Consider the following 57,671-nt stretch of genomic DNA (forward strand, 5'->3'; position numbering starts at 1 on the left):
ATGCGTGGGGGCGAGGTCGTGGAGTTGGGCGACAGCGACAGTGTGTATGAGTCGCCGTCCTCGGAGTACACGCGTCAGTTGCTGGGGGCGGCGCCGGTGCTGGATCCGGACGAGGCTCGGCGCCACCGCGCCGAACGCGTCGAGCGGCGCGCGGCGCAGCAGTCCGTCTAGCGAGACGCCGATCGTCCAGCGACGCCGGCGGCGGGACTCCACGCCGCCGGCGTCGTCGTCGCTCCGGACCTCGGTCACCGCCTCGCGGTGCCAGGCGCCGAGGACGTCCGGGACAGCGCCCTGGTCGGCCTCGTGGAACAGTCGGCGTCCACGTCGGCTCGGTCCCGGTACCCCGACGTCGGCCTCACCGTCGGTCGGCGGACAGCAGCCGTTCGGCGGCCTCCTCGATCGCCTCCTCGCTCAGCAGCACCCGGTCGGCGGCCGGGCCCAGGGGAACGAAGCTGTCCATGCTGTTCACCCGCCCCAGCGGGCCGTCGAAACCCGCGTCGACGAGTTCGGCGAGCACCGACTCGGCCACGCCCCCCGTGCGGCGGGTCTCGTCGACGACCAGCACACGGCCCGTGGCCTCGGCCTCCCTGCGCAGGTCGGCGACGGGCAGCGGGGCCAGCCAGCGCAGGTCCAGCACCCGGGCGTGGACCCCGCGTTCGGCCAGGCGGCGTGCCACACGCAGGCACATGGGCACCCCGTTGGCGAACGTGACCAGGGTCAGGTCGGCCCCGTCGCCGTAGGTGCGGGCCCGGCCGAGCCGGACGTGCCCCGCCTCCCAAGCGTCCGGCGCGGGATAGGGCGCCAGCCACCCGCCGTCGCCCGGCTCGTGCAGGTCACGCGTGTGGTACAACGCGATCGGCTCCAGGAAGACACAGACCCGGCCGTCCTCGCGGGCCGCCGCCACACAGGTGCGGAGCATGTGGGCGGCGTCGTCGGCCCGCGCGGGCGAGGCGATCACCACGCCCGGGATGTCCCGCAGCGCGGCCACCGAGTTGTCGTTGTGGAAGTGCCCGCCGAAGCCCTTCTGGTAGGCGTAGCCCGCGATGCGCACCACCATCGGGTTGCGGTACTGGCCCCGGGAGAAGAAGGACAGCGTGGCGGCCTCGCCGCGGATCTGGTCCTCGGCGTTGTGCAGGTAGGCCAGATACTGGATCTCGGGGATCGGCACGAAGCCCGCGAGCGCCGCTCCCAGGGCGGCGCCCAGGACGCTCTGCTCGTCCAGCAGCGTGTCGAAGACCCGGCGCGCCCCGAACCGCTTGCGCAGCCCCTTCGTGACGCCGTACACGCCGCCCTTGCGGCTCACGTCCTCGCCGAACACCAGCACGTCGCGGTCACGGCACAGCAGGTCGGCCAGTGTGCCGTTGACGGCCTGGGCGAGGGTCAGCGGCCCCTCCTCCTCCGGCGGCGGCCCCGTGAGGGCCCGTCGTCGTTCGGCCGCGGGCGCGGTGCGCGCGGCGTCGGCGCGCACCTCCTGGGGGCGGTGCGGCGCGAGCGGTGCGGCGATCTCGGCGGCCGACCGGAGCCTGGGCCGGGAACACGCCTTCTCGGCGAGCTCGGCGACCTCGTCGCGGACGCGGTCGTAGCGGTCGATGACCTCCCCGGGGGTGAGCACGCCGGAGGAGACGAGCAGGCGTGCGGTGCCCACGAGCGGGTCGCGCTCCAGGCCCGCCGCGATCTCGGTCCGGCTCCGGTAGGCGGACTCCACGTCGGACCCGGCGTGCCCCATGAGCCGGACGGTCCGCAGCCGCAGGAACGCGGGCGCCCGGTTCCGGCGCACCCAGTCGGCGGCGTGCGCCGCCGCCGACAGCGCGTCCGAGGGGTCGCCGCCGTCCGCGGTGAAGTAGCGCAGGCCCGGCCGGTGGCCGTAGGCGCTGTCGATCCACTCCGTGGGGGTGCGCACGCTGATCCCGATGCCGTTGTCCTCGCACACGAACAGGACGGGCATGGGGATGCCCTGGTGCGCCGAGTGCAGGGCGGCGTTGATCGCGCCCACCGCCGTGGAGTGGTTGGCCGAGGCGTCGCCGAAGCTGCACACCACCACGCGTCGGTCGGCCATGCGTTGTCCACTCCGAGCTGGGCGGCGCGTTCGATGGAGAAGGCCAGGCCCACCGCCCGTGGCAGGTGCGAGGCGATGGTCGAGGTCTGGGGGATCACGGCGGCGGGTCTGCTGCCGAAGACCTTGTGCCGACCGCCGCTGATCGGTTCCTCCGTGGCGGCGACGACGCCGAGCAGCACGTCCCACAACGGCTGCTGTCCGGGGAGCTGACCGCTGCGGTACAGGAAGAAGGCGCCGGAGCGGTAGTGCAGGAGCGCGGGGTCGCTGGGGCGCAGTGCGGCGGCGACCGCGGCGTTGCCCTCGTGGCCCGAGGATCCGATGCTGTAGAAGCCCTGTTTCCTGGCTCCCAGTTCGCGGGCGGCGAAGTCGAGCTGTCGGCTGCCCGCCTGGGCGGTGAAGATCCGCAACAGCTCGTCGCCGGTGACCGGGCTGTCGGGCGTGATCGGCGCCGCCGGCGGGCGCGGCTCGGCCGGGGGCAGGGCGGTGACCGCGTCCCGGAAATGCCGGTCGACGGCGGCGGGGCCGCCTGTGTCGCTCATCGGGTGGAGTCCTCCGTGTCGATCGAGGGGCACGCCGCAGCGGCCGACGTGCGTGTGTTCGTCCACGATCGTTCCCACCGGGCCCGTGTGCCAAGACCCCCGGCGTGCTCAGGTCCGCACGACGGAGCACGCCAGGCCCCCAAACACGACGAGGACCTCCTACGAGGTCCTCGTCCACCCGGGATGAACCGGGGTTGTGTGGCGCGTCCGGCGGGGCTCGCACCCGCGGGCGCCGGAAGAGCGGTCAGGTCCCGATGATCCCGCCGTCCTCACGCCGCACCACGACGACGGCCGAGCGGGGGCGGCCGTCGCCGTCGTGGCCCGGCCAGTTGCTCACCGCCCTGGGGTCCGCCGCCGTCGGTTCGCCCAGCGGCGATCCCGACCACCCCGGTCCCATCACGGTCACGAACAGGGTGCGCTGGTCGGGCGCGGCGCTGACCCCGGAGATCCCGCTGCCGCGCGGCCCGGTGAGGAACCTGCGGATCCGACCGGACTCGGGGTCCGCGCAGAGCAGGGCGCTGTTGCCCAGGGCGGCGCGCTGCTCGTCGGTGCCCAGGCGCGGGACGTCGGTCGTGATCCACAGCCGCCCGTCGTCTCCGACGTGCACGCCGCCGGGCGCGCCGAACGCGGCCCGGTCGCGTCGTCGTCGCGCCGGGCCGGGCGAACTCGCGCCAGCTCATCACGGTGGCCCCGGCGTCGCCCGCCCCCTCGGTCCACGCCAGCACCCGGCCGCCGCCGTCCGCGCGGGCCTCCGGCACGTACACCTCGCCCGTCACCGGGTGCACGGTCGGCCGTCCGGGTGCCCGGAGTTGGGCCGCGCCCACGGCGAGAGCCGCCTCGCGTGCCCTCAGGAGCACGTCGGCCTGGTCGTGGAAGCCCTCGGTGAGCCCGTCGACGCCGTGTTCGAGCCGGAGCCAGCGGCCGGTGCCGTCCGTGTCGAAGCGGGCGACGTAGAGCGTTCCCTCGTCCAGCGGGCTGACGGTCGCGGTGCGCACCTCCCGCCAGGGGTGCTCGCCCACGAACTTGTACACGCGCGCGTCATCGGTCATGTAGACGACCGCGCGGCCGCCTGACTCGGTGACCGCGGCGCCGTTGAGCGCGAGTCGGCCCAGGGCGGTGCGCTTGACCGGGGGCGTGACCGGGTCCCAGGGGGAGATCTCCACCGCCCACCCGAACCGGTAGTGCTCGTCCGGTGACGCGGCCAGGTCGAACCGGGGTTCGTGCCGGTGCCAGCCGTAGGCCGACCCGTGGGCGGCCAGTCCGTAGCAGCGGTGGATCCGGGAGGAGCGCCAGTCCCGGTCCTCGGTGCCGAAGGCGTCGGCGAGGGTGCTCTCACCGGTCAGGTAGGTCCCCCAGGGGGTGACCGCGTGCGCGGTCCCGCCGAGTACCCCGCGTGCCCCGGCGCCCCCCGCCAGGATGTCGTGTCCGTGCAGGGGGCCGGAGAAGGTGACGTGCGAGGAGGGGGTGATCCGCCGGTTGACGTCCGTTCCCACGGCTCGCCAGCGGCCGTTGGAGAACCGGACGCGCAGTACCGTCGCGCCCAGGGAGACCATCTCCTTGGCCGTGCGTTCGGAAGTGGCGGCGCGTCCGCCGTCGGCGTGCAGCAGCACCGGGTCGGCGGCGGCGTGGTTGATCACGAGCAGTCCGTTGCGGGCGCCGTCACGGCTGGGGTTGACGGGGAAGTAGTGCAGTCCGGAGTGCCCGGTCCCGACCTGGAGCCGGGCCTCGGCCGAGGGGTTGGAGGCGTCGGGGCGCCACTTCGGGCCGAAGGAGTGCAGCGGCGCGCCCCAGGGGGCGATGACCTGTGCGGTGTAGCCGTGCGGGACAGTGACGCCGTCCGTGCGGCCGATGGGCACGGGGGTGAAGGTCACGTCGGCGCCGTCCGCGGGCGCGCGTGGGCGGGGGAGAACGGGATCCCGGCCAGTGTGGCGGCGGCGAGTGTGCCCAGCCCGGCGCCGGTGCACAGGGCGGCCCTGCGACTGGGGTGCGCGTCGTCGTTCGTGTGGTGAGCCATGGCCCTCTCCTCGTCCCGGAGTGCCGTCATCGCGGCCCCGAACCCTGCTTTCCGTGATGAGAGAAACACACTCGGTCCGGAATCGGGCGCACGTCGTGTTCGATCTGCGTGTCGTGCAGAGCCAAAATGGAAACGGTTATCATTATGTTCGAACGACGGGCCCCGAAGGAGGCATCCATGGCACGCAACGACGTCCGACCCGTCGTCAAGCTCCGGTCGACCGCCGGGACCGGCTACACCTACGTCACCCGCAAGAACCGCCGCAACACCCCGGACCGCCTGGTCCTGCGCAAGTTCGACCCGCGCGTGCGCCGACACGTCGAGTTCCGCGAGGAACGCTGACCCGCCGCCAGGAGGCGACATGAGACCCGGAATCCACCCCGAGTACCACCCCGTGGTCTTCCGCGACCGCGCGGCCGACTCCGCGTTCCCCACCCGGTCGACCGCCACCAGCGACACGACGGTCGAGTGGACCGACGGGCGGACCTACCCGCTCGTCGACGTCGAGATCTCCAGCGCCAGCCACCCGTTCCACACCGGCGCCGCCCGGGTGGTGGACGCCGCCGGACGCGTGGAGCGCTTCAACCGCAGCTACCGGCGCTGACCGCGCGGGCGGAGGCACCGCCCCCGCACCCCGCAGGAAGGATCCTTCGATGGCCGTACCCCAACGGAAGACGTCTCGTGCCAACACGCGCACCCGCCGCGCGCAGTGGAGGGCCGCCAAGCCCGAACTGGTCCCCGTGACCATCGCGGCCGTGACCACCTCGTCCCCCGCCACCTCGTGCGGGCCCACCGGCGCGGCCTGCTGCCCGCCCCCCGGTAGACGTCCGCGTCCCCGGGACGGGCCGCCCACCCGTCCCGCACCCGCAGCCGGTCTCCGGCCCACCCACCGCGCGACCAGCGGAGCTCCGGGCGCCAGAATCGAAACGCCGACCGCGAAACGCCCCGCCACGTGGTCGGCCAACCACCACCGGTCGGGCACCCTGGGGGCGTGACCACCCCAAACCACGCGCAGACCCCCAGCCCGGGCCCCCACCCGCGCGCGCCCCGCGCCACCCCGTCGACCTGCTCGTCGGCACGGTCGGGCTGCTCGCCGTCGCCGCGATCCTGCTCGCCGCACGCGTGCTGTCCGACGGCGATCCGGTCGCCGGACCGGCCGAACTGCGCGCGCTGCTGCCCCTGGGGCTGCTCCTGCTCGTCGCCGTGGGCGCCAACCTCCTGCTCATCGTCCTGGTCTGCTTCGTCGTCCTGCGCACCCTGCTGCACGGCCGCGTGCGTGACCTCGCCCGCGCGGTGGCGGCGGCGGTCAGCGCCTACGCCCTCGCGTCGCTGATCAACGCCGCGCTGGTCGCGCTCCTGGGCTCCCGCGAGGTGCTGGACACCCTCACCGGCATCCCCGACGACGTCTTCACCAACGCCACCCTCGGCTACGTCGCCGCCGCCATCTCCTTCACCCGCACGATGCCCACCGGCCAGCCCCGGGTCCGGGCCCTGCTGTGGACCGGCGTCGTCCTCGTGGCCGGGTGCGCCCTGCTCGCTCTGGTCACCAGCGTCCTCGCGCTCGTGCTGACCGTTCTGGTCGGTCTTGTGTGCGCCGCACTGGCCCGCTACGCCGTCGGGGCGGGCCCCGCGCCGCGCGCGGAGGGCCGCATCCACGCCGAGATGCACCGGTTCGGCATGACCGCCACCGACATCCGCCAGGCGGGCACCGACGACGAGGGCAACCCGCGCCACGTCGCCGACCTGGCCGACGGCACCCGCGTCGAACTGGCCCTCATGAGCTCCGAGAACACCGCGGGGTTCTGGCGACGGCTGCGCGACCTGCTGCTCCTGCGCGGCCCGGTCGCCCCCCAGATGCTCTACGGGGTGCGGCGCCGCGCCGAGCACGCCGCGCTCATGAGCTTCTCGGCCCGCGCGGCGGGCGTCACCGTCCCCCGCGTCCTCGCCGTCGGCGAACTGGGCCCCGGCACCGTCATGCTGGCCCGCGAACTCCTGCCCGTGCGCACCCTCGACACCCTGGACGAGGCCGAACTCACCGACGACCTGCTCGACCGCTGCTGGTCGGCGCTGGGCGCGCTGCACCGCCGCCGCATCGCGCACGGCAACCTCAGTCCGGCCGCCGTCGGAGTCCTCGACGACGGGCACGGCGCCGTCGCCTGACCGGGGTCGACCGGGGTGCCGTCGCCGCGCACCAGCTCAAGACCTCACTGGACACGGCCGCCATGGTGACGCTGCTCGCGCTGCGGGTGGGGTCCGAACGCGCCGTCGCCTCCGCCGTGCGCGCCCTGGGCGTGCCCGCGGTCGCCGCCGTCCTGCCCCTGTTCCAGGCCGCCGGCCTGCCCTACCCCCTGCGCGAGCGCGTGCGCGCACGGTCGGATCTGCTCGGCCAGCTGCGGGCGCGCGTCGTCGAGATCGCCCCCGAAGCGCCCGCCGCCCCCGCGCGGTTGGAACGGATGCGGCCCCGCACGATCGTCAGCGTCATCGTGGCGACCGTCGTCGGACTGGTCCTGGTCTACCAGCTCGCCGGCGTCGACCTGCGGGGCATCGGCGACGCCGACCCGGGGTGGACCGCCGCGGCGTTCGCCATGGCGACCCTGTGCATGGTCGCCGGAGCGATGGTCCTCATCGGCTTCGTCCCGATCCGGCTGCCGTGGTGGCGCACGGTCCTGGCGCAGTACGCGGGCTCGTTCGTGCGGATCGCCGCACCCGCCGGGCTGGGGTCGATCGCGATCAACAGCCGGTTCGTGGTCAAGGCGGGCGCGCCGACGCCGCTGGCGCTGTCGGCGGTCGGCCTGAGTCAGCTCGTCGGGTTCCTCGTGCACGTGCCGCTCCTGCTGGTGTGCGCCTACCTGACCGGCACCTCCTACTGGACGGGCTTCACCCCCTCGCCGACCGTCATCGGCGTGAGCATCGCGGGCACGGTCGCCGTCGGCGCGGTCCTGCTGCTGCCCGGACTGCGGCGCGGGGTGGTCGACCGGGTCGGGCCCTACCTGCGCGGCGTGCTGCCCCGGCTGTTGGACACCCTCCAGCGCCCGGTCGGGCTCATGCTCGGCCTCGGCGGGACGGTGCTGTTGACCGCGGGTTTCGTGCTGTGCCTGTACTTCTCGGTGCTCGCCTTCGCGGGGCCGGAGACGGGGGTCAGCCTGGTCGCCGTCGCGGTGGTCTTCCTGGCGGGCAACGCCATCGGGTCGGCGGCTCCCACCCCCGGCGGCCTGGGCGCGGTGGAGGCGGCGCTGATCGGCGGGCTGACCACCGTGGCGGGAGTGCCCGCGGCGGTCTCCCTGCCCGCGGTGCTGCTGTTCCGGGTGCTCACGTTCTGGTTCCCGGTCCTGCCCGGCTGGGGCGCCTTCTCCTACCTGCAGCGACGCGAGGCCGTCTGAGGCCGCGCGGGACGCCTCAGACCCCCTTCTCCAGAGTGGCGATCGCCCGGGAGAGCACCGACTCGAACTCCCGCGCCGCCTCCGCGCGTGCCCGCTCGGCGAGTTCCGCGCGCTGCTGCCCGACGCAGTCGGTGTCCGCCGGGACCTCGACGCAGGCGTCGCCCAGCTCCGCCGTCGAGACCTGCGGGGCGGGGTCCAGGTCCAGGGACACCAGGACGAAGCGCACGTCGCCCACCCGCCCCCAGACGGCCCGGGAGAACATGTCCGCCCCGTCTCCGGTCAGGCCTATCGAGAACATGGCGCCGCCCTCGGGCAGGGAGGGCGACTCCTCCTCGGTCAGGCCGCCGTGCGTCTGGAGCGTGTCCGTGACCACCGTCATCTCCGAACACCGGTCGGGCGGGTCCGTGCCGAGGGGCGCTCGCCAGGGTCCGACGCCGCGCGCGCATGCGAAGTTCCGCCATGCCGGGAACCGGGAGAAAATCCGTTGCCGACCGGGCAGCGCCGCCCTAGCGTCGTCCCGGGGCGGCCCTTCCTTCCGAGCCTTCAAGAGCGGACACCTTGTCGGCCGCACCGCACCGTCCTGGACATCCGGAACATTCCATCCTGAACAACCACAACGTTAGGAAGACCCCGTGATCCCCGGCCACTGGAGACCGCACCGCCGCGACGAGGACGGCGAGCTGCTCGGCTACCTCGTCCCCGACGAGCGGGAGCGGCACGTGCCCGTCACCCTCTTCGGCCACCCGATGGGGGAGCCCGGCGACGAGCACGCCGCCCGCGCGGTCCTGGACTCCCACGGCCTGGCCTACCTCGCCGACCGGTGGCTGCTGTCGGTGCCCGACCAGGACGCGCCGATCAACGTGCGCATCGTGGAGGTCTCGCCGCGGCGGATGCGAGTGGCCAACGACGACGTCGGCTACGAGCGGGTCCCCCTCGGGCACGTCTTCGTGCTCGACGTGCCCGAGGCCGGCCGGCTCCGGCGCGCCTGAACCCTCAGAGCACGTCCGGCGACACGTCCAACACCGTGCGGTCCCGCGAGGCGACCAGGTCGAACCACGGTCCGGTGCGGGGGAGCTCGTGCCGGAAGAAGTACGCCGCCGCCGCGCGCTTGCCCTCGTAGAACGCGCCCTCGCGGCCGTGCGCCGCGACCAGCTGCTCCAACCACAGCCACGCGACCACCACGTGCCCCACCGCCTCCATGTAGGGGGTCGCGTTGGCCAGGGCCACGGCGGGGTCGCCGTCCGCCCACGCGTCGGCGGCGGCTCCCGCGACCCGGTCCAGCGCCCCGGCCAGGAGCTCCGCGAAGTCGGCCTCGGACCCGCCGAGCCCGTGCGCCCGCGCGACGGTCTCCCCGGCGGTCTCCAGGAGCACCCGCAGACGCGCGCCGCCGTCCAGGACCGCTTTGCGGCCCAGCAGGTCCAGCGCCTGGATGCCGTGCGTGCCCTCGTGGATCGCGTTGAGCCGGTTGTCGCGGTAGTGCTGCTCCACGTCGTACTCGCGCGTGTAGCCGTACCCGCCGTGCACCTGGATGGCCAGGCTGTTGGCCTCCAGACACCACTGGGACGGCCAGCTCTTGACGATCGGCGTCAGCACGTCGAGCAGCAGGCGCGCTCGGTCGCGCGCCTCCTCGCCCGCGGCGCTTGCGGTCTCGTCGACCAGCCGCGCACTGTAGAGCACGAGGGCGAGCGCACCCTCCACGTAGCTCTTCTGGGCCAGCAGCATGCGGCGTACGTCGGTGTGCTGCACGATCGGGACCTGCGGCCTGGTCGCGTCCCTCTCGGCGAGCGGGCGCCCCTGGAGGCGTTCGCGCGCGTAGGCCAGCGACTTGAGGTAGCCGGTGTAGCCGATGGCCGCCGCCCCCGCGCCCACGCCGATCCGGGCGCCGTTCATCATGTGGAACATGTACTTCAGGCCCTCGTGCGGCTTCCCGACCAGGTAGCCCACGGCGCCCGCGCCCGCCCGGGGTGTGCGCGCCCTCGCCGAAGTTGAGCAGTGCGTTGACCGTCCCGCGGCAGCCCATCTTGTGGTTGAGCCCGGCGGGGACGACGTCGTTGCGCTCGCCGATCGACCCGTCGGCCTCGACCAGGTACTTGGGCACCACGAACAGCGAGATGCCCTTGACCCCGGGCGGTCCGCCGGGCAGTTTGGCGAGCACCAGGTGGACGATGTTCTCCGAGAGTTCGTGGTCGCCCGCCGAGATCCACATCTTGTTGCCGAAGACGCGGTAGGCGCCGTCCCCCGCGGCCTCGCGCGCGTGGTGATGTCGGCCAGGGAGCTGCCCGCCTGCGGCTCGGACAGGCACATGGTGCCGGTGAAGCGGCCCTCGACCATGGGCCGCACCCACGTGTCGACCTGCTCCGGGGTGCCGTGCGCCAACAGCAGGCGGGCGTTGCCCAGGGTCAGGAACGGATAGACGGAGGTGGCGGGGTTGGCCGCCTGGAAGTAGGCGCTACAGGCGCTGGCGACCACGTGGGGGATCTGCCCGCCGCCGACGGAGGCGGGCATGGACATCGACCACAGGCCGGTCTCCGCGTAGACTTCCAGGGCCTTGCGGACCTCGGGGATGACGTGCACGCGTTCGCCGTCGAACCGGGGCTCGTCGGCGTCGCCGGTCCTGTTGTGCGGGGCGAAGTGGTCTGCGGCCACGCGTTCGGCGAGGTCGAGCGCGGCGTCGAAGGTCTCGCGCCCGTGCTCGGCGTAGCGGGTGCGCTCGGTGAGCGACTCCGCGTCCAGCCACTCGTACAACAGGAACCGCACGTCGCGCGCGGACAACAGGGTGGATGCCACGGCCGCCTCCTCAAGGATCTCAACCGACTGGTCGGTATGGTAGCGGCTGCGGGGAACGCGTACGAGACCGGGGTCGACGCACCGCGGGACGCAACCGTGACGCCCTAGGCTGGAGAACCCGACGACCCTGGAGGAGAACCCGCCCATGTCCGACGCCCACGACCATGCGCGCACCGTCCTGCTGCTCAACGGACCCAACCTCAACCTCCTGGGCACCCGCGACCCCGGCCAGTACGGCGCCGCGACCCTGGAGGAGGTCGAGCGGCGCGTGGTCGAGCTGGGCGGGGAACTGGGCGTGGAGGTCGTGTGCGCCCAGAGCAACAGCGAGGGCGCGATGGTCGACCACGTCCACTCGGCGCGCCACTGGGCGGGGGTGGTCCTCAACCCGGGCGCCTACGCGCACTACAGCATCGCGCTGCGCGACGCGATCGACGCCGTCGAGGCGCCCGTGGTGGAGGTGCACATCTCCAACGTCCACGCCCGCGAGGAGTTCCGCCACACCTCCGTGACCGCCCCGGTCGTCGCGGGCTACGTCGCCGGGTGCGGGGTGTTCGGCTACGAACTGGGACTGCGCGCGGTCCTGCGGCGCGACGCCGAACGCCGGTCGCGGTAGGGGCCGGGGTCCCACCCCGCGGCGCCCCGGCGGGTTAGCGTGGCCCCACGGCCAGAGCGAGGAGGGTCATGGTCTTCCGGTATTCGAGCGTGGTGCCCGCGCCACGGGACGAGGTCTTCGACTGGCACACCCGCCCCGGTGCGTTCGCCCGTCTCGCGCCGCCATGGCAGCCGCTGCGCCCGGTCCGCGAGACCGACTCCCTGAGCGACGGCACCACGGTCCTCGCCCTCCCCGGCGGCGTGCGCTGGGTGGCCGCCCACCTGCCCGAACGCTACGACCCCCCGCGCCGGTTCGCCGACCGCCTGGTCTCCCGCCCCCTGGCCCCGGTGCTGCGCTGGACGCACGTGCACGCCTTCACCGCCGAGACCGACCACAGCACCCTGGTGACCGACCGGGTGGCCACCACCCTGCCGGACGCGATGCTGCGGCCGGTGTTCGTCTACCGGCACGCCCAACTCGCCGACGACCTCGCCGCGCACGCGCGCGCCCGCGCCTGGCACGAGGACCCGGTCACCGTGGCGGTCACCGGGGCGAGCGGGCTCGTGGGACGCACCCTGTGCGCGGTGCTCACCACCAGCGGTCACCGGGTGGTCCGCCTGGTCCGACGCGCGCCGGAGTCTCCGGACGAGCGCCGCTGGGACCCCGAGTCCCCGGCCTCGGACCTGCTCGACGCCGTGGACGCCGTGGTGCACCTGGCGGGGGAGCCGTTGTTCGGACGGTTCACCGAGGCGCACCGCAGGGCCCTGCGCGACAGCCGCGTCGGTCCCACCCGCGCCCTGGCCGAGGTCGCCGCGGACACCGCCGGGGGACCCCGCGTGTTCGTCACCGCCTCGGCGATCGGCTACTACGGGCCCGCGCGCGGCGACGAGGTCCTGACCGAGGACAGCCCGCGCGGCGACGGCTTCCTCGCCGACCTGGTCGCCGACTGGGAGGACGCCGCCCGCCCGGCCGCAGAGGCGGGCCTGCGGTGCGTCCAGGTGCGCACCGGCATCGTCCAGACCCCGGCGGGCGGCGTGCTGGGGTTGCAGTACCCCCTGTTCGCCGCCGGACTGGGCGGACGGATCGGGGACGGCCGCCAGTGGCTGTCCTGGATCGGGGTGGACGACCTCGCCGACGTCTACGTCCGCGCCGTCCTGGACGCGAACCTGACCGGACCGGTCAACGGGGTGGCCCCGAACCCGGTGCGCGGCGCCGAGCACGCGCGCGCCCTGGCGGCCACCCTGCGCCGACCCGCCGTGCTGCCCGTCCCCGGCTGGGGGCCGGCCCTGCTCCTGGGACGCGAGGGCGCCCACGAGGTCGCCCTGGCCGACCAGCGCGTGGTCCCCTACCGGCTGCGCTCAGCCGGTCACGTGTTCCGCCATCCCGACCTGGCCGGCGCGCTGGCCCACCTGTTCGGTCGCCACCGACCCGGGTGAGGCCGCCCCGCGCCCACCGCCGTTCGCGGCACGGGTCGGCCTGGCGGCCCGCTCTCCTCGGCCGCGCCCTTCCTCGCGGACCCGCTCGCCCCGCGCCGCGTGCCTGCCCGGTTCTTCGACGTCATCATGGGCGGGAACCCGGCGCCGGTGGGCCCGGCGGCGCTCCGGGGGCGCCCTCACGCGTCCTCCGGGGCGGCGGCGGTGACCGGCGCCGCCTCGGCCGCCCGACGCTGACCGGCCCGGTCTAGGCCGTCGGCGGTCCCGAGTCCGCCTCGAACCGCACCACCACCGACTTCGAGGTCGGGGTGTTGCTCACCTCGGCGGTCGAGTCCAACGGCACCAGCACGTTGGTCTCCGGGAAGTAGGCCGCCGCGCACCCGCGCGCGGTCGGGTAGTGCACCACCCGGAAGTGCGGCGCGCGCCGGTCCCGGCCGTCCGGCCACTCGCTGACGATGTCGGTGTGGGCGCCGTCGGCCAGGCCCAGCTCCCGCGCGTCCTCGGGGTTGACCAGCACCACCCTCCGGCCGTCGTGGATGCCCCGGTACCGGTCGTCCAGGCCGTAGACCGTCGTGTTGTACTGGTCGTGCGAACGCAGCGTCTGCAACAGCAGCCGCCCCCGCGGGACCCGCGGCGCGTACCGTCCGTTGACGGTGAAGTTGGCCAGCCCGGTCGCGGTCGGGAACCTGCGGTCGTCGCGCGGCGCGTGCGGCAGGGTGAAACCTCCCGGGCGCCGCGCCCGAGCGTTGAAGTCGTCGAATCCCGGCACGACCGCCGCCACGCGGTCGCGGATCCGGTCGTAGTCGGCCAACTCCGACCAGGCCACCGGGCTCTCCCCGAGCACCCGGGACGCCAGGTCGAGGATGATGTCGACCTCCGAACGCATCCCCTCCGCCAAAGGCGCCAGCACCCCGTGCGAGGCGTGCACCATCCCCATGGAGTCCTCGACCGTCACCCAGCGGGGACGGCCGTCGCGCAGGTCGCGGTCGCTGCGGGCCAGCGCGGGCAGGATCAGCGCGCGCGACCCGGTGATCACGTGCGACCGGTTGAGCTTGGTGGACACGTGCACCGTGAGCCCCACCCGGCGCATCGCCTCCTCGGTGACGAGGGTGTCGGGCGTGGCCGCCACGAAGTTGCCACCCATCGCGAGGAACACCCGCACGCGTCCCCGCGCCATCGCGCGGATGGAGTCGACGGTGTCCAGCCCGTGCCCGCGCGGGGGCTCGAACCCGAACTCCGCCCCCAGGGCGTCCAGGAACGCGTCCGACGGGCGTTCGACGATGCCCATCGTGCGGTCACCCTGCACGTTGGAGTGCCCGCGCACCGGGCACACGCCCGCACCCGGCCGTCCGACGTTGCCGCGCAGCAGCAGGAAGTTGACCACCTCGCGGATGGTGGGCACCGAGTGCTTGTGCTGGGTCAGCCCCATCGCCCAGCAGACCACGATCCGCTCGGACCCGGTCACCATCCGCGCGATCCGCTCGACCAGCTCCCGCTCCAGCCCGGTGTCCCGCTCCACGCGCGGCCAGAACTCCGACTCGGGCTCGGACAGCAGCTCCCTCGCGAACTCGTCGAACCCGTGCGTGTGCGCGTCGACGAACTCCCGGTCCAGGACCTGCTCCCCGCGCCGGTCGGCCTCCAACAGCAGTCGGTTGACCGCCGAGAACAGCGCCAGGTCGCCGCCCAGCCGGATCTGCGCGAACAGGTCCGTGAGTTCGGTGCCGCGCCCGACCAGCCCCCGTGCGGTCTGCGGGTTGCGGAAGTCGCGCAGCCCCGCCTCGGGGAGCGGGTTGACCGTGATGATCCGCGCGCCGGATCGCTTGGCGCGCTCCAGGGCGGTGAGCATCCGGGGGTGGTTGGTGCCCGGGTTCTGCCCGGCCACGATGATCAGGTCGGCCCGGTGGACGTCCGCCAGGGACACGCTCCCCTTGCCCACCCCCAGCGTCTCGGACAGCGCCGACCCGGACGACTCGTGGCACATGTTCGAGCAGTCCGGCAGGTTGTTGGTCCCCAGGGCCCTGGCGAACAGCTGGTAGCAGAACGCCGCCTCGTTGCTGGTGCGCCCGGAGGTGTAGAAGACGGCCTGGTCCGGCGAGTCCAGCCCGCGCAGCTCCTCGGCGACCAGGTCCAGGGCCCGGTCCCAGGTCACGGGTTCGTAGTGGGTGGCGCCCTCGGCCAGGTACATCGGCTCGGTCAGACGCCCCCGTCGTCCCAGCCAGTAGCCGGACCGTCCGGCCAGCTCGGCGACCGGGTGAGCGGCGAAGAAGTCGGCGGTCAGGGCCCTGGTCGTGGCCTCCTCGGCGACGGCCTTGGCGCCGTTCTCGCAGAACTCCGCCCGGTGCCGCCGCTCCGGTTCGGGCCAGGCGCACCCGGGGCAGTCGAAGCCGCGCTTCTGGTTGACGGCGAGCATGGCGGGCACCCCGCGCCGCACCCCCGCGTGCTCGCCGACCTGGCGGACGCTGTTGAGGACGGCCGGGAGCCCCACGGCGCTCGTCTTGGGCGGTCCCACCCTGGGGTCGTCCTGGGCGGGATCGGGTTGGGCGGAGTACGGGTGTGCCACACACCGCATTGTCGCACCGGGACCGCCCGGGGGACAGGGCGGGGTCGGCGGCGACCGGAGACGCCCCACGGGCGTCGCGGGCCGCGCCGTTCCGGGGCGGTGGAGACCGGCCGGGCCGCGTGGGACCGCAGGGTCGAACGCGGCGTCAGTTCACCGCGACGGGCCTACCGTCGGTCATCTTCACCAGCTCGTCGAAGTCGGTGGGGAAGACGGTGTGGGGCGTCCCCCCGGCCGCCCACAGGCGCGGGTAGTCCTCCAGGGCGGTGTCCACCACGGTCTCGACCGGCGCCGGATGGCCCAGGGGCGCGACCCCGCCGATCGCCTGGCCGGTGGCGGCGCGCACCTCCTCGGCGGTCGCGCGGCGGACGCGCCCGCGCCCCAGGCGCTCGGCCAGCAGTGCGAGGTCCACCCGGTGCCGTCCGCTGGTCATGACGAGCAGGGGGCGCCCGTCCGCCACGAACACCAGGCTGTTGGCGATCGCGCCCACCTCGCAGCCGAGTGCCGCGGCGGCCTCCGCCGCGGTGCGCGTCGAGGCGGGGAGCTCGCGTACGGCCCCCCGCGCCCCGACACGCTCCAGTGCCTCGACCACTCTGCGGCTGCGCCCCGGAAGCTCCTCGGCCATGGGTGCTCCGTCCTCTCGTGTCGGTGTGCGCACGGCCGCGGCGACCGCGCGCCCCCGTTCTACCACGCGCCCGGAACCGCTTCCGGCCGCCGTCCGCGGCCGGTGTGCGGCCCCACAGCCGGGACCGCGCCACCACGGTGGCCCCGGCAGTCGTCCAGGGCGCCGCGACGGGTGGGACGACGGCGGGATCGGGCGGCAAGGACCGGTGGAGGGTCAGTCCGAGGCGGCGCGTCCGTGGCGCCAGTAGCCGATGAAGGAGATGTCGGTCTTGGGCACCGCCCGCTCGCGGACCAGGTGGCGCCGCAGCCCGGTCGACAGCGCGTTCTCCCCGGCGACGAAGCAGTAGGGGCGGCCCTCGGGCAGGTCGGCGGCCCGGACGGTCTCCAGCGCGAGGGCGCCGGGGACGGCGTGGGGGTCGGTGCGGGGGAGCCAGCGCACGGACACACCGGGCGGGGCGGTCAGCTCGCGGACGTCGTCCTCGGAGGGGACCTCCAGGTAGACCTGGGCGCGCAGGTCCTCGGGGGCCTGCTCCAGGATCGCCGCCAGGGCGGGGACGGCGCTCTCGTCGCCGACCAGCAGGTGCCAGTCACTGCCCGCGCTCGGCTGGTAGTACACGCCCTCGGCCAGGATGCCCATCTCGTCGCCGGGGCGGGCCGCGCCGGCCCAGGCGGAGGCGGGGCCCGCGTCCCCGTGGTCGACGAACTCCATGTCCAGTTCGCGCCGCTCGGCGTCGTACCGGCGCACGGTGTAGTTGCGCACGTGCGGGCGTCTGCTCTTGGGCATCGCGTACAGCTGCACGATCCACCGGCGGTCGGCGCTGGAGGGCATGTGCAGCCGGTCCTGGTCCTCGCGCGGCAGGAAGATCCGGACGAACTGGTCCCGGCCGAGGTAGGGGAAGTCGGCCAGGTCGTCACCGCCGAGCGTCACGGTGACGAAGTTCTTGCTGGTCCGCTCCGTGCGCACGACACGGGTCCGGAGCATCGCGCGATGGCTGGGCTGTTCGACGCGCACGGGGCCTCTCTCCTGTACGGGGGACGCGACCGACCACCGGTCGCATCACGTTAGGTTAGCCTAACCAACGCTGATCGTCGACGCGGGGCGACTCCCCAGCCGTCCCGGTCGGCGTTGCGCCCCCGTCCGCGACCGGCGGCACGCGTGCCTGCGCCCGGACCGACGGGGGGAGTCGGGTCGGCGGCCTCGTGCCCGGTGTCGGTGAGACGGTACTCCACGTGCGCGGGGACGACGGGGTCGGGCCTCGCGCGGAACGATCCCGTCGCCCTTCGGCGTGCGCGGCGTCCGGGCGGGCGCCTTCCGCCCGATGCCGCGTGGGCTCCGGCGGCCCAGCCTCGCCCGCCGGTCGGGGCGACGTTCTTCGCGGCATTCCTGGTGTCTTCGGATGTCGGGGGCGTATTGGCCGGAAATTGGTTTCCCATGGAGGTCCAAACCCGTGCGGTATCCCTTCCAGAAGGGGGATACTTATCCTGAAATTCACCGAAAAACGATCGCCGCTGAATCATATGGCCCCTGGGTGTCGCACGGGTGTCGGGACTGCGAAGTCGCAGGCCACAGCGGCTTTCCAGGTTCGTCGACGTGGGGGTTTCGGCTGGAGAGCGTGGCGCGGCCTCCGTGATTTGTGCGGACCGGGGAAGGGAAACGGACAGTGCGCTTCCGGATTTCTCCACCAATAATCATGAATCGCTTGTGCCTGCGCAGATGCGTCTCCTAGTGTGTCCAGCGGTTTACGGAACGCCTCTGACCAGCGAAGACATGGGTTCGGCGTGCGTGGACCGACCTTGAGCAACTCCCGTGGACCTCCCGCCGCGGCCCGAACGCGGCCGACTGCGGGCCCGCGACCGACGACGAGGAGACACAGGGCGGATGTCGATCGACTCAGCTCCTGAGGTGCGAACCGACGAGCAGCAGAGCCTGGCCACCGCGGCGGCGCGGAACCTGGCGACCACGACCAAGTCCGCGCCCCAGATGCAGGGGATCAGTTCCCGCTGGGTGCAAAGGACGCTTCCGTGGGTGCAGACCGACGGCGGCGTGTACCGGGTCAACCGGCGACTCACCTATACCGTGGGCGACGGCAGGATCGAATTCAACCAGAACGGCTCCGACGTGCGCGTCATCCCCCAGGAGCTGAGCGAACTGTCCCTCCTGCGCGGCTACGACGACATGGAGGTCCTGAACGCCCTGGCCAGCCGCTTCACCCAGCGCGAGTTCGAGCCCGGCGACGTGCTCGCCCGCGAGGGCTCGCCGGCCGACCACCTCTACCTGATCGCCCACGGCCGCGTGCACAAGACCACCGAGGGCCCCTACGGTGAGACCACCCGCCTGGGCGTCCTGGCCGACGGCGACAAGTTCGGCGAGCGCTACCTGTTGGACCACCAGCCCAACTGGGAGTTCACCGTCAAGGCCGCGACCGCGGGCACGCTCCTGGAGATAGCGCGGGACCGGTTCATCGCCCTGGTGGACGACTCGCCCAGCCTCCAGGCCCAGATCCACCGTGTGCAGAGCCTGCCCCAGCACCGCCAGAACAGCCACGGCGAGGCGGAGATCGCGCTGGCCTCCGGCCACGTCGGCGAGCCCGACCTGCCCGCCACCTTCGCCGACTACGAGCTCAAGCCGCGCGAGTACGAGCTGAGCGTCGCCCAGACGGTCCTCAGGGTGCACAGCCGTGTCGCGGACCTCTACAACAAGCCGATGAACCAGACGGAGCATCAGCTGCGGCTGACCATCCAGGCCCTGCGCGAGCGCCAGGAACACGAACTCATCAACAACCCCGACTTCGGCCTGCTCCACAACGCCGACTTCAAACAGCGCATCCAGACGCAGGAGGGCCCGCCCACCCCGGACGACCTCGACGACCTGATCACCATGCGGCGCAACACGCAGTTCATGTTCGCCCACCCCAAGGCCATCGCCGCCTTCGGCAAGGAGTGCAACAAGCGCGGCCTGCCCATCGGCACCGTGGACGTCAACGGCCACCACCTGCCCGCCTGGCGCGGCGTGCCGCTGCTGCCCTGCGGAAAGATCCCGATCTCCGCGGGCCAGACCTCCTCGATCATCGCGGTCCGTGTCGGCGAGGACAACGAGGGAGTCATCGGCCTCAACCAGATCGGCCTGCCCGACGAGGTCGAGCCCGGCCTCAACGCCCGGTTCATGGGCATCTCCGACAAGGGCATCATCTCCTACCTCGTCAGCACCTACTTCTCCGCGGCGGTCCTCGTCCCGGACGCCCTCGGCGTCCTGGAGAACGTCGAGGTGCGCCCGCGTGACTGACCGCCCGCCGCTGACAGGGAAGGAGGACTGAGACGGTGTCACTGCTGTCCCGGATGTCGGCCTCGACGGCCGCGCACGCGGCGGTCGAGCTGGTGGACGTCCTGCTCCGTGACCCGAAACGGCCCGCCAGTCCGGATCTGCTCGCTCCCCCGACCGCCCCGGCCGAGGACGGGTCCGGGGAGGGATCGGTCGCGACCCGGCTGCCCGCCGGACCCACGGGGCTCGGCAGCGCGGCGGCCACGGCCCTGCTCCCCCCGCGCGTCGCACCCGCGCCCGGCGCCGCCCACGCGGGGGTTCCCCTCCCGCGGGGGGCCGGCGCACCCGGTCGGTCGGCGCCGGGGATCCCGGTCGCGCCACCCGGGCCGGCCCTGCCGGGACGGGCCGGGCGGGTCAGGGAACGCGCGGAGCCGCCCGCGGCCGAACCGCGCCCCCGCAAGGGTCGACAGGATCTGGTGCTGTACTGCCCTCCGGCGTTGCGGGACGACCCGGCGCTGGGCGAGGAGGTCGACGACCGCCTGGTCGAGTGGGCCGAGGAGGTGGGAATCTACCCCGGCCAGCTCGACAAGGTCAGGAGGGCCGAGTTCGGGCGGCTCATGATGCTCGCCCACCCGGAGACCGACGACCCCGACCGCCTGCTGGCGGCGGCGATGTGCGGCCTGTCCGAATGGGCCGTGGACGACCACTGCGTCGACGGCGAGGTGGAGCAGGCGCGCCCGGAACTGCTCGGCCAGCGCCTGGCGATCCTCCACTCCGTCATCGACCAGGCCAACCTGCCCATGAGGTACGCGCCGCAGCTGGAGAGGGTCGTACGGGCCGACCCGGTGGCCGTCGCGCTACGCTCGGCGCTGGACAACCTGGCCACCATGGCGACGACGTCGCAGGTCCGGCGCCTGCGTCACGAGTTGGGGATCATGTTCGTCGCCTACAACCAGGAAGGCGTGTGGCAGAACCTCGGGCAGCGCCCGCCGGTCTGGGAGTTCCTCATGCACCGGCACGAGAACAGCTTCATCCCGTGCATGGTCCTCGTCGACGCGATAGCCGGCTACGAGCTGCCCTACGGGGAGTTCGCCGACCCCCGGGTGCGCAGGGCGTTCACCCTGGCGGGCACGGCCACGGTGATCGTCAACGACCTGTACTCGATGGGCAAGGAGGATCCGGGCGACTTCAGCCTGCCCCGCCTCATCGCCTCCGAGGACGGCTGCTCCCTGAGCGAGGCGGTCGGGCGGACCGTGGAGATCCACGACGAGCTCATGCACACCTTCGAGGCCGAGGCGTCCGCCCTGGCCGCCGCCGGATCACCGGAACTGCGCCGGTTCTTCGCCAGCACGTGGGCCTGGCTCGGCGGCAGCCGCGAATGGCACGCGTCGAGTGCGCGCTACCACGGCGCCAGCGAGGGCTGAACCCCTCAAGCTCCCGGGCCGCGCGCCCCGCAATCCGGCCCAGCACGATTCGGGTCGCACCCTGACACCACGACTAGGGAGAGTCTCCTACATGACGTCGACCATGCCCACCGCCGACCACGTCCTGCGCACCGACTACCAGAAGTCCGTCGCGCGGTACTGGAACGCGGAGCACGACCCCGTCAACATTCGCCTCGGCGAGGTCGACGGGCTTTTCCACCATCACTACGGGGTCGGGGACTACGACCCGTCCGTCCTGGAGGGTCCGGAGGAGACCCGTGACGCGCGCATCATCGAGGAGATGCACCGCCTGGAGACCGCCCAGGCCGACGTGCTCCTCGACCACCTGGGCGACATCGGACCCCTCGACCGCGTCATGGACACGGGTTCCGGCCGGGGCGGGACGAGCTTCATGGCCAACCGGCGCTTCGGCTGCCGTGTCGACGGCGTGAGCATCTCCCAGAAGCAGGTGGACTTCGCCAACGCCCAGGCCGAGGAGCGCGGCGTCGCCGACAAGGTGGCGTTCCACTTCCGGAACATGCTGGACACCGGCTTCGCCGCGGGCTCCCTGAGGGCCAGCTGGAACAACGAGTCCACCATGTACGTCGACCTCTTCGAGCTGTTCCGCGAGCAGGCCCGGCTCCTGGAGCACGGCGGCCGCTACGTCACGATCACCGGCTGCTACAACGACGTCACCGGGGGACGCTCCAAGGCGGTCAGCCGGATCGACGAGCATTACACGTGCAACATCCACCCGCGCAGCGCCTACTTCCGGGCGATGGCGGCCAATGACCTCGTGCCGATCAACGTCGTCGACCTGACCGACCAGACGATCCCGTACTGGGAGCTGCGGGCCCAGTCGTCGGTGGCGACCGGGGTCGAAAACCCGTTCCTGACCGCCTACGAGGAGGGCAGCTTCCACTACCTGCTCATCGCGGCCGACCGGGTCTGACCCGGCGGCGGCGCGGGCGCCCGAACCGCGGGCGTCCGCGCCACCCGACCCCCCGTCCCAGCCCCGGCGTCGAACACGAAGGACCCTCATGACGACCAGCGCCACCACCGGCCCCACCGCCTCCCCCGTGCCCGACGGCGACGACCAGCCGATCATGCTCGAACTGGTCGACGAGGCCGGGGTCACCATCGGCACCGCTGAGAAGCTGTCCGCCCACCGGGCGCCGGGGCGACTGCACCGTGCCTTCTCGGTCTTCCTCCTCGACCAACGGGGCCGCATGCTGCTCCAGCGCCGCGCCCTGGGCAAGTACCACTCGCCCGGCGTGTGGTCGAACGCGTGCTGCGGCCATCCGTACCCGGGGGAGTCGCCGTTCGCGGCGGCGGCGCGCAGGGTCGGCGAGGAGCTGGGTGCGCGCCCGCCCTGATGCGGGAGGCCGGGACCGTGCGCTACAACCACCAGGACCCGGACTCGGAGCTGGTCGAGCAGGAGTACAACCACCTGTTCGTCGGGCTGGTCGCCGGTGACCCGCGTCCCGACCCGGACGAGATCGCCGAGACGGCGTTCGTCGACTCCGCCGAGCTGGAGCGGATGATGGCCGACCGGCCGTTCTCGGTGTGGTTCCCGACCGTGCTCGACGCCGTCCGTCCCGCCCTGCGCGCGCTCGTCGCGGGCTCGGGCTGGTAGGCGACGCGAGGGGTCCGCGATGAGGGAGATCGAGATCAAGTACCGCGTGGCGGATCCCGCCGCGCTGCTGGTCGCGCTGGAACGAGCCGGGGTGGTCATGGGGCAGGCGGTCCTCCAGGACGACCAGGCCTACGCCCCGGCGGACTGGACGCCGGGCACGCCCCGGATCGGGCGGACGTTCTGCCGCCTGCGGACCCAGGACGGGCTGCACGTCTTCACCACCAAGACGCCGACGGCCGACCCGATGGAGCACATCGAGCACGAGACGGCGGTCGCCGACCGGGGACAGATGCACGCCGCCGTACTGCGGATGGGGTACGTGCCCAGCCTGCGCGTCGTCAAGTACCGGCGGACCGGTGTCGTGCGGGAGATGCTGGTCTGCCTCGACGAGGTGGCGGACCTGGGCGCCTTCCTGGAACTGGAGGTGGTCGCGGACGACGACCGCGACGGCTCCGCGGTGCGGGCGGAACTGGACGCGTGGGCACGGGGGCTCGGCGTCCAGCTGGAGCACACGACCCTGACCTACGACATCCTCGTCCGCGTCGCACAGGGCGCCTGAGGGGGCCCACAAGATAACGAATCGGTATACCCGCAGGTCGTGGCGGTGACGCCGGTGGGTGGCCGCGGGTGGAGTCCGGCGGTGTGCGGGAAGCCCCACCCCGCCCGGCTTCCCCCTTCCCGGGGCGCCGCGAAGTCAACAGCGATGACACAGCGTGGCCGCTCAGTGTGACTCTTGGGGTAAAAGTAAAGCTTTGCGTCTTTTATGTCACTTTCCACTCTTATGCACTTAGGATCCCGAAAGTGAAGTTCGGCTCAAGCGTGCGCATAGCCGCGCTCAACGCTCGGCCATCCCCGGCGCCGGACTTCGCCAAGCCCGTCCGACGGACCGGAGCCGACCGCCCACGAGGCGGCCGAGAGGTCCCGTGCGGCCCGCACACCGGGTCCGCGGAGTCGCCCGTCCGTCCTCTCCGGCCGAAAGGTGCGCTCCATGACCAGCGCTGACGCCGCTCCCCAGCAGCAGAGCATCGGCGACGCCATCGAAGGCGCGGTCGACGCGGTGTTCGACCCGATCGCGACCCTCCTCAGCGACGTGGTGTTCGCCACGGTCACCGTCTTCGGGGTCGAGTTCCCCTGGATCGTCGCCTGGCTCATCGGAGCGGGCGTGGCCTTCACCCTCTACCTGGGATTCCTCCAGTTCCGTCAGCCCCTGACCGCGGTGCGCATCACCCGCCGCGGGCTCGGCGCCACGGCGCCCGGCGAGGTCACCCACTTCCAGGCGCTGACCGCCGCCGTCTCCGGCACCGTCGGTCTCGGCAACATCGCCGGCGTGGCGATCGCGGTCACCATCGGCGGCCCGGGCGCCACGTTCTGGATGATCCTGGCGGGCCTGCTGATGATGGCCGTCAAGTTCGCCGAGTGCACGCTGGGCGTCAGGTACCGCGAGATCGACGCCGAGGGCCGGGTCAGCGGCGGTCCGATGAAGTACCTCGCCAAGGGGCTCGCCGAGCGCGGGTTGGCCCCGCTCGGCAAGGCCCTGGCCGGCCTGACCGCCGCGTGCGTGCTGATCTTCGCCATCGCGGGCGGCAACATGTTCCAGGCCAACCAGACCCTCGAACAGCTGCGCACGGTCACCGGCGGCCAGAGCGGTCCGCTCGGCGGCGGCCTCGGCTCCTTCGCCTTCGGCGTGGTCCTCGCGGTGCTCGTCGGCGTGGTGGTCATCGGCGGCATCGCCAGCATCACCAAGGTCACCAGCAGGCTCGTGCCGACCATGGCGCTCATCTACGTGGCGGGCTGCCTCGTCGTCATCGGCGCCAACGTCTCCCTGCTGCCCGGCGCGATCGCGCAGATCGTCGACGGCGCCTTCTCCCCGACCGGCGTCGCGGGCGGCGCCCTCGGCGCGATGATCGTCGGCTTCCAGCGGGCGGCCTTCTCCAACGAGGCGGGGATCGGGTCCTCCCCGATCGCGCTGGCCACGGTCAAGACCGACTATCCCGCCAGCGCGGGTCTGGTCGCCATGCTGGCCCCGTTCATCGACACCGTCCTCATCTGCACCATGACCGCGGTGACCATCGTCATCGCCTCCCCGCAGTCGTGGCTGGCGGCTCGCGAGGCGGCGGCCGGGGGCGCCGAGCTTCCCGGCGGCGTGAGCCTGACCTCCGACGCCTTCGCCACCGTCATGCCGTGGTTCCCCTACGTCCTGACGGTCGCGGTCGTCCTGTTCGCGCTGAGCACCGTCATCACCTGGTGCTACTACGGCCTCAAGGGCTGGACGCACCTGTTCGGCGCCGGTCGGCGCAGCGAGCGCACCTACCTCACCGTCTACTGCGCGGCGCTGGTGATCGGTTCCGTCCTCACCCTGGGCTCGGTCCTGAGCATCGCCGACGCCTGGTGTTCGCGGCGGCGCTGTTCAACATCATCGGCCTGTACCTGCTGGCCCCGATCGTCAAGAAGGAGCTGGCCCGCTTCCTCGCCCACCTGCGCGGCGCGGAGGAGCGCAGCGACGAGGGCAAGGAGCTCGTCGGATAGCCCCGAGGACCCCCACCCCCCGTGGACGCCCGCCCGGCATGCTCCCCCGGGCGGGCGTCCCGCGTCCACGGACCGTGCCGGCGAGGACGCCGGCCGACGACTCCTTCGAACTCTTCGGAGTCTGGTCCGCCTGCGAACGGTGCAGGAAATGAATTCCATGGAACACATTTTTGTCGTGATTTGCGATAAATGTTGTTTCCCGCTTTTGCCGGAGGTCGCTGTTACGCTGGCAGGAAAGGAGGGTGGAGCGCCCTCACTCGCGCTTCGCCCGTGTTCTGAGGGGGCGGGACATGGCGACAGAGCACCTGGTCCACGAAGGCCACACCCACCATCACGGTGAGGGCTGCGGCCACGTGTCGGTTCCGCACCAGGACCACGTCACTACGTCCACGACGGGCACCGGCACGCACTCCACGACGGGCACTGGGACGACCACTGACGCGTCCGGGCAGCTGCGAACGACGCCGCGCGACCACCACCGCCTCGTGGCGCGCCGCCGGTCGGCCTCGCCGCGCACGGCCGGTTCGCGGGACGGTCCCCGGCCGCCGTGGCCGGCCCGGCGGCCCCGTGCACCGGTCGTCGGGCTCCTGGCCCCGGGCCTGGGAACGTCCGGGCCGACCAGCGTATTCTTGACCGTAAGGGAGTCCGCGTCTCGGATCCCGGACGCGGTCCGCGCCGCCGGGCGCGGCGTGCACGCGGGCGACCGGGTCATCCACCACCGGTGTCCCCAACGGCCGGGCAGGGGCGGTTCCCGCTCCCGCTGACCGGCGAGGGGTGGTGTGACGGACGGGAGAGGGGGTGCCTGCGCGACGCGCGATGAGTCCCCACCATGTGGCACCTGGTACCTCTTGGTCTGGGGTCTCCGGATCCTAGGATGGTGACATGCAACGACCGCTCCCACGCGCAGAGTCACTTCGCGAGCGCAAACAGCGGCGCACCCGCGAAGCGATCATCGAAGCCGCCCACGCGCTGTTCGCCGAGCGGGGCTTCGACCGGGTGACCGTCAACGACATCGCCGAACGGGCCGAGGTCGGCCGGGCGACGTTCTTCCGGTACTTCGGAGACAAACAGGAGGTGGTCTTCAGCGCCCAACAGCAGCCCGACCCCGCCGTCCTGAGCGAATTCGTCGCGCCCGCCGAGGAGCCCGTCGGAGACTCCCTGGGGGCCGCGCTGGTCTACCTGCGCGGGGTCGTGGCCGCCCTGGTCACCCGGCTGGTCGAGCACCACGACGTCTACCTGCGCCACGAGCGCCTCGTCGCCGCGCACCCCGAACTGCTCGCCCGCGGCCTCACCAAGTACCGCCTCTACGCCGAGGCGATGGACCGGATGCTGCGCGAGCAGGGGGCCGACCGGGGCACCGCCGTGCTCGCCTCCGAGCTCGCGCTCGCGTGCTTCCAGGCCGGGCGTGCCGAGGCCGCCGACGATCCCGCGCGCCTGCCCGGAGAGGTCGACGCCGCCTTCGCCCGCCTGCTGAACGCGCGCTAGCCGCCCGAGCTCCCGGGACTGGCGTGCCACAGCCCGCGCGGGGCGGTGCCGGGCGAGCGCAGGTCGGCGTAGGCCGACACCCGGAACCCGCTGGCGTAGCGGATGCGGTGACCGCCCACCCGTGCCAGCGCCCGGGGGGAGCCGTGGACCGCAGGGCGCGGTCCAACCCCGGTGCGCCCTCCTCCTCCCACGACCGGGACAGGTCGTTCAGATCCCAGGCGTCCGTGGCGGTGAGCGTGGCCATCCCCGTCCCGGCCCGGCGCACCCGTCCGCGCGCGACCAGCAGCCACGAACCGAACACCGTGGCCGCGCACCGGCCCTGCACCGACTCGAAGAAGGTCAGGTCCACCAGCCCGGTGGCGTCGTCCAGGGTGCCGAAGATGATCCGCTGCCCCGACCGCACCGCCGGGGTCTGCGTGGCGACCTTGACTCCCGCCACCAGCACCTCCCGGCCGTTCGGCGCCCGGTGCAGGTCGCGGGCGCGCACCAGACCGTGTCCCGCGGCCAGGGCGGACAGGAGCCCGGTGTGGGAGTCGAGCAGGTGGCGGCCGATCTCGTAGCCCAGGACCTCCAGCTCGGCGCGGACCACCTCGTCGTCGGTCATCCCGGGCAGGGTCCGCGCGCCCGGGTGCCGATCGCCGTCGCGGATCGGCAGGGGGACCTGCCCGGGGTCGGTGGTCGTCCTCCCCGCCCGATCCAACGCGCTCACCTGCAACAGCAGGTCGCGTCGGCGGGGAGCGGCGGGATCGTCGCCGATCCGGCACAGCGCGTCGAAGGCCCCCACCCGCACCAGGTTCTCCAGGACCTCGCGCGACAGGCGGGCCCGGTTGGCGGTGTCGGCGAGTGAGTGGAAGGGGCGCTCGGCCAACACGCGTTCGACCTCGGCCCCGGTCATGGCGCGCACGTCGGCCAGGGACGCGCGCACCCCCCAGACCGGACCGGCCGGTCCCGCCACCGGTTCCACCCGCCAGCAGGAGTCGGAGCGGTTGACGTCGGGGCCCAGCACGGGCACGCCGAAGCGCCGGGCGTCGCCGACGACGACGCGGCGCGGGTACATGCCGGGTTCGTGGGTGAGGACCCCGGCGTAGAAGGCGGCCGGGTGGTGCCGTTTGAGCCACGCCGACTGGTAGGTGGGCAGGGCGAAGGCCGCGGCGTGGGCCTTGCAGAACCCGAAGGACCCGAAGGAGGACAGCACGTCCCACACCCTCTCCACCGTGTCCCGGTCGTGCCCGCACTCGACGGCCATCGCGGTGAACGTCGCCCGGACCCTCTCGCGCCCCTCCTCGGTGCTGAGCTGGCGGCGCATGGTCTCGGCCTGGTCGAGCCCGCAGCCGGTCATGGCGTGCAGCACGCCGATCACCTGTTCGTGGAAGACGACCACGCCGCCGGTCTCGGCGAGCACCTCGGCCAGCACGGGGGAGGGGTGCCGCGGCGGGGTCAGCCCGTCGCGGGCGGACAGGTAGGGGGTGATCATGTCGCTGTTGACGGGGCCGGGGCGAAAGAGCGAGATGTCGGCGACGAGGTCGCCCATGGCGGACGGCCGCAGACGGCTGAGCAGTTCGCGCTGGCCGGGCGATTCGATCTGGAAGCAGCCCAGCGTTCGGGAGGCGCCGATCATCCGGTAGGTGGCCTCGTCCTGGGGCAGGGCGTCCAGGTCCAGGCGCTCGCCGGTGGTGCGCTCCACCTCGTCGCGGGTGTGGGCCATGGCCGACTGCATGCGCACGCCCAGGACGTCGAGTTTGATCATCCCCATCTCCTCCACGTCCTCCTTGTCGAACTGGACCATCGGGTACCCGGCGCGGCTGGGTTCGAGGGGCGCGCGGTCGTGGAGGGAGGGCCCTGAGACCACCAGTCCGCACGGGTGCATGGCGATGTGCCGGGGCAGCCCGTCGAGCCGCTCGGCGAGCCGGAAGAGGGCGTGGGCCGTGGCGCCGCCCTCCCCGCGGCGCAGGTGGCGGAGTTCGGGCAGGTCCTCGGTGGCGGCGCGGATCTGTCGGGCCCGCACGTGGGGGAAGGCCTTGGCCAGGGCGTCGACCTCGTGCGGGGGCAGGCCCAGGGCGGCGCCGACGTCGCGGATGGCGCTGCGGGCGCGGTAGGTCTCGGCCATGGACACGCAGGCGGTGTCGGGGTAGGCGGCGAACACCGCGTCGTAGGCCTCCAGACGGCGGGCCGACTCCACGTCCAGGTCGATGTCGGGCAGGCCGGTGCGGCTGTGCGACAGGAAGCGCTCCATGACCAGGCCGTGGTCGAGCGGGTTGACGGCGGACACGTCCAGGAGGTGGTTGACCAGGCTGCCGGTGCCCGAGCCGCGGATGGAGCAGCGGATGCCCTTGTCGCGGATGCGCGCGGCGGCGTCGGCGACGGTGAGGAAGTAGGCGGACAGGCCCTTGGACTCGATGACCTCCAGTTCCTGGGCGAGACGGTGCCGGGCGGCGGGGTCGCGGTGCAGGCCGATCCGGTGCAGGCCGTCGTCGCAGTCGCGCCAGAGCCGCTCGCGGGGTTCGGCGACGTCGGGCAGGTGGACGCGGTCCATTCCCAGGTCGGCGTCGGGGTCCAGGGCGCAGGAGGAGGCCAGGGCCAGGGTGTGGGCGATGAGGCGGCGGGCCTGGGCGGTGTCGCCGCAGACGCGTTCGGCGACCTCCAGCATGCGGGCGCCGCTCTTGAGGTGGGCCTGGTTGGTGGCGGGGCCGGGGCGGGCGCCGCCGGGCTTCCACTGGGCGGTCTGGTCCAGCACGTGGGCGATCTCGGCGTCGGTCTCGCGCGGGTAGCGCACGGCGTTGGTGAGGACCGCCAGGGTCCGGGTGCGCGCGGCCAGGTCGAGCAGGGCTCGGGCGGTGCGCCGCTGGCCGGGGAGGTAGTGGTCGACGATCTCCACGGCCGTGGTCGCGCTGGCCCGCCACCGCTCCAGGAGGCGCCGGGCCCGTCCGGGGCGGTCGTCGGCCAGGGCGGCGCCCACGTCGGAGTCGGGGCCGACCAGGACGACGATCCCCTCCGCGTGGTCGGCGATCAGGTCGGGGGACAGGGCGGGGACGGCGCCGGGGGTGGCGGGCTTGGCGGTGTGCGCCTGGGTGATCAGACGGCACAGGGAGGCCCAGCCGCCCGCGCCGCGGGCCAGGAGGGTGACTCGTCCGCCGCCGGGGGAGGCGACGGCGAGGTTGCAGCCCAGGACGGGGCGCAGTCCGGCCCGCTGGCAGGCGCGCACGTGCTTGACCGCGCCGTAGACGCCGTCGCGGTCGGTGAGGGCGAGCAGGTCCATGCCGAGTTCGGCGGCGCGTTCGACCAGGTGGTGCGGTGCGGTGGCGCCGTGGCGCATGGAGGCCGAGGAGACGGCGTTGAGGTGGGCGAAGTCCACGTGCCGAGGTCGTGCGGCATGGACTCCCTCCCCGGGGCGTGGTGCTGGTGTGGTCGGTGGGGAAGAAGTACCGAAATCGAACTTATGTACGAATTCTATCGCACGAGTTCACCAAGGCAAGCCACTGACCTGCGAAGACGGCGGAGTGCGGTGGGGAGGAGGCCAGAACCCCGTCACCGCAGCGGTTCCAGGGTCCGGTGAGCCCGTGGCCGGAGCGAGGGCGGACGCCGTCACCGCCGTCACCACGGTCGCGGCGGCGGGCGGCGTGGACGCGCGGGCGCGGGCCCCGCGCAGCCCCCACCACGCCGCCGTGTAGCCGCCAAGCCCGGCGCAGCCGCCGGTGACCAGGCCGATCAGCGCGTCGCGCACCGCGTCGTAGGGGCTCGGCGCCGGCGCGGCGGACAGCACCCCGATCACCGCTCCCGTCGCCGCGCACACGCCGATCCCCCCGAGCACGGCTCCGCGCGCCCGTCCGGCCAGTGCGCCGACGGTGCGCCCCGCGGCCCGTGCGCGGCGCACCGCACACCAGGCCACCGCCGCCAGACCGCCCGCGGAACTGGCGTACATCAGCACGTTGAACAGCAGGTGCGGGCCGACGACGGGGGTGGTCAGCACCGGCCACGCTTGGACCGCCGCCCCGCCGACCTGCGTGAAGGAGTCCCAGACCACGTGGGTCAGGGCCCCGACCGCCAGCGCCGCCGCGGTCAGCGACGCCCCGCCCACTCCCGGTCGGCCGCCGGCACCGGCGCCGACCCAGGGTGCGAGCGCGCGCAGTGGGGCCAGCAGGACGCACCGGTACAGCATCAGGACCACCGCCCCCACGAGCACGTCCGTGCCAACGCCCCACGGGTGGTGGGTGTGCTCCGACGGCACCGGGAGCGGCAGATAGTACGGCAGGTCGGGCACGATCGCGCCGACGACGAGGGCGGCCGTGGGCAGTCGTGTGCGCGCCAGCGGCAGGACGGCCGCCGCGTGGCTGAGGGTGAAGGGCATGGGGAGATCCTGGCGCACGCGCCGCCGGTGTGCACCCGGCGGGTCTGGGCGAAAGCGTACCCGCGTGTCCCGGGGCGGCCCCGGAGGGACCGCCGGCGCCGAGCCGGGAACCGGACGGAACGGACCCGGTGGCACGGCGCCCACCGCTGAGGACGCTCCCGGGGCCGTGCGCGCCCTCCCCGGCTCACCCCCGACCGGCGTCGGACGCCCGTTCCGTCAGCCAGTGGAACAGCGACGGGTCCTCGCCCATCTCCGGGTGCCACTGCACGCCCAGGACGTTGAACCGGTCGGTGTACTCGATCGCCTCCACCGTCCCGTCCTGCGCCCACGCCGTGGCCGCCACGCCCTCGCCCAGCTCCGCGAGCGACTGGTGGTGGTAGGTGGGCACCTCCAGTTCCGTCCGTCCCAGCACGTCGGCGGTCCGGGAGAACTCGGCCACGGTCACCGGGTGGGAGCCGAACACCCCCGTCGTCTCCCGGTGCCCGTGGTGCCCCACCAGGTCGGGCAGGTGCTGGTTGAGTGTGCCGCCGCGCACCACGTTGAGCAGCTGCATGCCCCGGCACACCCCCAGCACCGGCAGCCCCCGGGCCAGCGCCGCCTCCAGCAGGTCGATTTCGGCGCTGTCCCGCGCGCCCAGCACCCCGGTGGTCCGCGCGTCGGTCGGCGCCCCGTACCGGCCCGGGTCGATGTCGGCGCCGCCCGCCAGGAGGAGGCCGTCGAGCCGCTCCACGGCTCCGTCCACCCCGGACAGGGGCGGCAGCAGCACCGGCACGCCGCCCGTGTCCGCGACCTGGTCGGCGTAGGCCCGCGGCAGCAGGACCGCGGGCAGGTCCCACGCCTCACCCCACCTGGCCCGTTCGGCGTAGGCGGAGATTCCGATGACGGGGCGCATCGGCCCCCCTTTCCCGTGCGGTCGGCTCCTGCGTGCCCTACAGGGGGGTGACGTAGGCCCCCGAGATCCCGCCGTCCACCAGGAAGTTGGACGCGGTGATGAACGAGGCGTCGTCGCTGGCCAAGAAGGCCACGGCGGCGGCGATCTCGGTCACCTCGGCGAACCGGCCCAGCGGCACGTGCACCAGGCGGCGCTGGGCGCGCTCGGGGTCCTTGGCGAACAGCTCCTGGAGCAGCGGCGTGTTCACCGGACCGGGCGAGAGCGCGTTGACGCGGATGCCCTCCCGCGCGAACTGCACGCCCAGCTCGCGGCTGAGTGCCAGCACCCCGCCCTTGCTCGCGGTGTAGGAGATCTGCGAGGTCGCCGCGCCCATCGTCGCCACGAACGACGCCGTGTTCACGATCGACCCGCGCCCCTGCTCGCGCATGTGCGGCAGCGCGTACTTGCAGCACAGGTAGACCGAGGTCAGGTTGACCTCCTGCACCCGGCGCCAGGCGTCGATCCCGGTGGTGAGGATCGAGTCGTCGTCGGGCGGCGAGATCCCCGCGTTGTTGAACGCCACGTCCACGCTACCGTAGGCGGAGCGCGCGGTCGCGAACGCCTCGCGCACCTGGTCCTCGTCGGTCACGTCCGCGCGGACGAACAGCCCGTCGGTGTCCTTGGCGACCCGCTCGCCGCCCTCCACGTCCACGTCGACCGCGACGATCCGCGCGCCCTCCCGCGCCAGCCGCAGCGCGGTGGCCCTGCCGATCCCGCTGCCCGCGCCCGTGATCACGGCCACGCGCCCGTCGAACCGCTGCATGTTCCCCCCTCGGGTGGATGTCCCTGCCTGGACCCGGCGCGGTCGCGCCGGGTGTCCTGATACGGCCGTGTCCTCAGGTGTCGTCGGAGACGAACACGGTCTTGGTCTCGGTGAACGCCTCCAGGCGTCCGGACCCAGCTCGCGGCCGATGCCGGAGTGCCCCATCCCGCCGAACGCGTCCAGTAGCGCACCGCCGAGTGGGAGTTCACCGACAGGTTCCCGGCCCGCACCGCCCGCGCCACGCGCAGCGCCCGGCCCACGTCGCGCGTCCACACGGAACCGGCCAGGCCGTACTCGGAGTCGTTGGCCAGCGCGACCGCCTCGGCCTCGTCCTCGAACGGCACCACGCACATCACCGGGCCGAACACCTCCTCGCGCAGCACGCGGGCGTCCCGGTCGGTGGGGGTGAGCACGGTGGGCGGGAACCAGAACCCGGGTCCGTCCGGAGCCGTTCCCCGGAACGCCACCGGCGCGTCGTCGGGCACGTAGGAGGCGACCCGGTCGCGCTGGGCCGCCGAGATCAGCGGCCCCATCACCGTCGCCGGGTCGGACGGGTCGCCGACGCCGATCCCGGTGACGGCGGGTTCCAACAGCTCCAGGAACCGGTCGAACACCGACCTTTGCACCAGGACCCTCGAACGCGCGCAGCAGTCCTGGCCCGCGTTGTCGAACGCACCGCCGGGGGCGCCGGCCGCCGCCTTCTCCAGGTCGGCGTCGGCGAAGACGACGTTGGCGCTCTTGCCGCCCAGCTCCAGCGTGACCCGGGTGAAGTCGTCGGCGGCGGCGGCCATGATCCGGCGGCCGACCGCCGTGGACCCGGTGAACACGATCTTGTCGACCCCCGGATGCCGGACCAGGCGCTCACCGGCGACGGGACCCGTGCCGGGCAGCACCTGGAACACCCCCTCGGGCAGTCCGGCCTCCCGCGCGAGCTCGGCGATCCGCAGCGCGGTGAGCGGCGTCAGCTCGGACGGCTTGACGACCACCGTGTTCCCGGCGGCCAGGGCGGGGGCGGCGCCCCATGACAGCACCGGCATCGGGAAGTTCCACGGCACGATCACCCCGACCACGCCCAGCGGCTCGGCGAAGGTCACGCTCCACCCGCCGGGCACGGGGATCTGCCGTCCGGTCGCCCGTTCGGGGGCGGCGGCGAAGTACTCGAACACGTCGCGCGCGTTGCCCGCCTCCCACCGCGCCTGTTCCACGGGGTGCCCGGCGTTGCGGACCTCCGTCTGGGCCAGTTCCTCGCGGTGCTCGTCGATCCTCGCGGCGACCGCGCGCAGCAGCCGGGCCCGGTCGCCCGGGGCCGTCGCCCGCCAGGCGGGGGCGGCGGCGCGGGCGCGCTCGACGGCCGCGTCGACCTCCTTCTCCCCGGCCAGCGGGACTTCGGCGATCACCGCCTCGGTGGCGGGGTCGACCACCCGCTGGACGGTCGGTGCGTCGGGCATCGTGCTCCTTCGTGGTCTGGGGCGCCGGTCGGTGGGACGGGCGCGGTCGGTGCTCGGGTGGGTGTCGCGCGGTCAGAGCCGTTCGAAGCCCCGGTACATCTCCCAGTCGGTGACGGCCGCGTCGAAGGCGGCCAGCTCCACCCGGGCGTAGTTGGCGTAGTGTTCGACGACCTCGTCGCCGAATACCTCGCGGGCCAGGGCGCTGTCCTCCCACGCGGTGAGCGCGTCGCGCATCGTGGCGGGCACGGTGGGCAGTCCGGAGGTGTAGGCGTTGCCCTCGAAGGGGTTGCCCGGCTCCAGTGCCTCGTCGATCCCGTGCAGCCCGGCCGCGATCAGCGCGGCGTTGGCGAGGTAGGGGTTGACGTCCCCGCCCGGAACGCGGTTCTCCACGCGCAGCGAGGGCCCGTGGCCGACCAGCCGCAGCGCGCACGTGCGGTTGTCGCGGCCCCACGCGACCGCGGTCGGGGCGAAGCTTCCCGGCACGTACCGCTTGTAGGAGTTGATGTTGGGCGCCAGCAGCAGCGTGAACTCGCGCAGCGCGGCCATCTGCCCGGCGAGGAAGTGTCGTCCGGTCGCCGACAGGCCCTCGCCCCCGGCCATGACCGGAGTGCCGTCCTCCTCGCGCAGGGAGACGTGGATGTGGCAGGAGTTGCCCTCGCGCTGGTTGGGCTTGGCCATGAAGGTGATCGACATGCCCTCCTGGGCGGCGATCTCCTTGGCGGCGTTCTTGTACACGGCGTGGTTGTCGCACGTGCGCACGGCCTCGTCGAAGCGGAAGGCGATCTCGTGCTGGCCGAGGTTGCACTCGCCCTTGGCCGACTCCGCGTAGAGCCCCGCCGCGCCCAGCTCGTTGCGGATCCGGCGCAGCAGGGGTTCGACGCGGGCGCCGCCGAGCACCGAGTAGTCGACGTTGTAGCGGTTGGCCGGGGTGAGGTCGCGGTAGCCCCGGTCCCACGCCTGCTCGTAGCTGTCGCGGTAGACGACGAACTCCAGCTCCGTCCCGACCATCGCCCGCCACCCGCGCTCGGCGAGACGCTCGGTCTGTCGCCTGAGGATCTGCCGGGGCGAGGGCGCGACCGGACTGCCGTCGTGCCAGGTCAGGTCGGCCTGGACCATGGCGGCGCCCTCGGCCCAGGGCGTGCGCCGCAGGGTGGACAGGTCCGGAGCCATGACGAAGTCGCCGTAGCCGGTGTCCCAGGAGGACATCGCGTACCCGTCGACGGTGTCCATGTCCACGTCCACGGCGAGCAGGTACCCGCAGCCCTCGGTGCCGTGCCCGACCACCTCCTCCAGGAAGAAGCGCGCGGAGAGCCGCTTGCCCTGGAGGCGGCCCTGCATGTCGGTGAAGGCCACCAGGACGGTGTCCACGGCGCCGGAGGCGGTGTCGCGGCGCAGCTCGTCGAGGGTCAGCGGTGGGTCGGAGGCGACCGGGGGATTCTGTGGCACGGGGTCTCCTTGCTCGCGTCGCGGTCCGGCGTGCGAGGCGCGGTCCGGGCTCTGGGACGGGCGCCCCGAAATCTTTGGTTTAGGATCAGACCAATGAGCTGAATGGAACCAGGAGCGCGCGGCGGTGTCAATGGGTGCGAGCCAGAAAATACGGCCTTGACCTGCGAGAAACCAAACGCTTCTGATGATCGTCCAGATCTGCCCCGAATCGCCGCACCCCCCTTGACAGGCGCGAACGCGGTGGTGCATGATCTCGACTCATAAAAAGGACCGACCATAGACCTTTGTCCCCCGGGTCTGTGTCGCGGGCGACCGGTGGGGCTGGTTGACCGAACAGAGGAAACGCCCATGGCAGAAGCGGATCGCACGAGCTCCCAGGGACCGGCCGACGGCCGCGTCCACCTCCAGGGAGCGGACTACTCCCTGGCCAGCGACGACTACCTCCGCAGACGGCAGCTCAGGAAGGGCGCGGCGGGCTGGGTCCTGCTCGCCGGACTGGGCGTCGCCTACGTCATCTCCGGCGACTTCGCCGGATGGAACTTCGGCCTGGCCGAGGGCGGCTGGGGCGGGCTCCTCATCGCCACCCTCCTCATGGGCACGATGTACCTGTGCATGGTGTTCGGCCTGGCCGAACTCGCCTCCGCCCTGCCCACCGCCGGAGCGGGCTACGGCTTCGCCCGGCGCGCCCTGGGCCCCCTCGGCGGGTTCGCCACCGGCACCGCCATCCTCATCGAGTACGCCATCGCCCCGGCCGCGATCGCCGTGTTCATCGGCGGCTACGTCGAGGCGCTGGGACTGTTCGGCATCACCAACGCCTGGCCGGTCTACCTGGTCTGCTACCTGTTGTTCGTGGGTGTGCACGTGTGGGGCGTGGGCGAGGCGCTGCGGCTGATGTTCGTCATCACCGGGGTCGCCGTGGTCGCCCTCGTGGTGTTCGCGGTGGGCATGGCGCCCCGGTTCGAGGCGGCCAACCTGTTCGACATCGTGCCCACGGACGCGGTCGGGGCCAGCGCCTTCCTGCCCTACGGGTACGCCGGGATCCTCGGCGCGTTCGTCTTCGGCATCTGGTTCTTCCTGGCGGTCGAGGGCGTTCCGCTCGCCGCCGAGGAGGCCCGCGAACCCAAGCGCGACATGCCCCGGGGCATCATCGCCGCGATGTCGGTGCTCCTGGTGACCGCCGCGCTGATGCTGGTGCTGGCCCCCGGCGGCGCGGGGTCGGCGGTGCTCGCCGAGTCCGGCAACCCGCTGCCCGAGGCGCTGCGCGAGGCCTACGGCGGCGACACCCTCCTCGCGGACTTCGTGAACTACGTCGGCCTGGCCGGACTGGTCGCCTCGTTCTTCTCGATCATCTACGCCTACTCCCGGCAGCTGTTCGCGCTCTCCCGGGCGGGCTACCTGCCCCGCTTCCTGTCGGTGACGGGCAGACGCCGCACCCCCTACGCGGCCCTCATCGTCCCCGGCACGATCGGCTTCGTGCTCGCGGCCACGGTCGCCAACGGGGACCTGCTCATCAACATCGCCGTGTTCGGGGCGGCGGTGTCGTACGTGCTCATGATGGTCGCGCACATCGTGCTGCGCCGCCGCGAGCCGAACCTGCCGCGTCCGTACCGGACCCCGGGCGGCACCGTCACCACCGGGATCGCCCTGGTCCTGGCGGTGTGCGCGGTGGTGGCGACGTTCTTCGTCGACATGGTGGGGGCGGCCATCACCGCCGCGATCCTGCTCGCCTTCCTCGCCTACTTCTGGTTCTACTCGCGGCACCGGCTGGTGGCCAACGCGCCGGAGGAGGAGTTCGCACTGATCGAGGAGGCGGAGTCGGAACTGAAGTAGACGCCGAGGCCGTGGCAGGGCCGTAGGGCCGCCGCGCCGGGACGGACTCCCGGTGCGGCGGCCCTACCCTGGGTCCACGGCATCGCACATGCGGACTGCGCGCGAAGGGGAGGGGCAGCATGGCCGACACCGGGGTCGGGGACGCCGTCGACACGCTCCCCGCCGAACCCGCGGCCGACGCCGTGTTCCGCCCGGTGCGGGCGGGCAACGCCTTCGAGGAGACGGTCGAGCGGCTGCTGTCGGCGATCAAGCTGGGCGTGGTCGCCCGGGGCGAGCGCTTCCCCGCCGAACGCGACCTGGCCACCCGTCTGGGCGTCAGCCGCATCACCCTGCGCGAGGCGATCCGGGCGCTCCAGGAGGCCGGGTACGTCGAATCCCGACGCGGTCGCTCCGGGGGCACGTTCGTCACCTACGTCCCTCCGCGCCCCAGCCGCGCCCAGGCCCGCCGGGTGCTCGCGGACATGGGCGGCGACCTGGACGACCTGTTCACCGTCCGCCGCGCTTTGGAGGTCGGCGCCGCCGTGCTGCTGGCCGAGCGCGGACTCACCCCCGACCAGGACGCGCTGCTGACCGGGCGGCTGGCCGCCGTGGACGGGGCGGTGGTGGACGACTACCGGCGCCTGGACACCGTCTTCCACCTGACGCTGGCCGAGCTGACCGGGTCGCGCTCGCTCAGTTCGGCGCTGACCGACGCCCGGATGCGGCTGAACGGCCTGCTCGACGCCATGCCGATGCTCGTGAGGAACCTGGAGCACAGCGGCGCGCAGCACCACGCCGTCGTCGACGCGATCCGCGCCGGCGACCCCGAGGCGGCCCGGCTCGCGGTCAACGAGCACCTGGAGGGGAGCGAGGCGCTGCTGCGCGGCTTCCTGGCCTGAGCCGACCGCCCTATGCGGAGACGCCGGTGGCGTGGGCGAGCGCGACTCCGCCGACGATCAGGCCGAGGGCGGTGAGCCGACCCGCGCTGACCGGGTCGCCGTGTACGGCGATGCCCAGGACGATCGCCCCGGCCGCGCCGATTCCGGTGAAGACGACGTAGGCGGTGCCCACCGGCAGCGTGCGCATCGACAGCGACAGCAGGAAGACCGCCGCGAACATCAGGACCAGGCAGACCAGGGTCGGGAACGGCCGGGTGAACCCCTCGGTGGGCTTGATGCTCTGCGCCCAGGCCACCTCGACCGCTCCGGCCCCGAGCAGGATCAACCAGTTCACGACGCGGACTCCTCGACCGCCTCGGCGCCGCGGGCGGGGGCGCCCAGTCCCGTGCCCAGCGCGGTCGCGGCGGCGAGGGCGTCGGCGCGTGAGGCGTCGTGCTCGGCGCGGCGGTGCGCGAGTGCGGGGTCGACGCGCGCGTTGACCAGTTCGGTCCCGACGAACACGACGTCGTCGACGGCGAAGTGCCCGGACAGGAAGTCCCTCAGGTACCGCTCGTGGTGGTCGTAGGGCTCACGGGGCGTTCCGGGCCCGTAGGCGCCTCCGCGCGCGTAGGCCACCACGAACCGGCGTCCGGCGAGGGACATCCGGGGAAAGGTCACCTGGTCGATCCACGCCTTCAGCGCGGCCGGGACGGAGAAGTTGTACATCGGCGCCGAGATCAGCACCGTGTCCGCCGCGACAAGTTCGTCAAGCAGGGGGCGGACGATCGCCCACGCCTCCCGCTGAGCGGGGGTGCGCACGGCCTCGGGGTAGCGCGCGACGTCGGTGATGGACGCGCGCAGGACGGCGTCGCAGATCTCGGTCCACGCCTCGCCGATCGGGGGGACCGGCCGCTGCGCCAGGTCCCGGTGGACGTAGACGCACCCGGGGTGGGCGCGGCGCCACCCGGCGGCGACGGCCTCGCCCAACTCCCTGCTGAAGGAGTCGCGGCGGGCGCTGGAGTCGATGTGCAGCAGCTGGGGCATGGGAGACCTCCCGAATTAAGTGGACACGGTGTCCGTTTAAGACTCTAGGCGACAACCGGACAGGGTGTCCACTTCTCGGTAGGGTGGCGGCATGACAGGACGCAAGGAGCGCGCGGACGCGGCACGCAACCGCGCCAAGGTGCTCGCCGCCGCGGCCGTGCTCTTCGCCGACAAGGATCCGCGCACGGTGACCATGGAGGAGATAGCACGGGCGGCCGGGGTCGGCCGGGGCACGCTCTACCGGCGCTACCCCGACCCCGCCTCGATCGCGTCGGCGCTGCTGGACGAGCACGAGCGGAGCCTTCAGCGCGAACTCCTCCAGGGGGAGCCGCCCCTGGGGCCGGGCGCCCCGCCCGGGGACCGGCTCGCCGCGTTCTACGCGGCGATGACCGCGTTGATGGAACGCCACGTCCACCTGGTGCTGGGGGCCGAGACGGGGCGGACGCGCTTCGACGCCGGCGCCTACGGGTTCTGGCGGGCGCACGTGATCGCGCTCCTGAGGGCGGCGGGCACGCCCGGCCCGGACGCGCTCGCCGACGCGCTCCTGGCGCCCCTGGCCCCCGAGGTCTTCACCCACCAGCGCGAACGGGGTCTGACCACCGGTCAGATCGCCGAGGGTCTGACCCTCCTGGCCCACCGCGTGCTGCCGGGCTGAGGCGCTTGCGCGAGCCGTCGCGGGAATTGGCCGGATCCGGCCAAACGTGAAATCCCCTCACCTTTGTGACCGCTTCTCCACGTCCGGACGAACGCGATGGGACGAGTCGGCGACGGGCGGGCGGACATCGTTTGATCACCGTGTGTGACGTGCCGGGTCCGCGCCGTACGGAGTCCGGAGCGAAACCCGTCACCCTACCCCGCGCCGTCCCGGACGCCCACCGGGGGCGTCCGGGACGGCCAGCCCCCGTTGCCCCCGACCGCTCCGCCGGTCTTCAATGACGACCCCACTCCCACGGGCCTCCCCCGGCCCGGCCTGAAAGGACGTCGCACACCCATGGCTCCCCTCAACCGGCGCGGATTCCTCACGACCTCCACGGCAGGACTGGGCATCGCCCTCGGGCTGCCCGCCCCGCCTGCCTCCGCCGCCGTGCACGACCGGCTCCTCCGCCAGACCATGTCCCGGATCTCCCAACCCGAAGGGACCACGCTCGCCCAGGTCGCCACCCCCGTCGGCGACGGGTACCGGCTGCTCGCCGCCGGACCAGGATGGCCGATCGAGGTCCGCGAGGACCTGGTCCCAGCCCAGGCCGGTCGCGACGACCGGCGCAGAGCGCTCGCGGCGTTCGTCCAGTTCACCGACCTGCACATCATGGACGCCCAGAGCCCGGTGCGCTTCGAGTACACCCACCCGGTGATCGGGTCCAGCGCCCACCGTCCCCAGGAGACGCTGTCCGCGCTCGGCGCGACGGCACTCGTCCGCCGGGTCAACTCGCTGCGGGTCGGCCCCGTGACCGGGCGTCCGTTCGACTTCATGGTCACCACCGGGGACAACACCGACAACCACGAGACCGTCGAACTCGAATGGCTCCTGGCCGTCCTCAACGGCGGGACCGTGACCCCCAACACCGGCGACCCCGCCCGGTACGAGGGCGTGCAGGACTGCGGCAACGAGCTGTACTGGCATCCGGACCGCGACCTGGCCGACCGGTACAAGACCCGCGGCGGATTTCCGCGGATCCCCGGCTTCCTCGACGCCGCCACGGCCCCGTTCGAGAGCCCCGGACTGGACGTGCCTGGTACTGCGCCATCGGCAACCACGACGACACCCCCGCGGGCAGTCTGCCCGCCGGTTCGCTGGAGGAGGTCTACCTGGGCGACCGCAAGATCATGTTCGCCGACGACGACGTCCGCGACCAGGCCGCCGAGGCGATGACCGACGAGGACCGGCTCGGCCAGGTGCCCGCCCAGGTGGAGTCGCCCGAGAACACCCTGTCCGCCTCCGCCGTGTTGTCGAGGATCACCCCCGACGACCGCCGCGCCCCCTTCGACACCCGCGCCTTCGTCGCCGCGCACCTGGCGGAGGACAACACCGGCCCCGGGCCCGTCGGGCACGGCTTCACCGACGACAACGCCGACGGCGTGGACTGCTTCTACACCTTCCGCGTCGCCGACGGCGTCACCGGCGTCAGCATGGACACCACCACGCTGGCCGGGTTGGCGGACGGGTCGATCGGCAAGTACCAGTACGACTGGCTGGAGCGGACGTTGCGCGCCGCCAGTTCGGTCTACTACGACTTCTGGGGGCGGCGCCGCACCCAGCAGGTGACCGACGAGCTGTTCGTGCTGTTCTCCCACCACACCAGCGACACGATGGGCAACATCCTCCCCGACAGCCGCCGTCCCGGCGACCTGCGGCTGACCGGCGACGTCCTCGTGCACATGCTCAAGCGGTACCCGAACGTGCTGGCGTGGGTGAACGGGCACACCCACTACAACCGGGTGAGCGCGCACACGCACCGCACCGCCGAGCGCGGATTCTGGGAGATCAACACCGCTTCGCACATCGACCACCCGCAGATGGCGCGGGCGATCGAGATCGTGGACAACGAGGACGGTACGATCTCGCTGTTCACGACCCTGCTGGAGGCGGACAGCCCCTACCGGGTCGACCACGGCGACTTCAGCGCGGACGGGCTCGCCTCCCTGTACCGGGAGTTGTCGGTCAACGACCTGTACGCCGACCCGGCCGACTACGGCGGACCGCGTGACAGGAACGTCGAGCTGCTGGTCGCCGCGCGCGCCCCGGCCCGTTAGCGTGTGCGGCCCCTGCTGGGGCTTCGGGGGTCGACCGCGGCGCCCGCGGGCCCCGGCAGGGGCGGTCGTGTCAGGGCGTGTGCGGCGGATGCCGTCCGTCGCGAGCGGCGTGTCCGCTGGCGCTCTGGCGAGGCCGAAGAAGGAGCGGGGTGGGGTCCTGTCGACTGATGGGAACACGGCGGGAGCGCCGCCGGGGCGGCGCGCGGCTGGACGAGTGCCCGCCGCGCGCCCCGACGCCCTCACCCGTGACGTCCGTTCCCGCCGCGCCCGCCGTGGGCGAAGGAGCGGGGCCGCAGGCCGCCCAGGCGTCGCCGGGGGCAGCAGGGCGAGACGGACCCGGCGGGGGCCGTCGCCGCTCCGGCGCGGCGCGACGAACTCCTCCTCCCGGAGGTCGTCGAACTCACCCGGCCGTTGCTGCCTCAGCCCCGACAGGAGTCCGGCCGGGTTCAGGGCGTGATAGACGTTCCGCAGGTCCCGCGCGTCCGCTGTCCCCGGGCGCGCCGCCCCACTCCACTGTCCCCCGCCCCCGCGCGGACGCGGGCGCAGTGTCACGGGGTTGACAGTGTCCCCCGGACCCGCGATCGCGGAGAGCACCACCACGGCCCGTCCAACTCTTCGCCACCGAGTGCCATGTCCGGGCACGTCCCGCCGTGGCCGACGCGCGCGAACGGGACGATGGGGCCGCAACCACCCGGAGAACCGACAGGAGAATGCGATGACCACCGCAGCCGACATCATGCACTCGGGAGTCACGTGGGTTTCGGCCACGGACACCCTGGACCAGGTCGCCCAGCTGATGAGCGAGCTGAACGTGGGCGCGATCCCGGTCGCCGACCCCGGCACCTCGAACCAGCGCATGTGCGGCATCATCACCGACCGGGACATCGTCGTCGGCTGTGTCGCGGCTGGACGCGACCCCTTCCAGATCACCGCGGGGGAGATGTGCAAGGGCACCCCGCGCTGGGTCTCCACCGAGGCCGGCGTCGACGAGGTCCTTCGCGAGATGGAGTCGCACCAGATCCGACGCCTGCCCGTCATCGACGGGAACAAGCGGCTGGTCGGCATGATCAGCGAGGCCGACCTGTCCCACCACCTCACGGACGACCAGATCGCCGAGTTCGTCGGACGCGTCTACGCCTGACCGGTGGCACGGGGCACGGAGCCGGGCGGCCGCGTCCGCGCCACCGCCGACGACGCCGCGCCCCCGGCCGGACGGTCGGGGGCCGCTTCGTGCGGTGCGCCGCCGACGCGTTCCCCCGCAGCCCGGGGACGGAGGACTCGTGCACGGTCCTCCGTCGCGCTGACCGCTCATCGCGGGGGGTCGTGGTGGTGGCCAGCGTCGCGCCTTCCACCGGATCGGCGTCTCGCTCGAACTGCTGGCGATCACGCGACCCGACGCCGCCACCACCGCCTACCAGGCCCACCTGAGGGCCCTGGCCGACCACCTCGCCGAGGTCGTCGGCGCGGACCCGCGGGTGGACGCAGCGCGTGCGCGGCTGATCGCGACGGAGGTCATGTCCCTCGCCCACGGGCTCGGATCCCTGCTCATGGCCGGGAACGTCACCCGGGCCCAGGCCGAGGAGGTCGTGCGCGGCTACCTGGAACGGCTGGGACCAGGGGGGACGCGACGCTGATCGCCGGGGGCCCGTCCACGTCGGCCGGTCGCGCGCCAGCACACCGCCCGACGCCGACGAAGCTCCCCGGGCGGATGGCCGGGTAGCGCGCCAAGGGCGTCCCCCGCGTGGTTCAGCGGACGACGGCTCAGGCGTGGCCGGTGTCGATCCTGGAGACCTTCCCGTTGACGATGGTGAAGTCCCAGCGCGTCCGCATGGCGCCCCAGGCGTCGTTGCGGTAGTCCGCGATCAGCGACCGCCCCTCCTCGCTCGCGGAGACGACGTCCATCCGCCCGTTGGACGCGAAGATCTCCTTCTCCGCCCACGGGAAGAGATCGCGCTCCGATCCGTCGTCGGACATCGTGGCGTCGGGGGTCAGCGCCTCGGCGAAGGCTTCGCGGTCGTTCGCGTTGATCGCCTCGATCAGGGCGCGCACGGCCCGGTCGGTGACGTCGGGGTGGTGGGGCATGCTGGTGTGCCTCTCCTGTCGGGCCCGGCGGCCTCGACCGCCGGACGTGGTGTCCCCGCCTTCCTACCCGGCGTTTCGCACCTGTTCCAGGGGAGGTCGTCCCCTCCCGTCGAGTCCTTGCCGATCCGTTCCCGAGGCTTGGTGGTGGACGGCGTCCGAATGCGCGGCGTCGAAGGCCCGGACCACGCTCGGCCCCTCCTCCGCACACGCGACGTGCGCCCCCGGCCCGCGGACCGGAGGCGGACGCGGTCCCGGGGGCGCGGGCGCCGCACGTGGGTCTTCGGCGGGCCACCGTGTCCCGGCTTCGCGAAGGCGATCATCCGTCCGTTGCGCACCACGACCGCGCCCTGGGGCAGCCGAGGAGCGTGGAACCCCCGATCCCCTCCGAACCCAGCTGACCCCTGACCCGCTCCGTGGCGGAGGGGCCAGCCGCTCCCCCTCCAGCCGGGCCGCCCGCGCGTTCGGTAACACACTGTGCCGGATCGTGGGCATTGCCGTCACCCGTCGTTACTGTCGCTCTGGGGGCGACACCCCCATGCCCGCAACCGAGGGGGAGCACATGGACACGCACGGGACCGACGCCGAACCACGCTCCGGCCCGTCCACCGAACGACCGGTGACGCTCCAGGTCAACGGCGACCCCCACCAGCTCCGGCTCGAACCGCGCGTCTCCCTCCTCGACGCGCTGCGCGAGTACCTCGGTCTGACCGGCACCAAGAAGGGCTGTGACCAGGGCGCTGTGGAGCCTGCACGGTTCTGGTCGACGGGCGGCGCATCATCTCGTGCCTCGCCCTGGCCGTGCAGCACGAGGGCCGCGCGATCACCACGATCGAGGGGCTGGCCGAGAACGGGGAGCCGCACCCGCTCCAGACCGCGTTCGTGGAACACGACGGCTACCAGTGCGGCTACTGCACCCCGGGGCAGATCTGTTCGGCGATCGGCATGGTCGAGGAGTTCCGGGACGGCCTGCCCAGCGCCGTGACCCCCGACGTGGCGGCGCACGACCTCGACTTCTCCGACGAGGAGATCAAGGAGCGGATGAGCGGCAACCTCTGCCGGTGCGGCGCCTACGTCGGCATCCACGAGGCGGTCCGCGCGGCCTTCGCCGACGAGGTGGCCCGATGAGGGACTTCGCCTACACCCGCGCCGCCGACGTCCAGGACGCCATCCAGCTCATGGCGGCGCGGCCGGGGGCGAAGTTCCTCGGCGGCGGCACCAACCTGGTGGACCTGATGCGGGAGGACGTCGAGCGCCCCGAGGCCGTCATCGACGTCACCGGGCTGCCCCTCGACCGGGTGGAGGAACGCGCGGACGGAGGCCTGTCGATCGGCGCCACGGTCCGCAACACCGCGCTCGCCCACGACCGGAGGGTCCGCGAGCGCTACCCCCTCCTGGCGCAGTCGGTGCTGTCCGGGGCCTCGGGTCAGATCCGCAACATGGCCACCGTGGGGGGCAACCTGATGCAGCGCACCCGGTGCCCCTACTTCTACGACGTGGCCGCACGGTGCAACAAGCGCACACCGGGGGAGGGTTGCGACGCGATCGGGGGCTACCATCGCGACCACGCGATCCTCGGCGCGTCCTCCGCCTGCATCGCCACGCATCCCTCCGACATGTGCGTCGCGCTGGCCGCACTCGACGCCACCGTCCGGGTGGAGGGCCCCGACTGCGTCCGGGAGATCCCCTTCGCCCGTTTCCACCGGCTTCCGGGCGACCTGCCCGACCTGGACACCGAGCTCCGGCCCGACGAGCTGATCACCGCCGTCGAGGTCTCCGCCCTGCCGCTCGCCGCGAACTCGGCGTACCGGAAGGTGCGCGACCGGCGGAGCTACGCCTTCGCGCTGGTCAGTGTGGCCGCCGCCGTGGCGGTCGACGGCGACCGGATCGCGGATGTCCGGCTCGCCCTGGGCGGTGTCGCGCACCGGCCGTGGCGGGCCCGTGTGGCCGAGGAGGTCCTGCGCGGCGCCCTGGCGACGGCCGAGACCCTCCAGACGGCGGCGGACGCCGAGCTCGCCGACGCCCGGGGCTACCCGGGCAACGCCTTCAAGGTCGAACTCGCGCGGAGGACCGTCGTCGACGCCCTGCTCGAACTGATCGCACGGGCAGGCGCCCGATGAGGGAGGTTTCGACGGGCACGGTGGTCGGCTACGGGCCGGACCAGGTCCGGGGTGGGCGGGAGCCCTACGTGGGGCGGTCGCTTCCGCGCGTCGACGGCCCCGCGAAGGTCGCCGGCGCGGTCCGGTTCACTGCGGAGCACCGGTTCGACGGCCTGGTGCACGCGCGGCTGGTCTGCTCCACCATCGCCCGCGGACGGATCCGCGCGATCGACGCGTCGCGGGCGCGGAGCGCGCCGGGGGTGGTCGCCGTCATCACCCACGAGAACAACGTCAGGCTGGCCCGGCCGCGGTTGCTGGACCTGGAGGACATGGCGGCCGGCATGTCGCCGAGCGACCTGCCGGTGATGCAGGACGATCGCGTCCACTGGAACGGCCAGCCGGTGGCGGTGGTCGTCGCCGACACGTGGGAGCGGGCGGGGCACGCGGCCTCGCTCGTGCGCGTGGAGTACGACGAGGAGCCGCCGACGGTCTCCTTCGACCAGGCCAAGGGCGACGCCGTCCTGCCGCCGGACGTCCTCGGCGAGCCCCCCGAGGTCAGGATCGGCGACGCGGCGAGGGCACTGTCCGAGGCGGCGGTCAGCGTCGACCACGTCTACCGCACGCCCTGGCACGGTCACAGCGCCATGGAGCCGCACGCGACGGTCGCCGTCTGGGACGGCGACACCCTGACGGTCCACGAGACGACCCAGTTCGTCGGCGGGTGCGGGCACGTGCTCGCGACGCTGTTCGGGCTCGCCCCGGAGAAGTCCGGGTCCTGGCGGGCTTCGTCGGCGGCGCCTTCGGCGGCAAGTGGGGGGTGTGGACCAACACGCCGCTGTGCGCGGCAGCGGCGCGGATCGTCGGCCGCCCCGTGAAGCTCGTCCTGTCCCGAGAGGAGGTGTTCCGCCTCGTCGGCGGCCGTCCGCGGTGCGAGCAGCGCGTGGCGCTGGGAGCGGACCGGGACGGAAGGTTCACCGCGCTCGTGCACACCGGCGTCGGCGCGACCACCGCGCACGCGCGCTACCCCGAGCAGTTCTCGCTCACGCCCCGGCACCTGTGGAAGTCGCGGACCGTGGAGATCGGTCAGCGGATGGTCTACCTCGACACGGTGGCCAACAGCTGGATGCGCGCGCCGGGCGAGACGGTCGGCACGTTCGCGCTGGAGTCGGCGGTCGACGAGCTCGCGCACGAGCTGGGGATGGACCCGATCGAACTCAGACGCCTGAACGAGCCCGAACGGGACCCGACCACGGGGCGGGAGTTCTCGTCCCGGAACCTGGTCGAGGCCTACGGGCGCGGCGCGCAGCGGTTCGGCTGGCGTGACCGCCGCCCGCGCTCGCGTCGGGACGGCAGTTGGCTCGTCGGCCAGGGCGTGGCCACCGCCTACTTCCCGGTCTTCCGGTTCCCCGCCACCGCGCGCGTGCGCATCGCCTCAGACGGCACGGCCGTGATTCGGACGGCGGCCAACGAGATGGGCATGGGCACCGCCACCGCCCAGCTCCAGTACGCCGCGGACCTGCTCGGTCTCCCGATCGACCGGGTGTTCTTCGAGTACGGCGACTCGGCGCTGCCCTGCGGCGCCCTGTCGGCCGCAGGGTCGAGCCAGACCGCGAGCGCGGCGGCGGCCGTGTCGGCGGCGGTCGACAAGGCGCACCGCGAGCTGCTCCGGCTCGCGGGCGGCGGATCGCCGCTGGCCGGTGCGGGCCACGAGGCCGTCCAGGCGCGTGACGGCGGTCTGTACCGCACGGACGACCGGCGCGGCGAGACGTACGGGACCATCCTGGAGCGGGCCGGCCAGGAGTGCGTCGAGGTCGAGAGCGAGGGGTCCGAGCCGACGGAGCTGGCGGAGTACTCCATGGCCTCCTACGGAGCGCAGTTCTGCGAGGTCCGCGTCCACGAGCGGACCGGCGAGGTGCACGTGTCCCGGTGGCTCGGGTCGTTCGACTGCGGGCGGATCCTCAACCCGAGGACGGCGGCCAGCCAGCTCCGCGGCGGGATCGTCATGGGCATCGGGGCGGCGCTCACCGAGGAGGTGGTGTTCGACGACCGCACGGGGCGCGTGGTCAACCGGTCGCTGGCGGGCTACCACGTCCCCGCGCATCTGGACGTGCCGTACATCGACGTCGTCTGCACCGACGTTCCCGACCAGCGCGCGCCCCTGGGCGCGCGCGGAGTCGCCGAGATCGGCATCACCGGGGCGGCTGCGGCGATCGCCAACGCCGTGTTCAACGCGACCGGCAAGCGCGTCCGCGAGCTTCCGATCAGACTCGACGCGCTGCTGTGACCCCCTGAGGCAGGGCTCCGTCCGCGACCGGCGGGGGCTGGAGGGCCCTGCCCGACTCGAAATCGAGCCCGCCGGCGGGTCGACCGCCGAGGCCGTTCCCGGACGAAAGGCGTGACGGGGTGCTCAACGATCTGATCGAAGCACCGTCGACGACAACCTCCTCCTGGTGGTGGAGGCCCTGCCCGCCTCATCGCCGTCCTGACGGCCTCGTCCCCGTGCGGACAGCTGGCCCCGCTCGTCGGGCAGCCCGGGGTGCCCGGCGGATCAGGCCTCGGCGACCTCGGGCAGGGTGGAGGCGATCAGGTCCACCGCCTCACGCGGATCGTCGAAACCGCACCCGTAGACGTAGACCGCGGTGAACCCGGTGGCGCGCAGATCGAGCAGTCCGCGGACCAGGGTGTCGGTGGTGGTGCCGGACGTGACGGACAGGACCGACGTCTTCTCGATCTCCTCGTGGTCGCGTCCCACGGCCTCACAGTGCCGCTTGAGCACGTCCAGCTTGCGCCCGGCCTCGGGGCCGCCGAAGATGTTGCACGCGTCCGCGTGCCGTGCGACCAACGGCAGGGTCCGGCGTTCCCCCGAACCGCCGATCATCAGGTAGGGATGCGGCCTGGTGAGCGGAGCGGGTGAGTTCAGGGGCCGTCCGAGCCGGTAGTACTCGCCCTCGTAGGGCCGCTCGTCGCCCGACCACATCTGCAGGACCACGCTCAGGGTCTCCTCCAACATGTCGAACCGACGCGCCACGCTCGGGAACGGCAGCCCCAGACCGCGCGCCTCGTCGGCGAACCATCCCGCGCCGATCCCGAGCCCGGCGCGGCCTCCGGAGAGCACGTCCAGCGTGGTGACCTGCTTGGCCAGGACGCCGGGGTCGTGGTACACGGCGCCGGTGACCAGCGTGTGCAGCCGCACCCGCGAGGTGTGGGCGGCCAGGAAGCCGAGGGTGGTGTAGGCCTCCAGCATCGCGTTCTCGTACGGCCCCAGGTCGTGGCCGATCTGCCAGAAGTGGTCCATGACCGTGACCCGGGCGATCCCCGAGTCCTCGGCGTCGCCGACGGCCCGCGCGAGGGCGCGGCCCAGTTCGGGGGCGCCGCCCGCCCAGGTGAAGTCCGCGACGTGCAGACCCAGTTCCATCCGATTCTCCCGTCTCGTGCGTGGTCACCGCCACGTCGGTGTCCGTCTCCGCTCGGTCGCCCCCGGCGCCTCGGTCAGCCGTGCGTTCGCGAGGCGGGGCCGATCGAAACGTCCTCCCGTCCCACCAGGCGCAGGCTGCGGCGCCACAGTTGCGCCCGGACCCCGTGGTCGGCCGCCTGGTCGTTGACCGGGCTCTCGCGCGTGCGGTTGTAGAACCGGCCGGTCACCCCGCGCAGGGCCGGGTCGGTGACCAGACGGTACGTGGCCGCCACCCCCTCCTCCAGGGTGTCGACCGGGGCGATGCCGTGCAGGGTGACGAGCTTGGTCGGCATGAACGTCGCCGGGTGCAGGCTGGTGAACGTCACCTCGTCGGCGGGCACGCGGGCGGCGAACTCGGTCGCCGACATGATCTGTGCGAGCTTGCTCCGCCGGTAGGCGTCCACGCCGTCGTAGCCGCGCTCGAACATGAGGTCGTCCAGGTCGAGGGGGGACTGACCGAGGGAGGACACGTTGACCACCCGAGAGGGCGCGCTGGCGCGCAGCAGCGGCAGCAGGTCGAGGGTGAGGAGGAACCCGGCCAGGTAGTTCACGGTCAGGCGCAGCTCGTGCCCGTCGGCGCCCACACGCCGCTCCCGCCCGTCTGGCTCGCCGAACCCGATGCCCGCGTTGCTGACCAGGACGTCCAGCCGGTCGGTGCGCGTGGGCGCCTCGGCGGCCAGGCGGGCCACCTGGCCGAGGTCGGACAGGTCGGCGACCAGGGTCTCGGGGGTCGGTGCGCCCGCCTTCGCGACCTCGGCGGCGAGCGCGGCGAGCTTGTCGGGGTCGCGTCCGTGCAGGAGCAGTCGTGCACGGTCCCGGGCCAGCCGCAGGGCCAGCGCGCGGCCGAGCCCGTCGGTCGATCCGGTGATGAGGACGGTGATCATGGGGTCCGTTCCGGCTCGGTACGTGGGTGCGGCGGGGGTGCGTCGCGACCGGTCGTGCGCCCTGGAGGAAGGCCGCTCTCCGAGGCGGCGTCCCTGGCCGGGGATCAGTGTCCCTACCCCCCACGACGCGCGGGGAACCAGGTGTGAGGGCAGCATCACCCCGCGGTCCGGTGGATCGGGGTCGACGGCGTGCCGGGGACGTGCTCGAGAGCACGCCGTGCCCACCTGTCCGGGGGTCGGTGCGCCCGCCCGCGCGTTCCAGTTGCCAGCGCCCATGCGATGCTCGCGCGCCGAGTGAGCCCACTCCCGGCGGACCCGGGGCGCAGGCAGGCGGCGGTGGCGGGGCGACAGGCTCAGGCGTACGCGAGCGGCCAGGTCGATGACCGTCCGGCCGCCGTCAACCCCGCGCGGGCGGCCCGTACCCCCCTCCTCCCGGCGTCCGGATGACCAGCTCGTCCCCTGGGCCCATCCGGACCGCATCGCAGCCGTGCAGCCGCTCGACCTCACCCGACGCGCGCCGGACGGTGTTCTCTCCCAGAGCGCCTGGCTCGCCGCCCGCCATCCCGTACGGCGGCACCCGGCGGTGCCCGGACAGCGTGGTCACCGTCATCGGCTCCCGGAACCGCAGCCGGCGCACCGCGCCGTCACCGCCGCGCCACGTCCCCGCGCCGCCGCTCCCGCGCCGGATCGCGAATTCCTCCAACAGCACCGGGAACCGCCACTCCAGGACCTCGGGGTCGGTCATCCTGGAGTTGGTCATGTGCGTCTGGACCACGGACGTCCCGTCGAAGCCGTCACCGGCGCCGGAACCGGAGGACACGGTCTCGTAGTACTGGCGCCGGTCGTCGCCGAAGGTGACGTTGTTCATCGTCCCCGACCCCTCCGCCTGCACTCCCAGCGCTTGGTAGAGGGCCCCGGTGATGGCCTGGGACGTCTCCACGTTGCCCGCGACGACCGCGGCGGGATGTGTCGGGGAGAGCATCGTGTCCGGCGGGATGACGATCCTCAGCGGCACCAGACACCCGTCGTTGAGCGGGATGTCCGCGGCGACCAGGGTGCGGAACACGTAGAGCACGGCCGCCGTGGCCACGGACGAGGGGGCGTTGAAGTTCGTGCCGAGCTGGGCCGACGTGCCGGTGAAGTCGACCACCGCCGACCGGCGCTCACGGTCCACCTCGATCCGCACCGCCACCACCGCGCCCGAGTCCATCTCGTAGTGGGCCGAACCGTCTCGGAGGGAGCCGACGACCGCGCGGATCGCCTGCTCGGCGTTGTCGCGGACGTGGCCCATGTAGGCCCGCACGACGTCCAACCCGAAGTGGTCGATCATCCGAGCGACCTCCCGCGCCCCCTTGGCGTTGGCCGCGATCTGGGCGCGCAGGTCGGCCAGGTTCACCTCGGGCGCGCGCGAGGGGTAGGGGGCCTCGGCGAGTAGCCGCCGCGTCTGCTCCTCCAGGAACCGTCCCCCGTGCACGAGCAGCCAGTTGTCGAAGAGCACCCCCTCCTCGTCCACGTGCCGACTGGCCGCGGGCATCGACCCCGGGGTGATCCCGCCGATCTCGGCGTGGTGGCCGCGCGAGGCGACGAAGAAGACCGGCCGGTCGCCCTCGGCCCCGAACACCGGCGTCACCACCGTCACGTCCGGCAGGTGCGTGCCCCCGTGGTACGGGTCGTTGACCGCGTACACGTCGCCCGGCCGCAGGGACTCCGGGTTGCGCCGGATCACCTCCCGGATCGTGGACCCCATCGACCCCAGGTGCACCGGCATGTGCGGGGCGTTGGCCACCAGGTACCCGTCCGGATCGAACAGCGCGCAGGAGAAGTCGAGCCGCTCCTTGATGTTGACCGACTGCGCGGTGGCCTCCAGACGGGCGCCCATCTGCTCGGCGATCGACATGAACAGGTTGTTGAACACCTCCAACAGCACCGGGTCGACACCGGTGCCCACCGCGCCCCGCGCGCGGGGCGCACCCGCTCCAGTACGAGGTGGCCGGTGCGCCGGGCCCGCGCCCGCCACCCGGGGTCGACGACCGTGGTGGCGTTGGCCTCGGTGACGATCGCGGGTCCCGGGATCCGTGCGCCCGGTCGCAGCGCGTCGCGCCGGTACAGGGGGGCCGCACGCCAGCGCCCGCGGCGTACACGCGCACGGTCTCCTCGGGTGGGGCGCTCGTCTCCCGCTCGTGCTCCGCGGCCCTCACACCGGGGGTGGCCCGTGGCCCCTCGGCGCCGGGGATCCCGCCCGGCGCGTCCGCGTCCGGAAAGCCTCCGCCCTCCGACGGCGAGGGGCTCCGCGGCGCTTCCGTGTCGCGCTCGTCCGCCCCGCCCCGCCCGTCCGGGAGGCTCCGCCGGTCCTCTTCGTCCGGCGGGGCCTCCGGCACGTCGGCCGTGCCCAGGTCCGACAGGTCGGGTCGCTCGCTGACCCCGACCGCCTCCACCGCCACGGCCTCCGCCACCAGGGGGCGGTCCATGGCGAAGGAGTAGATCCGCCGGTGGGCGGCGACGAAGTCGCGAACCATCTCCCCGACCCCGGCCAGGTCGACCGGCAGCGTGGTGTCGGTGCCCTCGTAGCGCAGGTGGACCTGGCGAGACACGCGGATCCGCGACTCCGGGACCCCCTCGTCGACCAGCTCCGCACGGGCCCTGGCCGACAGGTCGTCGGCGACCTCGCGCAACCGGTCCAGCAGGTCGGGCGCCAACCGGGCCTCCACCGACTGCTGCCGCATCGCCGTGGTGTCGGCCAGCCCGATCCCCAACGCCGACAGCACACCGGCCATCGGCGGGACGAGCACCGTGCGCACACCCAGGGCGTCGGCCACCGCGCACGCGTGCTGGCCGCCCGCGCCGCCGAACGTGGTCAGGGCGTACCCGGTGACGTCGTGGCCCTTGCGCACGGAGATCCGCTTGACGGCGTTGGCCATGTTCTCCACGGCCACCCGCAGGAATCCCTCGGCGACCTCCTCGACGGGGCGCTCGTCCCCCGTCTCCGCCCGGATGCGGGCCGCCAGGTCGGCGAAGGCCCGCCGCACCCGCTCGGTGTCGATCGGCTCGTCACCCGCGGGCCCGAAGACCGACGGGAAGTGGTGTGGTTGGATTCGCCCGAGCAGCACGTTGGCGTCGGTCACCGTCAGCGGGCCGCCGCGCCGGTAGCAGCACGGGCCCGGGTCGGCGCCCGCCGAGTCGGGGCCCGCCTGGTACCGTCCGTCCGCGAACCGCAGGACGGACCCGCCGCCCGCCGCGACCGTGTGGATGTCCAGCATCGGAGCGCGCAGCCGCACCCCCGCCACCCGGGTGTGGAAGACGCGTTCCAGCTCGCCCGTGTGGTGCGAGACGTCGGTGGAGGTGCCGCCCATGTCGAAGCCGATCACCCGGTCGTAGCCCGCGGCCCGGGACAGCCGCGCCATCCCGACGATGCCGCCCGCCGGGCCGGACAGGACCGCGTCCTTGCCCCGGAAGTGCCCGGCCTCGGCAACCCCCCGTTGGACTGCATGAACATGAGCCGCACACCGCCGAGCCGCCCGGCGACCCCGCGCACGTAGCGGCGCAGCACCGGTGACAGATAGGCGTCCACCACCGTGGTGTCCCCGCGCGGGACGAGCTTCATCAGCGGGCTGACCTCGCTGGACAGCGACACCTGGCCGAACCCCAGCCGTCGGGCCAGCGCGCCGATTCGCCGCTCGTGCTCGGGGTACAGGTGGCTGTGCAGGCAGACGACGGCCACGGCGCCGACACCGTCCTGGCGGACCCGTTCCAGGTCGGCGGCGACCCGATCCAGGTCGGGTTCGCGCAGGACCTCGCCCTGGGCGGTGACTCGCTCGTCCACCTCCACGACCCTGGCGTAGAGCTGGTCGGGAAGCACGATGTGCCGGTCGAAGATCCGCGGCCGGTCCTGGTAGCCGATCCGCAACGCGTCCCCGAAACCGCGCGTCACCACCAGCGCGGTCGGCTCCCCGGCGCGCTCCAGGAGGGCGTTGGTGGCCACGGTGGTGCCCATGCGGATCACGTCCACGGCGGTGTGGTCGACGGCGGCGGTGTCCTGGCCGACGTCCCCGCCTCCGCCCCCGCCTCCGCCGGCGAGCAGCGCCTCGATCCCCGCCACGGCGGCGTCCTCGTAGCGGCGCGGGTCCTCGGAGAGCAGCTTGTGCGTGAGCAGGCGTCCGTCCGGGCGTCTGGCCACGACGTCGGTGAACGTGCCACCGCGGTCCACCCAGAACTGCCAGCCCCCGCCCCGCTCGGCTCCGCCCATGCGATCCCTCCTCGGTCCACGCCCCCGGCGACTTGTCCGGCGCCCCCGACCCATGATGGCCCCGAAGGCACGGGCGGTGACAGCGCGACCACGCGGTCGTGGACGACGGCGGGCTAGAGGACCTTCTCGAAGCACAGGGAGGACTCGCAGCCCGCGTAGGCGCCGAACCCCGGGATGGGCTCGTACCCCGACCGGGTGTAGAACCGCACGGCGTCCGGCTGGCGGTCGCCCGTCTCCAGCCGGAGCCGCTTCCACCCCCGGTCGCGTGCCCACTCCTCCAGGGCGGCCAGCACCAGCGGCGCCGCGCCCGAGCCCCGCCGCTCGGGCAGGACGAACATCCGCTTGACCTCCCCGCCGTCGTCGCCCAGGTCGCGCAGGCCTCCGCAGGCCACGGCCGTGCCGCCGCCGTCGCGCGCCAGGACGAACACCGCGATGTCCTCGGCGGAGGGGGCGGCGCCCGGTTCGGAGTCTGGAGTGCCGTACCGCTCGGCGATCTCGGCTCGCTGTAGGGCGCGCAGGCGGGTGGCGTCGGGATCGTCCCAGGAGACTACGTCGGTGTGCATGGGACGCAGGTTAGTGCTGTCGTGTTACGCCCACGTGTCCTGGCGCTGACGCGAGCAGCCCCTCCGCCGCGGAGTCGGTGAGGGCCTCGCGCATCACCCGGAACTTGGACTCGGTCTCGGCCAGCTCGGAGGCCGGGTCGACCCGGCGACGATTCCGCAGCCCGCGAACAGCCGGGCGCGGGAGCCCTCCACGCGGGCCGAGCGCAGCGCGATCCCCCACTCCGCGTTGCCCGCGCCGTCCAGCCAACCCACGGGACCGGCGTACCCGCCCCGGTCCATGCCCTCGACCTCGGCGATCAGGCGCATGGCCGCGACCGTGGGGGTCCCGCCGACGGCCGCGGTCGGGTGCAGCGCGGCCGCCGCGTCCAGAGCCGACACCCCGGCCGCCAGGCGGGCGTGCGCGCGCGTGGCCAGGTGCTGGACGTTGGCGAGGGCGAGCAGCCGGGGGGTGGAGGGGACGGACAGCTCCCGCGAGAGCGGCTCCAGCGCGGTGCGCAGGGAGTCCACCGCCAGGCCGTGCTCCTCGACGTCTTTGGCCGAGGCCAGGAGGTCCTCACCCAGTCGCAGGTCCTCGGCGGCGTCGCGTCCGCGCGGACGCGTTCCGGCCAGCACCAGGGAGGTCAGCCGGTCGCCTCGCGGCGCAGCAGCAGCTCCGGGGTGGCGCCGACCATGCCGTCGACGGAGAAGGTGAAGCAGCTCGGGTAGCGCAGGCGCAGGCGCTCCAGCAGGGTCCGCACGTCGATGGGCGCCGTGGCCTCGGCGACGACGTCGCGCGCCAGCACCGCCTTGTCGAGCGGTCCGGACCGGATGCGGTCGACGGTGTCGGCGACGGCGTCCATCCACTCCGGGCCGCTGAGCGACCCGGGGGCCCAGGAGACGGGGCCGATCGGGAGCGGCTCCGGGGTGGGGGAGAGGAGGTCCTCCGGGCGGGCGTCCGGTTCGTCGGTCACGGTGGTCACCCACGCGTGACCGCCGCGTCTGCCCACCAGCACGCGCGGCACGACCAGCGCCGATCCCTCGGACGTGGGCGCGAAGGTGAACGTGCCGAAGGTGACCGGCCCGGTCCCGGGCAGCCCGACCTCGTCCTCCACGACGGCCCGCCCGCACAGCTGCCCGAACCAGCGCGCGGCCCGGGTGAAGCGACCGCTGTCGGTGGGTTCGGTGCCCGCGGGAGCGCCCTCGACGTCCAGCCGTGCGGCGGCGCCCCAGCCCACGATCCCGTCCTCGCCGGTCAGCCAGGCCAGAGGGGCCTCGGAGGGCAGGCGGCGCACCAGGCTTCCGGCGCCGTCGCGCAGCGACACGGTGCGGACGAACAGTTTCGGAGGGCTCGGGAGGGCGTTCACGGACACCGAGTCTAGGAGGTCGTCCAGAACCCCGCGCCGGCGCCGCCGCGCCTCGCGGTCCGCCCGGCGGCGGCACCGCGCCGCCGCGGACGGATCGCCCGTATGCCGAGGGGTTGCCCGGCTGTCCACAACTTGGTCGAATCGTGTCCGAACCTTGACGATCTCCCTACTCTGATGTCCGGCGCGCCGCGGATGCCGGCGCGCCGCGGGGCGCGGAGGAGTGTGGACATGGGCGTGCGGGTACGGGCGGCGGCCGCGCCGCGTGCGGTGGCGCGGTGGGTCGCGGCGGTCGCGGCGGGCGCGTCCTGCTGTCGGGATGCTCACCCTCCGGGGACGGCGCCGGCCGGTCCGGCGCCGTCCCGCCCTCCGGCCCCTCGCCCTCGGACGCCTCCTCCGCCACGGTGGGCGGGACCGGGCCCGGCGCGACGGACGCGGCGCAGTCGCCCTCCGCCGTGCCCCAGGGGTGCACGGCGAACCAGGGGGAGCGCCGGATGCGCGGCGCCTGGCTCACGACCGTCCGCAACATCGACTGGCCCTCCGAACCCGGCCTGCCCGCCGAGGAACAGCGCGAGGAGCTGGACGCCTACCTGGACGACGCCGCCGAGCTGGGGCTCAACGCGGTGTTCCTGCACGTGCGCCCCACCGCCGACGCCGTCTACGAGTCCGACCTGGAGCCGTGGGCGCGCTACCTGACCGGGGAACAGGGCGGCGACCCCGGTTACGACCCGTTGGAGTACGCGGTGGAGGGGGCCCACGAGCGGGGGCTGGAGCTGCACGCCTGGTTCAACCCCTACCGCGTGGGCTTCCTCGAACCGGACCTGGCGAACCTGGCCGAGGGGCACCCGGCCGAGGAGAACCCCGACTGGGTGGTCGAGTACGGCGAGGAAGCCTACCTCGACCCCGGCGAACCCGAGGTCCGGTCCTGGGTCACCGGCGTCGTCCTGGATGTCGTTGACCGCTACGACGTCGACGGCGTGCACTTCGACGATTATTTCTACCCCTACCCGCAGCCGGGCGAGGCCTTCGACGACGACGCCACCTGGGAGGAACACGGCGGCGGCTTCGACGACCGCGCCGACTGGCGCCGCGACAACGTGGACCGGCTCGTCGCCGACGTGCACGAGGGCATCCAGGCGGCCAAGCCCTGGGTGAGCTTCGGCATCTCGCCGTTCGGGATCTGGCGCAACAAGGACAGCGACGCCTCCGGGTCGCGGACGTCGGGCCTGGAATCCTACGACTCCCAGTACGCCGACACCCGCACTGGATCCAGGAGGGCACG

At 73.3% G+C, this 57,671-nt stretch carries 38 protein-coding genes and 13 pseudogenes (1 of these 51 running past the window's edge); 26 read left to right on the top strand and 25 right to left on the bottom strand.

Annotated elements, in window-relative coordinates; all coding sequences use genetic code 11:
* Positions 1-171, top strand: a pseudogene (locus BJF83_RS30760) (hypothetical protein); the annotation flags it as partial.
* A 184-nt stretch (positions 172-355) separates the two neighbouring features.
* On the opposite strand, the gene BJF83_RS00340 reads toward BJF83_RS30760, so the two are convergent.
* A complete protein-coding gene (locus BJF83_RS00340) occupies positions 356-2,056 on the bottom strand; it encodes a thiamine pyrophosphate-dependent enzyme (protein WP_262391199.1) in 1,701 nt (566 codons plus the stop codon).
* Between the two features lie 75 nt (positions 2,057-2,131).
* Between BJF83_RS00340 and BJF83_RS28100 the strand changes: the two genes are divergently transcribed.
* Positions 2,132-2,266: a hypothetical protein gene (locus BJF83_RS28100; RefSeq protein ID WP_262391200.1), complete on the top strand. Its 135-nt coding sequence runs from the start codon at positions 2,132-2,134 to the stop codon at positions 2,264-2,266.
* A gap of 573 nt (positions 2,267-2,839) precedes the next feature.
* Here BJF83_RS28100 and BJF83_RS28105 read toward each other — a convergent pair.
* The 3 genes and pseudogenes from BJF83_RS28105 to BJF83_RS28110 all read right to left on the bottom strand — a co-directional run bounded on the left by BJF83_RS28105 (position 2,840) and on the right by BJF83_RS28110 (position 4,609).
* A complete protein-coding gene (locus BJF83_RS28105; protein WP_262391218.1) occupies positions 2,840-3,202 on the bottom strand; it encodes an alkaline phosphatase PhoX in 363 nt (120 codons plus the stop codon).
* 94 nt (positions 3,203-3,296) lie between these two features.
* Positions 3,297-4,466 (bottom strand): annotated as a pseudogene (locus BJF83_RS00345) (PhoX family protein); the annotation flags it as partial.
* Complete coding sequence (locus BJF83_RS28110; RefSeq protein WP_262391201.1) at positions 4,463-4,609, bottom strand: hypothetical protein; 147 nt, start codon at positions 4,607-4,609, stop codon at positions 4,463-4,465. The pseudogene BJF83_RS00345 and the gene BJF83_RS28110, both read right to left, overlap by 4 nt.
* A gap of 177 nt (positions 4,610-4,786) precedes the next feature.
* On the opposite strand from BJF83_RS28110, the gene rpmG reads away from it, so the two are divergent.
* The 4 genes and pseudogenes from rpmG to BJF83_RS00365 all read left to right on the top strand — a co-directional run bounded on the left by rpmG (position 4,787) and on the right by BJF83_RS00365 (position 7,989).
* Positions 4,787-4,951: a 50S ribosomal protein L33 gene (gene rpmG / locus BJF83_RS00350; RefSeq protein WP_075924714.1), complete on the top strand. Its 165-nt coding sequence runs from the start codon at positions 4,787-4,789 to the stop codon at positions 4,949-4,951.
* A 19-nt stretch (positions 4,952-4,970) separates the two neighbouring features.
* A complete protein-coding gene (locus BJF83_RS00355; RefSeq protein ID WP_075924715.1) occupies positions 4,971-5,213 on the top strand; it encodes a type B 50S ribosomal protein L31 in 243 nt (80 codons plus the stop codon).
* Positions 5,214-5,262: 49 nt separating this feature from the next.
* Positions 5,263-5,604: a 50S ribosomal protein L32 gene (gene rpmF / locus BJF83_RS28115; RefSeq protein WP_075924716.1), complete on the top strand. Its 342-nt coding sequence runs from the start codon at positions 5,263-5,265 to the stop codon at positions 5,602-5,604.
* A 70-nt stretch (positions 5,605-5,674) separates the two neighbouring features.
* Positions 5,675-7,989 (top strand): annotated as a pseudogene (locus BJF83_RS00365) (lysylphosphatidylglycerol synthase domain-containing protein).
* A 16-nt stretch (positions 7,990-8,005) separates the two neighbouring features.
* Here BJF83_RS00365 and BJF83_RS00370 read toward each other — a convergent pair.
* Positions 8,006-8,368 (bottom strand): hypothetical protein, encoded by a 363-nt coding sequence (locus BJF83_RS00370; RefSeq protein ID WP_143831730.1) that lies wholly within the window; start codon positions 8,366-8,368, stop codon positions 8,006-8,008.
* 253 nt (positions 8,369-8,621) lie between these two features.
* On the opposite strand from BJF83_RS00370, the gene BJF83_RS00375 reads away from it, so the two are divergent.
* The gene (locus BJF83_RS00375) at positions 8,622-8,978 is read left to right on the top strand and encodes a hypothetical protein (RefSeq protein ID WP_075924718.1); all 357 of its coding nucleotides are present in this window, start codon (positions 8,622-8,624) and stop codon (positions 8,976-8,978) included.
* A gap of 4 nt (positions 8,979-8,982) precedes the next feature.
* On the opposite strand, the pseudogene BJF83_RS00380 reads toward BJF83_RS00375, so the two are convergent.
* A pseudogene (locus tag BJF83_RS00380) lies at positions 8,983-10,776 on the bottom strand (acyl-CoA dehydrogenase).
* 145 nt (positions 10,777-10,921) lie between these two features.
* Here BJF83_RS00380 and aroQ point away from each other — a divergent pair.
* Positions 10,922-11,389, top strand: a complete 468-nt coding sequence (gene aroQ / locus BJF83_RS00385; RefSeq protein ID WP_075924719.1) for a type II 3-dehydroquinate dehydratase — start codon at positions 10,922-10,924, stop codon at positions 11,387-11,389.
* A 68-nt stretch (positions 11,390-11,457) separates the two neighbouring features.
* Positions 11,458-12,804, top strand: coding sequence for a TIGR01777 family oxidoreductase (locus tag BJF83_RS00390; RefSeq protein ID WP_075924720.1), 1,347 nt, complete (start codon positions 11,458-11,460; stop codon positions 12,802-12,804).
* Positions 12,805-13,048: 244 nt separating this feature from the next.
* On the opposite strand, the gene BJF83_RS00395 is transcribed toward BJF83_RS00390, so the two are convergent.
* The 3 genes from BJF83_RS00395 to BJF83_RS00405 form a co-directional block, all read right to left on the bottom strand.
* Complete coding sequence (locus BJF83_RS00395) at positions 13,049-15,370, bottom strand: FdhF/YdeP family oxidoreductase (RefSeq protein WP_075924721.1); 2,322 nt, start codon at positions 15,368-15,370, stop codon at positions 13,049-13,051.
* A 136-nt stretch (positions 15,371-15,506) separates the two neighbouring features.
* The gene (locus BJF83_RS00400; protein WP_075924722.1) at positions 15,507-15,983 is read right to left on the bottom strand and encodes a YbaK/EbsC family protein; all 477 of its coding nucleotides are present in this window, start codon (positions 15,981-15,983) and stop codon (positions 15,507-15,509) included.
* 213 nt (positions 15,984-16,196) lie between these two features.
* Positions 16,197-16,994, bottom strand: coding sequence for a siderophore-interacting protein (locus BJF83_RS00405; protein WP_075924723.1), 798 nt, complete (start codon positions 16,992-16,994; stop codon positions 16,197-16,199).
* Positions 16,995-17,861: 867 nt separating this feature from the next.
* On the opposite strand from BJF83_RS00405, the gene BJF83_RS00410 reads away from it, so the two are divergent.
* The 7 genes and pseudogenes from BJF83_RS00410 to BJF83_RS30765 form a co-directional block, all read left to right on the top strand.
* Positions 17,862-19,265 carry a family 2B encapsulin nanocompartment shell protein gene (locus BJF83_RS00410; protein WP_075924724.1) on the top strand — a complete coding sequence of 468 codons (1,404 nt, stop codon included), beginning with the start codon at positions 17,862-17,864 and terminating at the stop codon, positions 19,263-19,265.
* 35 nt (positions 19,266-19,300) lie between these two features.
* Positions 19,301-20,665 carry a family 2 encapsulin nanocompartment cargo protein terpene cyclase gene (locus BJF83_RS00415; RefSeq protein ID WP_083678352.1) on the top strand — a complete coding sequence of 455 codons (1,365 nt, stop codon included), beginning with the start codon at positions 19,301-19,303 and terminating at the stop codon, positions 20,663-20,665.
* Between the two features lie 91 nt (positions 20,666-20,756).
* Positions 20,757-21,617, top strand: a complete 861-nt coding sequence (locus tag BJF83_RS00420) for a geranyl diphosphate 2-C-methyltransferase (RefSeq protein ID WP_075924725.1) — start codon at positions 20,757-20,759, stop codon at positions 21,615-21,617.
* Positions 21,618-21,705: 88 nt separating this feature from the next.
* Positions 21,706-22,301: pseudogene (gene idi, locus BJF83_RS00425) on the top strand (isopentenyl-diphosphate Delta-isomerase).
* Between the two features lie 19 nt (positions 22,302-22,320).
* A complete protein-coding gene (locus tag BJF83_RS00430) occupies positions 22,321-22,860 on the top strand; it encodes a class IV adenylate cyclase (protein WP_075924726.1) in 540 nt (179 codons plus the stop codon).
* 429 nt (positions 22,861-23,289) lie between these two features.
* Entirely contained in the window at positions 23,290-25,167 is a 1,878-nt protein-coding gene (locus BJF83_RS00435) for a sodium:alanine symporter family protein (protein WP_262391203.1), read from the top strand.
* Between the two features lie 542 nt (positions 25,168-25,709).
* Positions 25,710-25,898, top strand: a pseudogene (locus BJF83_RS30765) (helix-turn-helix domain-containing protein); the annotation flags it as partial.
* Between the two features lie 217 nt (positions 25,899-26,115).
* Here the strand turns inward: BJF83_RS30765 and BJF83_RS00445 are convergent.
* The 6 genes and pseudogenes from BJF83_RS00445 to BJF83_RS00470 all read right to left on the bottom strand — a co-directional run bounded on the left by BJF83_RS00445 (position 26,116) and on the right by BJF83_RS00470 (position 35,245).
* The gene (locus BJF83_RS00445; RefSeq protein WP_394329282.1) at positions 26,116-29,664 is read right to left on the bottom strand and encodes a DNA polymerase III subunit alpha; all 3,549 of its coding nucleotides are present in this window, start codon (positions 29,662-29,664) and stop codon (positions 26,116-26,118) included.
* A gap of 108 nt (positions 29,665-29,772) precedes the next feature.
* Entirely contained in the window at positions 29,773-30,657 is an 885-nt protein-coding gene (locus BJF83_RS00450) for a DUF4184 family protein (protein WP_083678353.1), read from the bottom strand.
* A 184-nt stretch (positions 30,658-30,841) separates the two neighbouring features.
* Complete coding sequence (locus tag BJF83_RS00455; RefSeq protein WP_075924728.1) at positions 30,842-31,549, bottom strand: gamma-glutamyl-gamma-aminobutyrate hydrolase family protein; 708 nt, start codon at positions 31,547-31,549, stop codon at positions 30,842-30,844.
* 37 nt (positions 31,550-31,586) lie between these two features.
* Entirely contained in the window at positions 31,587-32,351 is a 765-nt protein-coding gene (locus BJF83_RS00460; RefSeq protein WP_075924729.1) for a 3-oxoacyl-ACP reductase, read from the bottom strand.
* 73 nt (positions 32,352-32,424) lie between these two features.
* Positions 32,425-33,799, bottom strand: a pseudogene (locus BJF83_RS00465) (aldehyde dehydrogenase family protein).
* A gap of 72 nt (positions 33,800-33,871) precedes the next feature.
* Positions 33,872-35,245: a glutamine synthetase family protein gene (locus BJF83_RS00470; protein WP_075924730.1), complete on the bottom strand. Its 1,374-nt coding sequence runs from the start codon at positions 35,243-35,245 to the stop codon at positions 33,872-33,874.
* 348 nt (positions 35,246-35,593) lie between these two features.
* Here BJF83_RS00470 and eat point away from each other — a divergent pair, with 348 nt between their 5' ends.
* Positions 35,594-37,075, top strand: a complete 1,482-nt coding sequence (eat, locus tag BJF83_RS00475; protein ID WP_075924731.1) for an ethanolamine permease — start codon at positions 35,594-35,596, stop codon at positions 37,073-37,075.
* A 119-nt stretch (positions 37,076-37,194) separates the two neighbouring features.
* Positions 37,195-37,953, top strand: coding sequence for a FadR/GntR family transcriptional regulator (locus BJF83_RS00480; RefSeq protein ID WP_075924732.1), 759 nt, complete (start codon positions 37,195-37,197; stop codon positions 37,951-37,953).
* A 10-nt stretch (positions 37,954-37,963) separates the two neighbouring features.
* Here the strand turns inward: BJF83_RS00480 and BJF83_RS00485 are convergent, their stop codons facing one another.
* Positions 37,964-38,287 (bottom strand): multidrug efflux SMR transporter, encoded by a 324-nt coding sequence (locus tag BJF83_RS00485; protein ID WP_075924733.1) that lies wholly within the window; start codon positions 38,285-38,287, stop codon positions 37,964-37,966.
* Entirely contained in the window at positions 38,284-38,976 is a 693-nt protein-coding gene (locus tag BJF83_RS00490; RefSeq protein ID WP_075924734.1) for an FMN-dependent NADH-azoreductase, read from the bottom strand. Before BJF83_RS00490 ends, BJF83_RS00485 begins: the two co-directional genes overlap by 4 nt.
* A gap of 91 nt (positions 38,977-39,067) precedes the next feature.
* Here BJF83_RS00490 and BJF83_RS00495 point away from each other — a divergent pair, with 91 nt between their 5' ends.
* The 4 genes and pseudogenes from BJF83_RS00495 to BJF83_RS27735 all read left to right on the top strand — a co-directional run bounded on the left by BJF83_RS00495 (position 39,068) and on the right by BJF83_RS27735 (position 43,361).
* Positions 39,068-39,631 carry a TetR/AcrR family transcriptional regulator gene (locus BJF83_RS00495; protein WP_075924735.1) on the top strand — a complete coding sequence of 188 codons (564 nt, stop codon included), beginning with the start codon at positions 39,068-39,070 and terminating at the stop codon, positions 39,629-39,631.
* Positions 39,632-39,967: 336 nt separating this feature from the next.
* Positions 39,968-41,727, top strand: a pseudogene (locus BJF83_RS00500) (TIGR03767 family metallophosphoesterase).
* A gap of 715 nt (positions 41,728-42,442) precedes the next feature.
* Positions 42,443-42,868 carry a CBS domain-containing protein gene (locus tag BJF83_RS00505; protein WP_075924736.1) on the top strand — a complete coding sequence of 142 codons (426 nt, stop codon included), beginning with the start codon at positions 42,443-42,445 and terminating at the stop codon, positions 42,866-42,868.
* A gap of 334 nt (positions 42,869-43,202) precedes the next feature.
* Positions 43,203-43,361: a hypothetical protein gene (locus BJF83_RS27735; RefSeq protein WP_187347052.1), complete on the top strand. Its 159-nt coding sequence runs from the start codon at positions 43,203-43,205 to the stop codon at positions 43,359-43,361.
* Positions 43,362-43,488: 127 nt separating this feature from the next.
* Here the strand turns inward: BJF83_RS27735 and BJF83_RS00515 are convergent, their stop codons facing one another.
* Positions 43,489-43,809, bottom strand: coding sequence for a hypothetical protein (locus tag BJF83_RS00515; protein WP_075924737.1), 321 nt, complete (start codon positions 43,807-43,809; stop codon positions 43,489-43,491).
* Between the two features lie 559 nt (positions 43,810-44,368).
* Here BJF83_RS00515 and BJF83_RS00520 point away from each other — a divergent pair.
* From BJF83_RS00520 to BJF83_RS00530, 3 genes and pseudogenes are all read left to right on the top strand, one after another.
* Positions 44,369-44,934 (top strand): annotated as a pseudogene (locus BJF83_RS00520) (2Fe-2S iron-sulfur cluster-binding protein).
* Positions 44,931-45,926, top strand: a complete 996-nt coding sequence (locus BJF83_RS00525; protein ID WP_075924738.1) for a xanthine dehydrogenase family protein subunit M — start codon at positions 44,931-44,933, stop codon at positions 45,924-45,926. Before BJF83_RS00520 ends, BJF83_RS00525 begins: the two are co-directional and overlap by 4 nt.
* 172 nt (positions 45,927-46,098) lie before the next feature.
* On the top strand, positions 46,099-48,189 hold the full coding sequence (locus BJF83_RS00530; RefSeq protein WP_316042171.1) for a xanthine dehydrogenase family protein molybdopterin-binding subunit: 2,091 nt from the start codon (positions 46,099-46,101) through the stop codon (positions 48,187-48,189).
* A gap of 264 nt (positions 48,190-48,453) precedes the next feature.
* Here the strand turns inward: BJF83_RS00530 and BJF83_RS00535 are convergent, their stop codons facing one another.
* The 7 genes and pseudogenes from BJF83_RS00535 to BJF83_RS00560 form a co-directional block, all read right to left on the bottom strand.
* Positions 48,454-49,320, bottom strand: coding sequence for an LLM class F420-dependent oxidoreductase (locus tag BJF83_RS00535; RefSeq protein ID WP_075924739.1), 867 nt, complete (start codon positions 49,318-49,320; stop codon positions 48,454-48,456).
* A 74-nt stretch (positions 49,321-49,394) separates the two neighbouring features.
* A complete protein-coding gene (locus tag BJF83_RS00540; protein WP_075924740.1) occupies positions 49,395-50,243 on the bottom strand; it encodes an SDR family NAD(P)-dependent oxidoreductase in 849 nt (282 codons plus the stop codon).
* Between the two features lie 397 nt (positions 50,244-50,640).
* Positions 50,641-52,191 (bottom strand): hydantoinase B/oxoprolinase family protein, encoded by a 1,551-nt coding sequence (locus BJF83_RS28120; RefSeq protein WP_262391205.1) that lies wholly within the window; start codon positions 52,189-52,191, stop codon positions 50,641-50,643.
* Positions 52,192-52,307: 116 nt separating this feature from the next.
* Positions 52,308-53,066: pseudogene (locus tag BJF83_RS28125) on the bottom strand (hypothetical protein); the annotation flags it as partial.
* Positions 53,027-54,540 (bottom strand): annotated as a pseudogene (locus BJF83_RS30770) (hydantoinase/oxoprolinase family protein); the annotation flags it as partial. The pseudogenes BJF83_RS30770 and BJF83_RS28125, both read right to left, overlap by 40 nt.
* Positions 54,541-54,599: 59 nt before the next feature.
* Positions 54,600-55,049: a GNAT family N-acetyltransferase gene (locus BJF83_RS00555; protein ID WP_075924741.1), complete on the bottom strand. Its 450-nt coding sequence runs from the start codon at positions 55,047-55,049 to the stop codon at positions 54,600-54,602.
* 10 nt (positions 55,050-55,059) lie between these two features.
* A pseudogene (locus tag BJF83_RS00560) lies at positions 55,060-56,392 on the bottom strand (isochorismate synthase MenF).
* 228 nt (positions 56,393-56,620) lie between these two features.
* On the opposite strand from BJF83_RS00560, the pseudogene BJF83_RS00565 reads away from it, so the two are divergent.
* A pseudogene (locus BJF83_RS00565) lies at positions 56,621-57,671 on the top strand (glycoside hydrolase family 10 protein); it runs 641 nt beyond the window's last position.

Origin of the sequence: Nocardiopsis sp. CNR-923 (genome assembly GCF_001942255.1) — a bacterium.
Classification (GTDB): domain Bacteria; phylum Actinomycetota; class Actinomycetes; order Streptosporangiales; family Streptosporangiaceae; genus Nocardiopsis.

What these genes read in the sequence shown, in the direction of transcription:
- BJF83_RS00340 (WP_262391199.1), bottom strand. Translation starts at nt 2,056, where the DNA reads ATGGCCGACCGACGCGTGGTGGTGTGCAGCTTCGGCGACGCCTCGGCC.
- BJF83_RS28100 (WP_262391200.1), top strand. Translation starts at nt 2,132, where the DNA reads ATGGTCGAGGTCTGGGGGATCACGGCGGCGGGTCTGCTGCCGAAGACC.
- BJF83_RS28110 (WP_262391201.1), bottom strand. Translation starts at nt 4,609, where the DNA reads ATGGCTCACCACACGAACGACGACGCGCACCCCAGTCGCAGGGCCGCC.
- rpmG (WP_075924714.1), top strand. Translation starts at nt 4,787, where the DNA reads ATGGCACGCAACGACGTCCGACCCGTCGTCAAGCTCCGGTCGACCGCC.
- BJF83_RS00355 (WP_075924715.1), top strand. Translation starts at nt 4,971, where the DNA reads ATGAGACCCGGAATCCACCCCGAGTACCACCCCGTGGTCTTCCGCGAC.
- rpmF (WP_075924716.1), top strand. Translation starts at nt 5,263, where the DNA reads ATGGCCGTACCCCAACGGAAGACGTCTCGTGCCAACACGCGCACCCGC.
- BJF83_RS00370 (WP_143831730.1), bottom strand. Translation starts at nt 8,368, where the DNA reads ATGACGGTGGTCACGGACACGCTCCAGACGCACGGCGGCCTGACCGAG.
- aroQ (WP_075924719.1), top strand. Translation starts at nt 10,922, where the DNA reads ATGTCCGACGCCCACGACCATGCGCGCACCGTCCTGCTGCTCAACGGA.
- BJF83_RS00390 (WP_075924720.1), top strand. Translation starts at nt 11,458, where the DNA reads ATGGTCTTCCGGTATTCGAGCGTGGTGCCCGCGCCACGGGACGAGGTC.
- BJF83_RS00395 (WP_075924721.1), bottom strand. Translation starts at nt 15,370, where the DNA reads ATGCGGTGTGTGGCACACCCGTACTCCGCCCAACCCGATCCCGCCCAG.
- BJF83_RS00400 (WP_075924722.1), bottom strand. Translation starts at nt 15,983, where the DNA reads ATGGCCGAGGAGCTTCCGGGGCGCAGCCGCAGAGTGGTCGAGGCACTG.
- BJF83_RS00410 (WP_075924724.1), top strand. Translation starts at nt 17,862, where the DNA reads ATGTCGATCGACTCAGCTCCTGAGGTGCGAACCGACGAGCAGCAGAGC.
- BJF83_RS00420 (WP_075924725.1), top strand. Translation starts at nt 20,757, where the DNA reads ATGACGTCGACCATGCCCACCGCCGACCACGTCCTGCGCACCGACTAC.
- BJF83_RS00430 (WP_075924726.1), top strand. Translation starts at nt 22,321, where the DNA reads ATGAGGGAGATCGAGATCAAGTACCGCGTGGCGGATCCCGCCGCGCTG.
- BJF83_RS00435 (WP_262391203.1), top strand. Translation starts at nt 23,290, where the DNA reads ATGACCAGCGCTGACGCCGCTCCCCAGCAGCAGAGCATCGGCGACGCC.
- BJF83_RS00450 (WP_083678353.1), bottom strand. Translation starts at nt 30,657, where the DNA reads ATGCCCTTCACCCTCAGCCACGCGGCGGCCGTCCTGCCGCTGGCGCGC.
- BJF83_RS00455 (WP_075924728.1), bottom strand. Translation starts at nt 31,549, where the DNA reads ATGCGCCCCGTCATCGGAATCTCCGCCTACGCCGAACGGGCCAGGTGG.
- BJF83_RS00460 (WP_075924729.1), bottom strand. Translation starts at nt 32,351, where the DNA reads ATGCAGCGGTTCGACGGGCGCGTGGCCGTGATCACGGGCGCGGGCAGC.
- eat (WP_075924731.1), top strand. Translation starts at nt 35,594, where the DNA reads ATGGCAGAAGCGGATCGCACGAGCTCCCAGGGACCGGCCGACGGCCGC.
- BJF83_RS00480 (WP_075924732.1), top strand. Translation starts at nt 37,195, where the DNA reads ATGGCCGACACCGGGGTCGGGGACGCCGTCGACACGCTCCCCGCCGAA.
- BJF83_RS00490 (WP_075924734.1), bottom strand. Translation starts at nt 38,976, where the DNA reads ATGCCCCAGCTGCTGCACATCGACTCCAGCGCCCGCCGCGACTCCTTC.
- BJF83_RS00495 (WP_075924735.1), top strand. Translation starts at nt 39,068, where the DNA reads ATGACAGGACGCAAGGAGCGCGCGGACGCGGCACGCAACCGCGCCAAG.
- BJF83_RS00505 (WP_075924736.1), top strand. Translation starts at nt 42,443, where the DNA reads ATGACCACCGCAGCCGACATCATGCACTCGGGAGTCACGTGGGTTTCG.
- BJF83_RS00515 (WP_075924737.1), bottom strand. Translation starts at nt 43,809, where the DNA reads ATGCCCCACCACCCCGACGTCACCGACCGGGCCGTGCGCGCCCTGATC.
- BJF83_RS00525 (WP_075924738.1), top strand. Translation starts at nt 44,931, where the DNA reads ATGAGGGACTTCGCCTACACCCGCGCCGCCGACGTCCAGGACGCCATC.
- BJF83_RS00535 (WP_075924739.1), bottom strand. Translation starts at nt 49,320, where the DNA reads ATGGAACTGGGTCTGCACGTCGCGGACTTCACCTGGGCGGGCGGCGCC.
- BJF83_RS00540 (WP_075924740.1), bottom strand. Translation starts at nt 50,243, where the DNA reads ATGATCACCGTCCTCATCACCGGATCGACCGACGGGCTCGGCCGCGCG.
- BJF83_RS00555 (WP_075924741.1), bottom strand. Translation starts at nt 55,049, where the DNA reads ATGCACACCGACGTAGTCTCCTGGGACGATCCCGACGCCACCCGCCTG.